48 protein-coding genes are annotated in these 46,663 nt (G+C 42.3%); 40 read left to right on the top strand and 8 right to left on the bottom strand.

Going from position 1 to position 46,663, the window contains the following annotated elements; genetic code table 11:
• Nucleotides 1-165: 165 nt before the first annotated feature.
• The 25 genes from IW644_RS19100 to IW644_RS18980 all read left to right on the top strand — a co-directional run bounded on the left by IW644_RS19100 (nucleotide 166) and on the right by IW644_RS18980 (nucleotide 16,955).
• Nucleotides 166-366, top strand: a complete 201-nt coding sequence (locus IW644_RS19100; protein WP_269918932.1) for a tautomerase family protein — start codon at nucleotides 166-168, stop codon at nucleotides 364-366.
• Between the two features lie 175 nt (nucleotides 367-541).
• Nucleotides 542-874: a hypothetical protein gene (locus IW644_RS19095; RefSeq protein ID WP_269918931.1), complete on the top strand. Its 333-nt coding sequence runs from the start codon at nucleotides 542-544 to the stop codon at nucleotides 872-874.
• Between the two features lie 123 nt (nucleotides 875-997).
• Nucleotides 998-1,486 (top strand): GNAT family N-acetyltransferase, encoded by a 489-nt coding sequence (locus IW644_RS19090; protein ID WP_269918930.1) that lies wholly within the window; start codon nucleotides 998-1,000, stop codon nucleotides 1,484-1,486.
• Between the two features lie 100 nt (nucleotides 1,487-1,586).
• Nucleotides 1,587-2,216, top strand: coding sequence for a hypothetical protein (locus IW644_RS19085; RefSeq protein WP_269918929.1), 630 nt, complete (start codon nucleotides 1,587-1,589; stop codon nucleotides 2,214-2,216).
• A gap of 170 nt (nucleotides 2,217-2,386) precedes the next feature.
• Nucleotides 2,387-2,977 carry a GNAT family N-acetyltransferase gene (locus IW644_RS19080; protein ID WP_269918928.1) on the top strand — a complete coding sequence of 197 codons (591 nt, stop codon included), beginning with the start codon at nucleotides 2,387-2,389 and terminating at the stop codon, nucleotides 2,975-2,977.
• A gap of 107 nt (nucleotides 2,978-3,084) precedes the next feature.
• A complete protein-coding gene (locus tag IW644_RS19075) occupies nucleotides 3,085-3,555 on the top strand; it encodes a hypothetical protein (protein ID WP_015067176.1) in 471 nt (156 codons plus the stop codon).
• A 118-nt stretch (nucleotides 3,556-3,673) separates the two neighbouring features.
• The gene (locus tag IW644_RS19070) at nucleotides 3,674-4,078 is read left to right on the top strand and encodes a hypothetical protein (RefSeq protein WP_269918927.1); all 405 of its coding nucleotides are present in this window, start codon (nucleotides 3,674-3,676) and stop codon (nucleotides 4,076-4,078) included.
• 433 nt (nucleotides 4,079-4,511) lie between these two features.
• On the top strand, nucleotides 4,512-5,366 hold the full coding sequence (locus IW644_RS19065) for a DUF1444 family protein (RefSeq protein WP_269918926.1): 855 nt from the start codon (nucleotides 4,512-4,514) through the stop codon (nucleotides 5,364-5,366).
• 153 nt (nucleotides 5,367-5,519) lie between these two features.
• On the top strand, nucleotides 5,520-6,014 hold the full coding sequence (locus IW644_RS19060; RefSeq protein ID WP_269918925.1) for an AAA family ATPase: 495 nt from the start codon (nucleotides 5,520-5,522) through the stop codon (nucleotides 6,012-6,014).
• A gap of 73 nt (nucleotides 6,015-6,087) precedes the next feature.
• Complete coding sequence (locus IW644_RS19055) at nucleotides 6,088-6,684, top strand: DUF998 domain-containing protein (RefSeq protein ID WP_269918924.1); 597 nt, start codon at nucleotides 6,088-6,090, stop codon at nucleotides 6,682-6,684.
• 9 nt (nucleotides 6,685-6,693) lie between these two features.
• Entirely contained in the window at nucleotides 6,694-7,716 is a 1,023-nt protein-coding gene (locus IW644_RS19050; RefSeq protein ID WP_269918923.1) for a hypothetical protein, read from the top strand.
• A gap of 244 nt (nucleotides 7,717-7,960) precedes the next feature.
• Nucleotides 7,961-8,362 (top strand): hypothetical protein, encoded by a 402-nt coding sequence (locus tag IW644_RS19045; protein WP_269918922.1) that lies wholly within the window; start codon nucleotides 7,961-7,963, stop codon nucleotides 8,360-8,362.
• Between the two features lie 142 nt (nucleotides 8,363-8,504).
• A complete protein-coding gene (locus IW644_RS19040) occupies nucleotides 8,505-9,110 on the top strand; it encodes a hypothetical protein (protein WP_269918921.1) in 606 nt (201 codons plus the stop codon).
• 115 nt (nucleotides 9,111-9,225) lie between these two features.
• Nucleotides 9,226-9,588, top strand: coding sequence for a tetratricopeptide repeat protein (locus IW644_RS19035; RefSeq protein WP_269918920.1), 363 nt, complete (start codon nucleotides 9,226-9,228; stop codon nucleotides 9,586-9,588).
• A gap of 52 nt (nucleotides 9,589-9,640) precedes the next feature.
• Nucleotides 9,641-10,048, top strand: a complete 408-nt coding sequence (locus IW644_RS19030) for a hypothetical protein (protein ID WP_269918919.1) — start codon at nucleotides 9,641-9,643, stop codon at nucleotides 10,046-10,048.
• A gap of 375 nt (nucleotides 10,049-10,423) precedes the next feature.
• Nucleotides 10,424-10,879 carry a nuclear transport factor 2 family protein gene (locus IW644_RS19025; RefSeq protein WP_269918918.1) on the top strand — a complete coding sequence of 152 codons (456 nt, stop codon included), beginning with the start codon at nucleotides 10,424-10,426 and terminating at the stop codon, nucleotides 10,877-10,879.
• 72 nt (nucleotides 10,880-10,951) lie between these two features.
• On the top strand, nucleotides 10,952-11,338 hold the full coding sequence (locus IW644_RS19020) for a tautomerase family protein (RefSeq protein ID WP_269918917.1): 387 nt from the start codon (nucleotides 10,952-10,954) through the stop codon (nucleotides 11,336-11,338).
• Nucleotides 11,339-11,347: 9 nt separating this feature from the next.
• The gene (locus IW644_RS19015; protein WP_269918916.1) at nucleotides 11,348-11,752 is read left to right on the top strand and encodes an MAPEG family protein; all 405 of its coding nucleotides are present in this window, start codon (nucleotides 11,348-11,350) and stop codon (nucleotides 11,750-11,752) included.
• Between the two features lie 134 nt (nucleotides 11,753-11,886).
• Complete coding sequence (locus IW644_RS19010) at nucleotides 11,887-12,111, top strand: hypothetical protein (protein WP_269918915.1); 225 nt, start codon at nucleotides 11,887-11,889, stop codon at nucleotides 12,109-12,111.
• Nucleotides 12,112-12,131: 20 nt separating this feature from the next.
• Nucleotides 12,132-12,389 carry a hypothetical protein gene (locus IW644_RS19005; RefSeq protein ID WP_269918914.1) on the top strand — a complete coding sequence of 86 codons (258 nt, stop codon included), beginning with the start codon at nucleotides 12,132-12,134 and terminating at the stop codon, nucleotides 12,387-12,389.
• 77 nt (nucleotides 12,390-12,466) lie between these two features.
• Nucleotides 12,467-13,516 (top strand): DUF2157 domain-containing protein, encoded by a 1,050-nt coding sequence (locus tag IW644_RS19000; RefSeq protein ID WP_269918913.1) that lies wholly within the window; start codon nucleotides 12,467-12,469, stop codon nucleotides 13,514-13,516.
• A 94-nt stretch (nucleotides 13,517-13,610) separates the two neighbouring features.
• Nucleotides 13,611-14,657 carry a succinylglutamate desuccinylase/aspartoacylase family protein gene (locus tag IW644_RS18995; protein ID WP_269918912.1) on the top strand — a complete coding sequence of 349 codons (1,047 nt, stop codon included), beginning with the start codon at nucleotides 13,611-13,613 and terminating at the stop codon, nucleotides 14,655-14,657.
• Nucleotides 14,658-14,979: 322 nt separating this feature from the next.
• Entirely contained in the window at nucleotides 14,980-15,672 is a 693-nt protein-coding gene (locus IW644_RS18990) for an energy transducer TonB (protein WP_269918911.1), read from the top strand.
• A gap of 9 nt (nucleotides 15,673-15,681) precedes the next feature.
• On the top strand, nucleotides 15,682-16,284 hold the full coding sequence (locus IW644_RS18985; protein ID WP_269918910.1) for an RNA polymerase sigma factor: 603 nt from the start codon (nucleotides 15,682-15,684) through the stop codon (nucleotides 16,282-16,284).
• 2 nt (nucleotides 16,285-16,286) lie between these two features.
• The gene (locus IW644_RS18980; protein WP_269918909.1) at nucleotides 16,287-16,955 is read left to right on the top strand and encodes a hypothetical protein; all 669 of its coding nucleotides are present in this window, start codon (nucleotides 16,287-16,289) and stop codon (nucleotides 16,953-16,955) included.
• Nucleotides 16,956-17,055: 100 nt separating this feature from the next.
• Here IW644_RS18980 and cdd read toward each other — a convergent pair whose 3' ends face one another.
• The gene (cdd, locus tag IW644_RS18975; protein WP_333473928.1) at nucleotides 17,056-17,463 is read right to left on the bottom strand and encodes a cytidine deaminase; all 408 of its coding nucleotides are present in this window, start codon (nucleotides 17,461-17,463) and stop codon (nucleotides 17,056-17,058) included.
• 136 nt (nucleotides 17,464-17,599) lie between these two features.
• On the opposite strand from cdd, the gene nlpI reads away from it, so the two are divergent.
• On the top strand, nucleotides 17,600-18,502 hold the full coding sequence (gene nlpI, locus IW644_RS18970) for a lipoprotein NlpI (RefSeq protein ID WP_269918907.1): 903 nt from the start codon (nucleotides 17,600-17,602) through the stop codon (nucleotides 18,500-18,502).
• A gap of 12 nt (nucleotides 18,503-18,514) precedes the next feature.
• Complete coding sequence (locus tag IW644_RS18965; protein ID WP_269918906.1) at nucleotides 18,515-20,158, top strand: sel1 repeat family protein; 1,644 nt, start codon at nucleotides 18,515-18,517, stop codon at nucleotides 20,156-20,158.
• An 80-nt stretch (nucleotides 20,159-20,238) separates the two neighbouring features.
• On the opposite strand, the gene cysZ is transcribed toward IW644_RS18965, so the two are convergent.
• Entirely contained in the window at nucleotides 20,239-20,976 is a 738-nt protein-coding gene (gene cysZ / locus IW644_RS18960) for a sulfate transporter CysZ (protein WP_269918905.1), read from the bottom strand.
• A 266-nt stretch (nucleotides 20,977-21,242) separates the two neighbouring features.
• Between cysZ and smc the strand changes: the two genes are divergently transcribed.
• The 3 genes from smc (at nucleotide 21,243) to ligA (ending at nucleotide 28,674) form a co-directional block, all read left to right on the top strand.
• Complete coding sequence (smc, locus tag IW644_RS18955; protein ID WP_269918904.1) at nucleotides 21,243-24,764, top strand: chromosome segregation protein SMC; 3,522 nt, start codon at nucleotides 21,243-21,245, stop codon at nucleotides 24,762-24,764.
• A 20-nt stretch (nucleotides 24,765-24,784) separates the two neighbouring features.
• A complete protein-coding gene (zipA, locus tag IW644_RS18950; protein ID WP_269918903.1) occupies nucleotides 24,785-26,389 on the top strand; it encodes a cell division protein ZipA in 1,605 nt (534 codons plus the stop codon).
• A gap of 248 nt (nucleotides 26,390-26,637) precedes the next feature.
• The gene (ligA, locus tag IW644_RS18945; RefSeq protein ID WP_269918902.1) at nucleotides 26,638-28,674 is read left to right on the top strand and encodes an NAD-dependent DNA ligase LigA; all 2,037 of its coding nucleotides are present in this window, start codon (nucleotides 26,638-26,640) and stop codon (nucleotides 28,672-28,674) included.
• 219 nt (nucleotides 28,675-28,893) lie between these two features.
• On the opposite strand, the gene IW644_RS18940 is transcribed toward ligA, so the two are convergent.
• Nucleotides 28,894-29,421, bottom strand: a complete 528-nt coding sequence (locus tag IW644_RS18940) for a DUF2062 domain-containing protein (protein WP_179983377.1) — start codon at nucleotides 29,419-29,421, stop codon at nucleotides 28,894-28,896.
• A gap of 210 nt (nucleotides 29,422-29,631) precedes the next feature.
• On the opposite strand from IW644_RS18940, the gene IW644_RS18935 reads away from it, so the two are divergent.
• The 6 genes from IW644_RS18935 (at nucleotide 29,632) to IW644_RS18910 (ending at nucleotide 37,104) form a co-directional block, all read left to right on the top strand.
• Nucleotides 29,632-32,268 (top strand): ComEC/Rec2 family competence protein, encoded by a 2,637-nt coding sequence (locus IW644_RS18935; protein ID WP_269918901.1) that lies wholly within the window; start codon nucleotides 29,632-29,634, stop codon nucleotides 32,266-32,268.
• A 276-nt stretch (nucleotides 32,269-32,544) separates the two neighbouring features.
• On the top strand, nucleotides 32,545-34,293 hold the full coding sequence (gene msbA, locus IW644_RS18930; RefSeq protein ID WP_269918900.1) for a lipid A export permease/ATP-binding protein MsbA: 1,749 nt from the start codon (nucleotides 32,545-32,547) through the stop codon (nucleotides 34,291-34,293).
• The gene (lpxK, locus tag IW644_RS18925; RefSeq protein WP_269918899.1) at nucleotides 34,290-35,321 is read left to right on the top strand and encodes a tetraacyldisaccharide 4'-kinase; all 1,032 of its coding nucleotides are present in this window, start codon (nucleotides 34,290-34,292) and stop codon (nucleotides 35,319-35,321) included. Before msbA ends, lpxK begins: the two co-directional genes overlap by 4 nt.
• Nucleotides 35,322-35,326: 5 nt before the next feature.
• Nucleotides 35,327-35,521, top strand: coding sequence for a Trm112 family protein (locus tag IW644_RS18920; RefSeq protein WP_014949430.1), 195 nt, complete (start codon nucleotides 35,327-35,329; stop codon nucleotides 35,519-35,521).
• A 42-nt stretch (nucleotides 35,522-35,563) separates the two neighbouring features.
• A complete protein-coding gene (kdsB, locus tag IW644_RS18915; protein WP_179983382.1) occupies nucleotides 35,564-36,313 on the top strand; it encodes a 3-deoxy-manno-octulosonate cytidylyltransferase in 750 nt (249 codons plus the stop codon).
• Nucleotides 36,314-36,444: 131 nt separating this feature from the next.
• The gene (locus IW644_RS18910) at nucleotides 36,445-37,104 is read left to right on the top strand and encodes an SDR family oxidoreductase (RefSeq protein WP_269918898.1); all 660 of its coding nucleotides are present in this window, start codon (nucleotides 36,445-36,447) and stop codon (nucleotides 37,102-37,104) included.
• Between the two features lie 145 nt (nucleotides 37,105-37,249).
• On the opposite strand, the gene rimO is transcribed toward IW644_RS18910, so the two are convergent.
• On the bottom strand, nucleotides 37,250-38,701 hold the full coding sequence (gene rimO, locus IW644_RS18905; RefSeq protein WP_269918897.1) for a 30S ribosomal protein S12 methylthiotransferase RimO: 1,452 nt from the start codon (nucleotides 38,699-38,701) through the stop codon (nucleotides 37,250-37,252).
• A gap of 306 nt (nucleotides 38,702-39,007) precedes the next feature.
• Here rimO and IW644_RS18900 point away from each other — a divergent pair, with 306 nt between their 5' ends.
• Entirely contained in the window at nucleotides 39,008-39,478 is a 471-nt protein-coding gene (locus tag IW644_RS18900; RefSeq protein ID WP_269918896.1) for a DUF2919 family protein, read from the top strand.
• Between the two features lie 124 nt (nucleotides 39,479-39,602).
• On the opposite strand, the gene IW644_RS18895 is transcribed toward IW644_RS18900, so the two are convergent.
• Both IW644_RS18895 and tcdA read right to left on the bottom strand, forming a co-directional pair.
• Complete coding sequence (locus IW644_RS18895; RefSeq protein WP_269918895.1) at nucleotides 39,603-40,016, bottom strand: hypothetical protein; 414 nt, start codon at nucleotides 40,014-40,016, stop codon at nucleotides 39,603-39,605.
• A gap of 111 nt (nucleotides 40,017-40,127) precedes the next feature.
• Entirely contained in the window at nucleotides 40,128-40,904 is a 777-nt protein-coding gene (gene tcdA / locus IW644_RS18890) for a tRNA cyclic N6-threonylcarbamoyladenosine(37) synthase TcdA (protein ID WP_179983388.1), read from the bottom strand.
• Nucleotides 40,905-41,122: 218 nt separating this feature from the next.
• Here tcdA and IW644_RS18885 point away from each other — a divergent pair, with 218 nt between their 5' ends.
• The 3 genes from IW644_RS18885 to IW644_RS18875 all read left to right on the top strand — a co-directional run bounded on the left by IW644_RS18885 (nucleotide 41,123) and on the right by IW644_RS18875 (nucleotide 44,290).
• Nucleotides 41,123-42,088, top strand: coding sequence for a glutathione S-transferase family protein (locus IW644_RS18885; protein ID WP_269918894.1), 966 nt, complete (start codon nucleotides 41,123-41,125; stop codon nucleotides 42,086-42,088).
• 31 nt (nucleotides 42,089-42,119) lie between these two features.
• Complete coding sequence (locus IW644_RS18880; protein WP_269918893.1) at nucleotides 42,120-42,623, top strand: GNAT family N-acetyltransferase; 504 nt, start codon at nucleotides 42,120-42,122, stop codon at nucleotides 42,621-42,623.
• 206 nt (nucleotides 42,624-42,829) lie between these two features.
• Complete coding sequence (locus tag IW644_RS18875) at nucleotides 42,830-44,290, top strand: phosphomannomutase CpsG (protein ID WP_269918892.1); 1,461 nt, start codon at nucleotides 42,830-42,832, stop codon at nucleotides 44,288-44,290.
• Nucleotides 44,291-44,485: 195 nt separating this feature from the next.
• On the opposite strand, the gene IW644_RS18870 is transcribed toward IW644_RS18875, so the two are convergent.
• Entirely contained in the window at nucleotides 44,486-44,908 is a 423-nt protein-coding gene (locus IW644_RS18870; protein WP_269918891.1) for a DUF3429 domain-containing protein, read from the bottom strand.
• Between the two features lie 98 nt (nucleotides 44,909-45,006).
• Complete coding sequence (locus IW644_RS18865) at nucleotides 45,007-46,284, bottom strand: citrate synthase (RefSeq protein ID WP_179983394.1); 1,278 nt, start codon at nucleotides 46,282-46,284, stop codon at nucleotides 45,007-45,009.
• Nucleotides 46,285-46,663 lie beyond the last annotated feature (379 nt).

Here is a 46,663-nt window from a genome sequence, read left to right as displayed (position 1 = left end):
GCATCTTACAGTATGGGTATTCAGTCAGGTGTGTTTCTATTCATCATTTTGGGGCTTGTTTTAGAAGGGGCATTTTGGTTTGGCTTGTTTTCAACCAAAAGGCGTAATGAGGCTTAGCGATATGTACCAGCATTTTAATAGCTATAATCAAAAACTGGGGGCCTTATGCCTTACGTGAACGTACAGATTACTAAAGGTGCAAGTCGCGAGCAGAAGGCTGAAATAGTGAAAGATATCACCGGCTCATTAGAACGAGTTTTAGGTAAAAATCCGGAATATACGCACGTTGTAATTCAGGAAATTGAAGAAGAGGACTGGGGCTTCGCAGGCAAACTTACAGACGACTGGAAAAAGAGCGAATCTTAGAGTTACTAATGCCTGTAGCTATATTCACGTCTAAAGCCTCTAAGAAACGAAACTTTCTCTAGTAATATATCTGGTTTTTGAAATATATTTAGTAAGTGTTGTAATTGCATTTCAATTACCTTATTAATTTTAGCTCTAAAACTTACACCCAAAACTCAAATTAAACGGACTTAAAATGACATCAGAAGACTTAGACAAAATTTTACAAGTTATGGAACAGTGCCAGCCACAGGGAATAGGCATAATTAATCTAGCTAAAAAGGCAGAAATCGAAATACACGAGCTTAGAAAGTGTTTGCCAAAGCACAAAGATTATTTCGTTTTCCTTCCCAATGAACAAAAATACGCTATCAACAATTTTGGACCGTTCAAAGGCTCCAGAACCAACATGGTTGCTAACTACAAAAACGAATTAAAGAAACAAGAAGTAGAATGGTACTGGGTGTACTTTTTATTTTTTGCAGGCTGTTTTTCTTGCGCAATGGCGGTGCTTTCGAATGCTACATAGTACATCAATCAAAAAAACTCGTTTCGTTCGCTAGAATATTTACAAGCAGACCAGCTTCGCAATTGTGCCTTACATAACTACTTACGATATTTAAAAATAACTCTCTAGGAAAAATGTTCCATTATGAATGTAGAGATAGTAAAAGCTGATTATGAAAATAAAGAACACGCTCAGGATATCCCGTTTCTTCTAAACGAATACGCATGTGATCCTATGGGGGGAGGGGAGCCGCTAGCAGAATCAACTATGAAAAACCTTACTGCTAAGCTTTCTAATATTCCGCACGCTTTTAGTGTTTTAGTATACGTTGATGACAGCCCGGCGGCATTAGCTAATTGCTTTGAAGGGTTTTCAACTTTTGCTTGCCAACCTCTTATCAACATCCATGATATCTGTGTTCATAAAAACTATAGAGGACTAGGGCTTAGTCAAAAATTATTGGAAAAAGTGGAGTCGATAGCTAAGGCACGTGGTTGCTGTAAAATTACCCTTGAGGTACTGAGCAATAATGATGTTGCTAAAGCGGCGTATAAAAAATTTGGATTTAGTAGTTACGAATTAGACCCAGAGGCTGGCAGCGCTGTTTTTTGGCAAAAAGCCTTGGATGCATAATAACTTCACACACACGGAACACAAAACTAGACAGGTATTTTTTCGTAGTGCCTTACATATATAGGATTGTTCTTGATAAGTCAGAACGCAAAAGGAATTTATGAAATTTAGAAGCAGAGTTTTATTGAAGTATCTTGGGCTTCTCCCCATCGTTTTGTTGCTTATAATGGTAAGTATCTTAGGTGAAAATCACAGAGCTAAAGAGCTTGTTGAAAATTATCTAGAAACCGTGAAGGTGGGCTTTGAAGCTGAAAAATGCATACCTTTAAACTTAAAGAGTTCAAGTGGCGTCGACCAAAGACTATCCTGTGAAGATCAAAGTTTTTTATTTTTGATTTCCCTAATGAAAACGCTCGAATTAAAGGACTTTGGTAGTGTTGTTTACACGACAGACTTGAATAAATACTGGACTCCCTTTAGCTCAAACAACTTTGTTTCTGTTCACGTTACCTTTGAAAACATAAGCGAAAATACTCTTAGTAATATTATATTCGTTGTTGAACGAGATGGACTATCTTGGACGATTGATAAAATCGATATTAACAATAAAGAACTAGTCAGTGTTTATGAAGAGTTCAAGGCTTTAGACTTATCCCGTTATATAGAAGTTGCTGACGATACTTTAGAAATAAAAAGTAACCATCTGAATGGAGGCAGCCTGTCTTACATTGACAAGATGGTTATAAAATACAATCTACAGAAGTTGAATGAGTTTCTCGAAGATAACTGATGGTAAGCAAAACTAGACAGGCATCTTTGCGAGGGAACGTACGGGCAGGTTAGTTTACCTTTTAGAGCATTAATTAATGCATCGCTTCTTATTGTCTCGCTAGGTGTAACGTACTTCTTAGAATCATTGTATGCTTAGCAACACGCAGTCGGACATACATGGAGAGTGAAATGTGGTTTGAAGATATTGAATTAGAATCTGAGAACATAAAACTTGTTCCGTTAACAATGGAACATGCAGACGCTTTAGTGAACGCAGCAAAGGACGGTGAACTGTGGAAACTATGGTTCACCTCTGTACCAAGCGCTGAAATTATAGATGACTATATTACGACAGCGTTAGAGCAGAAAGCCAAAGGGCTATCGTTACCGTTCGTGGTTATAGACAAAGCGAGTGGAGAGGTTATTGGCTCAACACGCTTTTGTAATGCTGACCTTTTAAATCAAAGGATGGAAATTGGTTACACCTGGTACAGCAAAAGTTATCAGAAAACATCATGCAATACCGAATGTAAGCTACTTCTTCTTACACACGCTTTTGAAAGCCTCGAAGCAATCGCTGTAGAGTTCAGAACGAATTGGCATAACCAGGCTTCTCGAGCCGCTATTACTCGTTTGGGCGCAAAACAAGACGGCGTGCTTAGGAATCATCAAAAAATGCCTAATGGTGGCTACAGAGATACGGTTGTGTTTTCGATTATTAATACAGAGTGGCCCTCTGTGAAAGAGAACTTAAAGTTTAAATTGTCAGTGCGTTGCTAACACAATGTTCAAGATTAAATAGGCAATTAGGGTTACATTTTTATCGAGTCAGCAATCACGCCCCCTAATGTTAAAAAGTTTAATAACAATAAAAAGCAGGAGAGAACATGCACCCAAATAGACATGCTATAGCTTTCGGAAGTCTAGTATTTTTGGTGGTATCAGTTGTATTAATTATTGCTGCATTATTTTGGGGTTGGCCGAAATACAAAGTGTATAAAAAAGAGATGGACGGTATTGCCGCACTAAAAGAAGCAGAGTGGAGCAAACAAATACTGATTGAAGAAGCCAAAGCCAGAGAGCAAGCGGCCCTGATGCAGGCGAAAGCGAGAGTGACATTGGCGCAAGCAGAGGGTGAAGCGAAAATTGTACAAGCTAAAGCTGAGGGACAAGCGGATATTGAGCGTGCAAAAGCTGCTGCTGAGGCTAATAGAATCATCGGTGAATCTCTTAAGGGAAATGAAGAATACCTTCGTTACGTATGGATTAAAGGGCTTCAAGATGGAAAGGGTGAACGCATCTATATTCCAACCGAAGCTGGCCTTCCAATACTTGAAGCGGGTAAAGCAGGGAATTAATCATTGGCAGTAGCTAAAAAATGTAATTCTTCCATTTTAAATTAGCGTGGGGCCGCTAAAGCTCTCGGCTGTTCGCAATTGGCTTACAAACTATAGAACAAACAACAAGTGTGAAGTCATGAGCAGACCTAATTTTTCAAGTTATACCATTGAAGAATTATTAGACTGTAAGCAAAATATTGACAGAGAGCGCTGGCCTGAACGCTATCAAGAAATACTGGATGTCTTAGCTTCACGCGTCGAAGACCCAACTAATAAGGCCGAGCATGACGAACTTATTTTTACTTCGTTTTGTGAAGAATTAAGAGACGACTTAACGATTACTATCGATGATAATCTCTGGCCTATCATTACGTTTTTTTCAAAGCGCTTAAGGCGTAGCGTTCCAAGTACCTTTCTTGATGAAGTTTGTCCAATATGTGCTAGTGAGTTGAACATTACTCAGCGGTTCGGTAGCTGGAACATTGCATGTGAAAAGTGCGATATGTCGTATTCTATTTGTGAGAGACGTGCATATTTTTAGCTTTTACGGCAATTACAATATAAGTTGTATCTCTTAACTAGCGACAGAGAAAAAACTATGGAACCCATTAATAAGTTCTGCCCTAGATCTGGCAAGCCGGTAAAGCCCGATTCGCTTGCCGAATACAGGGGCTATACCGTTGGATTCTGCAACCCAGGGTGCAGTAGCGATTTCGCCAAAAACAGCGTCGAATGCCCAAACGATACTCAATACTTTGATGTGTTAATAAAAGAAAAGTATGGAAAATGAATCGTTAAAAAGTTTCTCTTCATGGCTGCTAGCGAACATGAATTAAATTATTACTTAATAACTAGTGCAAGTTTGAGTATGCAAAACTAGCAAACCCTTCGTTTGAAAAGTTAATTAATACAAGCGTAAGTCCCAAAAGGGAAATCGTAAGCTTTACGATAAATAAGGAGATAAGTGAGTAACGATGAGAAAAATTATAGTAGCGTTTGTATGCTTTTTTATCAGTAGTGTCTTTGCCGAAAGCAATTTAGATGAAAGTGCGTTTACTAAAAGGTATGTGAAGGCTGTTACCAACAAACCAGAGGTTATAAGTGCACAAATAAAAGGCCGTCTAGAGGTTGAGATGACTTACAGCGGTGGAGGGACGTCAACCGCATACCTCGATAACGCCTATATGAATTACCTTTCTGAACCAGAAAAGCTCGACGTAATTATAGAGGCGTACATCAGTGCGTTAACAAGGAACAGTAGTGACGCTAAAGCTAACATAGATAAAGCGAATATCTTTCCCGTAATAAAAGATTCAGGTTATATAAATCATATAACTGAATTGATGAGCGAAAGTGGTGAGGGGGAGCTGCCTTTCTTTTATGAAAAGCTAAATGATGTTCTCTATATTCTTTATGCCATTGATACGCCTTCATCTATCAAGTTCATGCCAAGAGAAGACATTGCTAACTTAGATGTAAAAGAGGAAGAGCTCAGGGACCTCTCAATGTCTAATTTGATGAATGCTATTGAGTCACTACAAATCAAAGGTGATCCTTCGACTATCTCTATGGTGGTTGCGGATGGCACTTACGAAGCGTCTTTTTTGATTTATGATGCGCTTTGGACGAAAGAAACCTTTCCAGTGAAAGGCGATATTGTTGTTTATGTGCCTTCCAGAGACGTTATCATTGTAACCGGTTCAGAGGATACGGATAGTTTAGAGACGGTAAAAGGGATAGTGCACAACCCGGAAAATCAATGGCCTCATGCCGTGACTAATGTAGGGTTTATTCGCAAAGAAAATAAATGGGTCAAATTTCACCATTAGCTGGGTATTCCAAAGTATGCCCTCAGTAGTTGTGATGACGAAAACTCTTTAGCATGTTGCGTTTTCATCTTGTATTACCGATAGTTGGTTTTACTCGTTAGTCTGAGTTTCATATTGTGAAATCTGTTGGTAAGTGATTTAAGTGAAAGCGCCTTGACTAAAATTTTAATATTCGGAAATTCCGGTTCTGGCAAATCTACGCTAGCGCGCCGTTTGTGTGAAACTCACGGTTTAGCACATTTAGATCTCGATACCCTTGCATGGAAACCCACTAGCCCGCCAGAAAGAAAACCGATTAGAGAGTCGGACCAAGAGATACGGGCTTTTACCGCTTCTAATGAGACTTGGGTAATTGAAGGGTGTTACACAGACCTGCTTAAGCTTGTAGAGGGGCAGTCTTCAGAAATTATATTTATGAATTTACCCATTGAGTTGTGTATTGCTAACGCGAAAGCAAGACCTTGGGAGCCCCATAAATACGATACCAAACAAGCTCAAGATGATAATTTACCCATGTTGATAGACTGGATTGCCCAATATACAAAAAGAGACGATACGTTTTCTTATACTGCACACCAGCAGTTTTATGAAAACTATAGCGGCAATAAAAAAATGATAACGCAAAATATTACGCACCAAGGCAGTTAAAACGTTTTTCTGCTTATGAATAGGGACTTCGCTTAATTACTGTAAGCGCAATAAAATCAAGGAGGACATTAACTTGGATAGCCTTTTATCTTTAACAGGGTTAGCAGCATCGGTTTGGATAGTTTTGGGTATTTACATTGCTTCTCGATTCTATCCAAACTACAGCCATTCGAAGCAGTTTTGTAGTGAACTTGGCGCATTCGGTAGTCCAACGCAGAAACTCTCTCCTGCAATCAATAACTATCCGTTGGGCTTATTATTCGCTTTGTTTGGTTATTACCTCATTAACTCACATCCAGGCCATATGCCAACTATGGTTATCGGTGCAATGACAATAATACATGGCATCTGTACTTGGGTTTGTGGCTACTTCCCAATGGACGCCGACCCATATACAACAACCCCTTCGAAAAGTTATAAAATCCATACGTGGTCAGGGCTAATAATGTTAGTTTCGTTTATCGTGGCACCGCTGATCGTTACTTTCTCTAGCTTCTATTCTTGGCCGCTGAGGCTTCTGTCTGCATTGAGCGTTATTGGCTGCGTTTTCTTTTCTTATAAACTAGCCAAATCCCTTGAACGAAAAACTGTACCAGGGCTTTATCAACGCCTAAGTTACGGTTGCCAAATTCTTTGGCTGTTAATCTACTCGATTTTCATGATTTTATAGAGCCGTGCAATGAACACTCGCTTTAAAAGCTCTATCCCTCTAGCTTTCTTATGTTTAGCATCTCTTTGGTGGTGGTTTTACTATTCCTCCTCGAACTTTATCAACGACTATGGTGATGAAAAGCACGAGTGGTTGTTTATGCTAGATACATTACTAGTACTGCCAGTACTGTGTTTTTTGTGCGAGTCAGACAATCAAAAAGCGGTTTTGAAAGCCATTGTATTGTGTTGTAGTGCGGTTTTTATTGGCGCCATTATTATTCCAGAACCAAATAAGGTGGTGTTTCACTACCTTGAAAGTGGCCGCTACTTTGCTATCGGAGCTTTGTTAGCATTAGAAATAGGTACCTTAATAACGGTAAGTGTTGCAGTTCGCGCACTTCTTATAAAAAAAGAAGACCCCGATTTAGCGTTGCAGATACCTATAGAACGTATCTTTGGCTCATCGTTGCTTAGCAACTTACTTCAGTTCGAGGGACGTATGTGGTCTTTCGCATTATTCGCTTCACGCATTAAAAGCAGTACGTATCTGGGTAATCAGCATTTTTACTACTATAAAAAAGATGGTGCACAAAGTAATTTGATGGGCTTCATTGTGGTCATGATGATCGAGTTGCCGCTTGTGCACCTGCTACTACATTTTATTTGGTCTAGCTCATTTGCCAGCATAGTTTCGGCCTTTACTCTATTTGGGTTAGCTTTTTTCTATGCTGAATATAAAGCTGTGGCAATACGGCCCATTTCGATTTATGAAGATAACCTCATTGTTCGATATGGGTTGTTTCATCCGTTTATAATCACTTTTTCAAACATCTCTGATATCAGCACGAACACAACGTTCGTGAAGAGAGCTAAGGGTATAAAACGGTTTAACTACTCGGGTGTACCTAACGTGAAAATAAAGCTACATTCACCTATAAACGGTAAGCATGCCGCATACTTAGGTGTAGACTTACCTGATTTACTAATAGAAACAATAAAACGACAACTATGTTCTTTTTCAACTAACGCTAACGAGCAATCGAAGCTTTGAAACTCAAAATTAAGCAAGGCAATAAGTGAAGCCTAGCTTAGCGTTTGAGTAAAACTAAATACGGATCAATCACGACAGGCATCTTTATGTAGTCACATTTTTGTATTTGGGGACAGTTTTGATTTTTCATGTTATGCCTGGCATGTTAAGTAAAGTTGTTTAAAGTATGGCTGGCGCTCATTCTTCGCTAAGTATAGCCATGCATTGTCCTTTCTTTATGAAGCATTAGGGTTACAGGGAAAGTATGTACAAATCTGGTCAATATGTCCTAAACAAAGGGTTAAGTCCTTTATCTAGAATATTACTCGGTAGTATTACAGGGTTGTTTGGTGTTGTTATGATTTTAATTGCGCCAGAAATGAGTAAGCCAATCGGAATTTATGTGTTTGGTGCTTTCTGCTTAACCATTTTTGTAATGTGTATCACTACTGGAAAGTTACGTAATTACTTAGGTCGAGTAATTGGTTTAACTGTATTTGGGTTATCTATTTGGTATTTACTAGGGCAACTAGGAAATGGTGAGTTAATATCAGGCAAGAGATCTGAACCATCTTTATTCAATGCGATATTATTCTTTTTCGCTTTTGGCTTTCCAGGTATTTGGTTTGCAATTAAAGGTAAATTTCCAGTTAAAAATAATAGGTAACTACCGAGTGAGCGTATCACTTACAAACATCTATTAGCACCATTGCGTTAGCTAAACAAATGAGTAAACAAGACAGGCTTGTTTCGCTACAAAGTTACAAATTTTATACCTGTCTTATTCGCACTGTTTAAGGAGGTTGTGAATGAAGTATTTTATTCGGTTATGGATGGTATTAATTAGTGTTGTTGCGTTAACTAGCTGTGCCACTTGGGTTAGGCAAGGAGCAATGGAGATAGAGCAAAATGTGTATTATGCAGAAATTCATGGTGGTACAGCAGGAGCGACGCAAGAAAATAAAAAACTAATGCATATTTTTGCTAAAAGAGTATGTGGGGATGACTTTAATATTGTAGAAACTAAAAGTGGTTCAATGTTTAGCGAGAGTCAGATACCAGGCATGAATTGCGGAACATATGGATGCCAAGATCAATTCGCACTTAGTTATAAGTTTAGCTGTATAAATTCCCCTGCTAAATCTGAAAGAGCTCTACTTTCAACAGACCCACATAATGTATTTAGCGATTATAAAAATAACGAGCAGCTATTTGACTCTATAAACGCTGACTCAGTAATAGAGTGGGCTATTACTCCTTTTGGTATTCCTGATAAAGTAACTCAGGTGGATAAAAAAGCCTATGTTGTCGAATATGCTTCTAAAAATGTAAGAATTTTTCTTAATGAGGAAGCCAAAGGAACTACATACTCTAGAACGGACACTATAATTATTGATCTCAAGAAAGCACAATAACAAGTTACCCAAAAGGTCGCAAAACAGCAAGGTTGCGCTCCTTAGCCGTTAATTTTAGTAGACTAAGATTGCGCCATTTAGCTTGGCACTATTCATTCATGGAGATTTGATTTATATGGAAGAAAAAATAGATATACTTTTTTACCTGTTTGGTACGTGCATGATTTTATGGGCACTCAGAACCGCTTTTACGATCAAGAAATTATTGTTTCCCAGATTAAATGAAAGATTTGTCAAACGAATTAACGATTGGGACAGTAAAGCTGAATACAACTCTATCCTCGAAAACGTAGATTCTTATATAAAAATGTTTCCTGGAGAGTCTGACTTCGTGTGGGCTAAAGCTCGGGCTTTATACAAGCTCGATAAACATGACGACGCCCTCAAACTTTTTGAAAGGTTAAGTAAAACGGAACCAAGCTGGAAAGAAAGTGCTGACGGTTACATTAATTGTATCAATGACCAACGTAATGAATAACGAACGAATAATTTTTCTCGCGGGCTTGCCGAAACAATAGCAAAGGGTAGTTATGCGATATCTGTTCATATTATTGGCGAGTATATTACCATTTAATGCATTTGGTGATGCAGAAAGAGAAAGGTTTGATTGTTTAAAGATGCCCTTAATGGTGAATGGAAACAATGAAGGTATGTTTTTTATCGAAAGTGATTTTCATAGTGATACTCTGGGGTTAATTGAAACCGAAGTGCCTCTATTAGATATAAACCAAGCAACGTCTAAAGTTCAAAATTGGTTTAAATCTAAAAATAGAAACATGGAGTTAGGTATTAAGAATGTTGCTTTAAAAAAATACGATTGTTTGCTAAGCAATGAACTTAAAATCATGCAGGTTTTTATATTCTTTCTTGATAATCCTGAAAACTACGTAGGAGTTACTATGCAAGGAAGGCTTATTGAGCGTCAACCTATAAAATAATGTGCTTAAGCCAAGATGTTTAATCAGGAGGATATGCGGTTGGTTGTCTTTCGTATCACTTCCAGCTTTTAGGTAATTAAACAAGACAGGCTTCTTTGCCCCTTCTTGTAGGCTGCGTTTTCTTTTCTTATAAAGTAGCCAAATCCCTTGAACTAAAAACTGTACCTGGGCTTTGTTAACGCCTAAGTTACGGCTGCCAAATTCTTTGGCTGTTAATCTACTCAATTTTCATAGATTTATAGTGTCCGTGCAATGTTAGTTATGCTATTTTCAACTAACGCTAACGAGCAATCGAAGCTTTGAAACTCAAATGTTAGCAAGGCGATAAGTGAAGCCTAGCGTAGCGTTTGAGCAAAACCAAACAGGGAGGTTTTCATGAAAAGCGTTTTACTTTCAGCGCTTATTTATTTGTGGTCGATACAAGTATTTGCTCAAACTGATTTAGAAGAACTTGGCAGACAATACTTTAATGCGTGGTCAGCAACGCAATCTCCTAATGCTACAGAGCATGATTTAGATAAATATCTATCGTTTCTTAGTGCTGACGTAGCTCATCAGCATTTACCGTACGATTCTGACGATTCCCGCATGCCCGATGGTAAAGCGCGCATTCGCGAGGGGATGCTTTATTACTTAGGTGCACACGTCTCTTATACCGCCCAACTCAACCACATTATACCTGCGCACAATGCGGTAGCTATTTCATACACTACAACGAGTAAGGGGATTCACCCGCAAACTAAAGAACTAATTGAACTAGAGTATCTAACATTAGAAGTGCTAGAGATTGAAGATGGTAAAGTAGCAGTGATAAGAAAATACGAAGAGTAATGGTAAGGTGTTAAGCCTGCTTAAAATAACTAAAACTCCGTTCGCAATACAATAAACGCAAAGGACGGCAACGTGATCGTAATCTATGGCATAGACGAACAATTAAACCCAATAAAACGCAAGCTATCAGATGTTATACATTCATGTATGCAATCAGTCTTAGGCTTACCTGAAAATAAAAGAGCGCATCGCTTTGTGCCGCTGTCAAAAGACGACTTCTTTTACCCTGACGGTAGAACCGAGGCATACACAGTTATCGAATTAAACATGATGAAAGGGCGAGAAATACACACGCAAAAGTCACTGATAAAAACATTGTTTAAACAAATTGAACTAGAGTTAGGAATTTCGCCTGTAGATATTGAGATTACAATTAAAGAACAAGAAAAGTATCAGTGGGGTTTCCGTGGAATGACAGGTGATGAAGCCCTTGATTTGAAGTATAAAGTGAATGTGTAGCCCATTAATATGTCCAGTTTAATACTTCCGCTATTTACGCATGTACTTCTTTGCACTGTACTTTACGCATTACTCACCATAGCTCGCGCACCAGTTGTATGGGGAGTGGGGCAGAGCAAAGATGGTTCAAACCCTTTCAGCAATATTCAGCCTAAAATCAGTGCGAACCTAAGCAATCAATTCGAGTGGCCAATATTTTTTTACATTGCCAGTGTATTGCTTATCGCAATGGATGAGCCAATAGACAGTGTGCAAATCTACTTGGCTTGGGTATTTGTAATTGGCAGAGTGATGCACAGCATTGTTCAAATATTTATCAACAATATTAGATTGCGTGGTATGGTGTTTACTATCAATTTTGTCGCTGTGTTGGCTATGTGGACCTTGATTTTTATTGGTGAAATTGGCTTATAGTATTGCCGTTAGAAGAACGAGAAGGCTGATTAAAGTGCTTCGTTAGCGACAACATTAAAAGACAGCCGCCGTTTAATAAAAGCACTATTTAACAAAAGCGCTATTTAATAAAAGCAATTAAGAGCATTAAAGTTATGGAAGACGTTTTAGAACCGCTAGGCCGCTTTGTACTTCGAATACTTAAGTGGATAGTGGTAGAAGCTATCATTGAATTTGTTATAAAAGGTATAGGCCATGTGGTGCTTAAGCTTTTAACCTTTGGCAAATACCCGCGAGCGGGTAGAGATGAAGGAAGGACCTTTGCGGTTGGTGTAGTTAGCCTAATCATTGTTTTTGTTTGCCTTGTACTGATTGCTTAATATCTAAAAAGGATATTTTCATGAATATGAATAAGTGGGCGAAAATACGAAAAAAAGGCAAACAGCGCTTTGTTTTAGTAAACGGTGTTTTGGGGTGGGGCGTCACAACGGCTATCCTGTGGTCCGTATTGATTGAACTTATCGAACCATCACAGAATATTTGGGTACGCCCAATCATTGCTTTAATCATCTTTCCCATTACAGGTATCGCTTTTGGCCACTTAATGTGGAACAAATCTGAGAAGGCTTACGAAAAAGCGACGAGTAATACTCTGTAACTTCTCTTGGCTGGCTTTTTACTTATAACCCAGTAAAGTAAAAGCTCTAATTTCTACAAGCTAATTCAGAGAATTACATGGAAGTAACGAAAGCAACTATTCAAAAAGCAGTAGCGAAGAAGATCATCTCTGAACAGCAAGGCGTTGACCTCTACAGCTTCTTTCAGGCAGAAAGCCAGCATACTCCCGCTTTCACCTTTACCCACATTCTCTATTACTTGGGCGGCCTTATCGCTATTGGCGCCATGACTTTGTTTATGAATTTAGGGTGGGAACAATTTGGGGGGCTGGGGATAATCTTCATATCATTGCTCTACGCTGGTGTAGGGATAAAACTTACTAACTCTTTAGCAAATAAAAACCTTATTATTCCTGCCGGTATTTGCGCAACCTTTGTAGTGTGTTTAACACCGCTTGCTATCTACGGTTTTCAACAGTGGCTTGGCCTTTGGCCCGAGAACGATGCAGTCTATCGTCAGTTTCATACACGCGTTAAATGGCTGTGGTTGTACATGGAACTTGGCACATTGGTGACCGGCATGATAGTAGCTTGGCGGTACAAGTATCCATTTTTGATAATGCCTATAGCAGTAACACTGTGGTACATCAGTATGGATGCTGTCATGCTTCTCATCGACCAAAACAACATGTGGAATTCATACACATGGGAATTCCGCGCACAAGTATCCATGTACTTCGGCATGTTTATGACCTTACTGGCGTTTTGGGTTGACTTACGGTCAAGGCACACTGCCGACTACGCATTTTGGTTATATTTATTCGGCGTTATTACGTTTTGGGGCGGGCTCACTAGCCAAAACTCAGACAGCGAACTTTCAAAGTTTTTCTATTTTTGTATAAACCTAGTCATGGTTGGGCTAGGCGCATTATTGGTCCGAAAAGTATTTGTAATATTTGGCGCGTTAGGCAGCTGTTTCTATTTAGGGCACTTGGCCTCGAATGTGTTTAGAGACAGTTGGCTTTTTCCTGTTGCCTTAACGGCTATTGGTTTAGGCGTGGTGTATATAGGAATATTGTGGCAAAAACATGAAGTTAAGATCACCCGTAAAGCCCGTAATGCGTTGCCAAAGCCATTTCAGGAACTTTTAGATAGCAGGCTTAGGTAAAAGCTTAATTAAAAGGTGCTTTAAAATACTCATTATTGATTATCCTTAAACGTTCTGGCTTACTAGTGCGTTATTTACCAATGAGTCTTTAAGTATGTCGTTGAAAAAGAAAGCGTTAGCCGGTGTTCTTTTTTCCCTCTGTACTGCGTTTAGCCTAAACGCTAGCGCAAATGAACCTTATGAATTGATGGGCGTGACCACCCAAACGGGTCAGAAAACGTCCTACCTTGCTACAGAGAAAAATATAACGCTGCCGGTGACGGTTATAAACGGAAAAGAAGACGGTCCAGTACTGCTACTTACCGCTGGCATTCATGGTGATGAGTTCCCGTCTATGTACGCCTTACAACAACTTCAGCAAAACCTTAATCCTAATGAGATGAGCGGTGTGTTGGTTGTACTGCACTTGGCAAACTTAGATGGGTTCCATGCAAATAGAATTGCGTTAAATCCTAAAGATGAGAAAAACCTGAATAGGGAGTTTCCAGGGAGCGCGGATGGCACACCGACAGAACAAATTGCTGAGTTGTTAACCAGAGAGTTTATAGGCAAAGCTGACTTTTTAATAGACATGCATTCTGGCAGTGCAAACCAAACGTTATTGAATCATGTGTATTCTCCTTTTGTGGGCGACGAAGAACTTGACGCTTTAACATTTGAATTCGCGAAAGCAACTGGCATGCAGCATATTGTTATGTATGGCGACCGCCCAAGAGACCCTAACAATTCAATTTCATACCCTAACACAGCGATGACAAGGGGAAAGCCTGGTCTTACTACCGAAATAGGGCACTTAGCGCAAACAGATGAAGAGTCTGTAGAGAAAGCGCTAGAGGTGGCTAAGAACGCTATGTATTTTTTAAAGATGTTGCCAGAACAGTCAAAACCGCACCCTGCGCCAATTATCTACGAAACCATTAAATACCCTAAAAGCTCAAAAACCGGTTTTTTCAAGGCCTCGGTGGAGATAGGCGATAAAGTGTCAACTGGGCAAGACATAGGTAAGGTCACCGACTATTTTGGTAATTTAGTTGAATCCCTCAAATCGCCTGTTGATGGTACGGTTATGATGGTTAATCAAATGCCAGCCATTAAAGACGGTCAGTCTGTAATGGCTATTGGTATAGAAAAATCTCAATAACATAGTTTATGAAGTAAATAGGCTGGATGATCTAATTCGCCTACTCAGTCAAATAAATGTTAAAGTTAAATCATAAAACTGTGATTAGGGAATGACATGGACTTTCTTTTTAACGTATTGATTTGGGTAGGCGTGGTTATCTTCGCCATTTTTATTATTGGTCTTATGGCAGCAGCGAAGCTGAATAAGCGCCAAGATGAAAATAATGATTAGAGGGCTGCCAAGCTTGCTATAAAAACTGCAAAAGCAATTGTAGAAAAACAATAAATATTTTCACCCCTTTTATTAAGTTCCTCCGTTTAGTGAAAAAAGGGGGAACAACATGCAAACAACAATTCTACCAAGCGCTAATTCGCAAGTTCTGAAACAACCCAGTGTATTACCTTTTGCAAAAGCGCCTTTCCACAAACGGGCTATAAACCTTGCCACCATTGGTCTTGCTGGTGGAGCGGTTACTGTTGGTCTATTCGTTTTGATGGCAGAGCTTATCAGGCAAGATAAAGTGAATATCAGCGAAGCGCCGCCTGTGCTTTTTGAACCCGTCATTTATCAGCCTGAAGAAGAACGGATTATTACAAAAAAGCCCATTGCGCCAATTAAGCAAGTCATAAAAACGCCGCCGCAAAAAGTAGTCGAGATTGACCCCGAGCCAAATGATGGCCCAGGTAATTTCGAAATAAACACTCAGGTTCCTAATACTGCGTTAAATTTATCAATAAATTTAAATAGTGCCCAAGGTGATATGCAGGCTACGCCTCAATTTAGGGTTGATCCTACGTATCCGCCAGAGGCGAGTCGAGATGGTGTTGAAGGTTGGGTAAAGCTTGGGTTTACGGTAAGTGCTAGCGGCGCTGTATCGGATATAAAGGTATTAGATTCTGAGCCCAAGCGTGTGTTTGACAGAGCAGCACGCCGCGCGCTTAAAAAATGGAAGTACAAGCCTAAGCTGGACGGCGGTAAACCTGTTAGTCAACCGGGTATGGTTGTAGTATTAGATTTCAAACTAGAACAATAAGGATAGCCTATGAGTATAGGCGCAAGCTTGCAAAGCCTGTTTCAAGGTAAGCGTGAAAGAGCGCTGGGAGTGAGTGAAAGGCTAATGCTGCAATATAGCGCAAAAGGTGATGAAGCATCGTTAGCCGCACTTTTTGATTTACACAGTACCAAGCTATTTTATTTTCTTAAGGTATTAAGCGACAGCTCCATAGCTGAAGATATATGTCAGCGTACATGGATAAAAGTTATTGAGCACCGCCATTTATTTAAAAGTGGCGACAATTTCCAAGCTTGGCTGTTCACCATTGGTAGGCGAGCACTTATTGATGAGTTTCGTAAAAACGCCAAGCTTGAATATAGTAACGAGGCTGTAGAGGAATTTAGTGTTTCTGAGCTAGTTAAGCACGCGCACTCTTCGGTAGAAAACGATGTTGCTAAAGGATTAGAAAAAGACGTGTTTAAAGCTTGTTTAGCGCAATTGCCTTACAAACAGAAAGAGGCGCTTTCACTGCAGTTTGAGGGGTTTAGTTTATCGCAAATAGCTGATATGTGCGGCGCTGAAAAAGAAACGGTTAAAACACGAATTCGATATGCCAAAGACAGTCTTAAAATTATGCTGGAGAAATTGTAATCATGTCTATTTCAGATAAAGAGCTACAAGAAGCCTTCAGACGCAGTCAGCTGGTCCAAAAGCAAAATGATTCAATAGCTCAAAAAGCAAACGCCCGGGTACGCGCCAACGTGCTTGCGCACAACAAGGCTAAAGCAAACGGCAGTGACTCAGAGCGTATGTTCGCTACTGTGGCTTCGCACCTTCGTGCCTATTTTGCGTCATCAACCCTTCGATTTACCGCTGTGGCTTTTGCTATTGTTGCCATGCTCGGGGTGTACAATATTGGAACATTCCAAAGCCGCCACTCGCCAGGTATGCAAACTGCTGCACACAGCGTAGATATTGTTCATTACCACGGTTTTGCAGGTGAAGACAAAATGCTGGCTAATAATCTCAATAATGACTATCAAGCCCGTTTCAATGCATACACTCGCCAATATGTCGAGAGTAGTTTAGTAGCTAAAGCGGTAACCCAGCAGCCAGCTACATTGCAATCACAAGATGGTTATTGGCTATTAGTAAATTGTGAAAATCAGCAAGTTGTTGTTTCTGAGAGCCTTATTGCATCGTTAGATATTAATGGCCGTATAGAAGGGGATATTAACGTGGGTACCCAAGTTGCGTTAGCATTCGATAGTCGAGGAAGGATATTGTCTATCAAACAGTCTACTAAGCCATTGATGTGCTGATATATAAATGTGTTCTATTTATTAATAGAAACACAAAAACGAGGCTGGTAGATGTGAAAACTGCCTGAGCCTCGTTTATTGCAAGGTATGGTTAATAAACCTATTTGTCTAAATCGTGCGCCCTAAAGGCATTGGGGAGTAATTCACCAATTGTGGTTTCAAACTTCTCTCCGCTTTGACTAACCATGGTTACCGGGGTTTCATCTGGCGCAAATTCAGCAATTTTTTGTCTACAGCCGCCACACGGGAAACAAAATTCATCGTTCGGGCTGGCAATAACAATGTGTGAAATGCGTTTTTCACCATGCGTAACCATATTGCCGATGGCCGTGGCCTCAGCACATTGGCCTAAAGGGAAGGCCGCGCTTTCTACGTTACACCCTGCAAAGGTCTCTCCACTAGAGGTAAGTACAGCCGCGCCAACTTTAAAATTGGAATAGGGTGAATGAGAGTTTTTCTGTGCGTTAAAAGCAAGTTGTGATAGTTGTTCTAAATTATTTTTCTTCATAGCTACCTGTGTTAACCACCCAATACGCTTTACTTTTATCATCAAATGCGAGAAGGTTGGCGGCATTAGCGCCGCGGACAAGCGTATATTAAATGCTCAGGCGGTTTTTTCTTTTTTTATAGAATGCTTTTTTACCATGTGCAGAAACGTTAGTCTCATCTTTTTTTCTCTATTCGCTGCTATTTTAACCGGTTGTGCGCAAACAACCCCTGTTTCAGAAAGACCACAAATGGGAAATTTGCTTTTAGCCGAGCCTGCACCTATTAATCCTCGTTCTGAGATGGCGATTGCGCGTTATAATCAAGTGCTAACTAGCCCGGCGCTTTCAGATGAAGATAAAGCTGAACTTCATTTTCAACGAGGCATGCTTTACGACAGCGTAGGCCTTGCAGGTTTAGCGCAGTTCGATTACACCCAGGCCATTAATTTAAAGCCTGATTTAGCAGAAGCCTATAATTCTATGGGTATTCATTATATCCAGCAGAGTGACTTCATTCAGGCTTACGACGCATTTGACTCTACGTTGGAAATTAACCCTGAGTACGATTTCGCGTTCTTAAACCGTGGCATCGCGCTTTATTACGGTGGCCGTGCAGAACTTGCCACTAGCGACCTTAATCACTTTTTTGAAAAAGATAACAGCGATCCGTTTCGTGCACTTTGGTCTTACTTCGCGCATTACGATGTGTCAGAAATGGAAGGCCAAACTTACTTAGCGTCTATTCGCCCTATGCTAGACAACAATCATTGGGCAACTTCGCTGGTGGATTTGTTTCTAGGTACTGTCGATGAAAACGATGTACTTAACTCATTGCTTAACGGTGTTAAAAGCCAAAAAGCGCTAACTGACCGTCTATGCGAAGCGTATTTTTACTTAGGTAAGTTTCATTCTTTACGCGGAAATAGCGGCATCGCATCTAATTACTTCAAGCTTGCGCTAAGTACAAACGTGTTCGACTACGTAGAACATCGTTACGCAAGAATGGAGCTTAACCGTTTGCGTGATAAAGCTAGCAACGGTGTAGTTAGCGAAGAGTAAGCGCAAAGCATTATGCGAGGCTTATTTTTAGCAGTCTTTGCACTGCTTATTGTTGCGGGCGATAGCGGGCGCTATGCCCCTCAACTTATCTCTAACGCAATTAGCGTGCTATTACCATCGCACCCAAGCGTAGATGGCGCCATATTAGATAGTACCTTATTAGAAGTTGAGGAATCTGGTACCTCTGATAGCGTTCAGTCCGATACTATCGCCCCTAAAAGCAATGATACTTCCCTTGAAAATAATCCACGAGATAACGCGCTAGCGCTGCTTTGGTTGGCTGCAAAGCAGGGTAGTGACATTGCACAACTCCACATGCTCGAGATATTTGAGAGTGCATATAACAACGGCTTTTCCTCTACAGATTCCATTGATCAAAAGACAGCGACCTATTTTCTAGAGAAGCTTGTTAATCTAGAAAATGCCGACGCTGCGTGGCTGTTGTACCAAATTTTAGGCGAAGAGGGTGCTTCAGAGCGTTTTATGCGCTTAGCAGCACTTGGCGATGTAGCTGAAGCACAACTGGCCTTCGCGATGTCTACCGATTCGCCAGAAAAGCGAGAAAAGTGGCTGATACGCGCAGCGTCACAAGACTATTTGCCTGCACAGGCTGCGCTGGCCGATTGGTACCTACTTCACGGTCAACAGCAGTTAGCGAAGCCTTTGCTGGCAGCTACAGCAACCTTAGACATGCAAAGCGCGTTTAAGTACGCAAGGCTTTTATGGGGCGAGGGTGAATTCTCAGAGGCTAAGTCGCATTTTAATTTTGCGGCGAAAAAAGGCCATCAGCAGGCGGAGAAAGCGCTAGAAGCCATCAAACTTTATTCTCCGTATTCAGTGGCGCAAGCAACAAGGCAATCTGGCGCTTTCAATTGGGAGGGTAAAGCAAATTGCCTGCAGCGAGTTCAACCTTTCGCTACAAGCTTGGCGACCATCATGCGAGCACACGAACTTTATCAGTCATATAACAATGATTCGCGCCTTAAAAACCTTTCTATTTGTTTAGCTCCGCCTATTTGGCTGAAAACCGATGTGCTGGAATGCGACGCTAACTATAAAAGGGCGGGTATCTTGGGTTGCAATATTACTCCGTTAGCCAATATCGCCAAAAAGCGTAAATTTAGCCATGCAGTAGTAGTGGCCGAGCAGGGTAAAGCGAATGTTCAAAATGGTGTAATGTATTTGGATATTAGTGACGCTTATTCAGTATTCGTGCATGAACTAGCGCATTTTGCTGGCTTTGCTGACGAATACCCTATTGGTAAGGGGATGGCAAACAAACTGTGCGATCAAGATGGAATTGAAGACTTCAGACCGCCCAACGTTGTTGTAGATACTGAGTATTGGTATGCACCACATGAAACGGTAGAGAATTGGCTGGAAATAGACCCGGCAACCATTATTGCTCGGGCTAAAACCTGTTCAGTGTTGGGGCTTAATAGCTACAAACCTAGCCGACGTATTACGTTTATGGAGCACCACGATAGCGGCGTGATCCCGCCTTTATATCTGGTGCTTTGGCAGCAACAGCTTGAAAAGCAAAATCCGCAGCGGCCCATCTCAATGAATTTCTTCCAAGCTTTTCACAATAGCGGTAATCGAAAAGAGGCGGCCCACTGGCTAGCTGAGTACGAAGCATTTACCGGCTCTAAATAAGCAGCCGCACACTCTTTTCGATAATGCCATAGTCCTATTCAACAACCACCTTCACAGGTACTGCAACGGGCTATTTCTCGCTACCCTCGAAGCGTAGGCTTTAGCTCTCTTACCCACATAGATGTGGCACCACAAATTGCTACTGGCATAACAATGAAGTTCACTACAGGAATGAGCGAGAACACGTTTACCATCATACCAAAGGTCATTGCTTTTCCTTTGTGTTCGCCCAGGTGCAAGCGCATCCGAGTGAAATCTACCTTGTGGTTATCATAAGGGTAGTCACAATACTGGATAGCCATCATCCAGGCGTTAAATAAGAACCAAAGCACTTGACCGATAATAGGTAGGAAAAAGAACAGCAATAAAAAACCGATGGCGCGAGGTAAATACCAAATAAGTTTAGTCAGTTCGCGACCTACAGTGCGCGGAATGTCTTTTACCAACGACATAACGCTTTCATCACCCAAGTCTTGGCCCGTTAAATGACGCTCAACCTTTTCTGATAACACGCCGTTGAAAGGCGCGGCAATCCAGTTGGCTAGGGTGCCAAAAATAAGAGCGAAAATGAGTAACACGCTGATTACCGCTAAAGGCCATAAGAAGAAACTGATGGCCGTTTTTATCCAGCCTAACCATTCAGGTACAAGGTCGATAACATAGGCTATGCCCATTTCTATTTGGCCGAACAGGAAATAAAAAGCAACAGAAAACAGAACAAGGTTTATAGTGAGGGGCACAAACACGAAACGCTTTAGCCCTTTCGTCTTTATAAGCGAAAAGCCTTCAAAGAAATAATGTACACCACCTGAACTCATTCATACTCCTTCGCGTTATTTTAAACGCTTTGTTTATTAACTATTTACTCTATCATACGCCCTTGGTGCGTTCTGTGCCTAACTCGCCGAAATGGTAATTGTTACAAGCTGTTAGTTTTGGTAGAGTCGAAACATAATAACAAAAGAACCTTCTGTGTGATTACATCATTTCCATATCATCCGCAAATTCAGCATCCCACGAAGGGATATTGGGCTGAAGCTATGACGATTTCGTCCGGCAACTCTGTGTATCAGAGGGATGATGCGTGAGGCTTAAGAAGATAAAGCTTGCGGGCTTCAAGTCCTTCGTTGAGCCGACTACCATTCCATTTCCCGGGGAAATGACTGCCATTGTTGGCCCGAACGGCTGTGGTAAATCCAATGTTATTGATGCTGTTCGCTGGGTATTAGTTGAAAGTTCAGCGAAGAACCTACGCGGCGATGCAATGACAGACGTGATCTTCAACGGTTCATCTTCACGAAAACCCGTGGGGCAGTGTAGCGTTGAGCTTGTTTTCGATAACAGTGCAGGGCGGATCGCGGGCGAATTTGCTAACTACAACGAGCTGTCGGTTAAACGATTAGTAACTCGAGATGCCACGTCGACTTACTTCCTCAACGGTACCAAATGTCGTAGGCGAGACGTTACCGACCTATTTTTAGGAACGGGGTTAGGCCCTCGTTCTTACGCCATTATCGAGCAAGGTATGATCTCACGGCTTATAGAATCTAAGCCACAAGAACTGCGCGTGTTTATTGAAGAAGCTGCGGGTATATCAAAGTACAAAGAGCGTCGCAGAGAAACAGAAAATCGCATCAGGCATACGCAAGATAATCTCGAACGTTTAAACGATGTGCGCGATGAACTTGGCAAGCAGTTAGAAAAATTACAGCGACAGGCCGCCGCAGCAACCCGCTATAAAACATTGCGCGCACAGGCCAGAGAGTTAAAAGGCCAGCTTGCGGCAATTAGATTTCTTAAAAATAGCGAACATATTGAAGCGCTGCAAAAGCAGCAGCAAACACTGCAAATAGAAGTCGACGATTTGAATGCTAGGTTACAAGGTGATGAAGCAGGGCTTGAGTCGTATAAAACTAAGCAAGTTGAGACCAAGCAAGTCATTGATGATCTGCAGCAGCAGTTATTCACCACAAGCAATGCAATCACGCGATTAGAGCAAAACGCTCTGCATGCGAAACAGCGAAAAGGGCAAATAGAGCAAGAGTTAGCGCGAATCGACGAACAGCATGAGTTGCTAAACCACTCTATTGATGAAGCGCAGGAAGCACTTGCTGTATCAAACGAGGCGCTTGAAAACATTGAACCAGAGCTTGTACTGAAAGAAGCTGAACTGGAACATGCAAAAGCGCGTTTTGAAGACGTAGAACAGGCGTTAAGAGAGTTTAACGCAAAAGCTCGTGAGCAAGAGCAAACGTACAACCAGCTTCGACAAGATGTGCAACAGTGTCATAGCCAAATTCAGTCTACAATGAGTATGCAGCTTCGCACATCCCAGCGTATTAGCGAACTGCAAGACGAGCTAAAACAGCTTGATGACGAAGACTACTCAGATCAAATAGCATTGTTAGAAGAGCAAGCAAACGAGCTAGATTTTGATATTGATGAAGGTAAACAGGCGGTTCAAGCAGCCAGCGAGAAACTCCAAAAACAGCATGCTGAAGTGCAGGCTATTGAAGCGAAACGTCGTGATGCACTGGGGCAGCTGCAAACCGCCCAATCAACCAAATCTGCATTAGAAGCACTTCAGCAAGACGCTTCTAACTTTGAAGATACGCTATTAGAGGGAATAGAAAAGCTTTGGCAACAAATTAGCTCAAGCCAAAAGCTTGCACCCTGTATTGAGGCTATATTACAGCACGCTAGAGACCCTGTAATCGCAAAAAACTACCCCGTACAAGAGCTTCTTAAAAACAAAGCGCGTCTGCCCACCGGCGTAAAGGTGTACACCGAAAACCTGTTTGTAAGTTCTGCAAAAGCCGGCTCTTTAGCTCATGCTTTATTAACCGAGCTTGGCGGTAGCAACATTTCACCGGCACAGGTTCCCGCATTTTTTGATGATATTTACCTTTGCGAAGACGATGAAGATCTTGCAAGTAAGGTGGAACGCTTAACTGATACCGAAATGAAAAGCGATGGTAAAGGCTTTTCTAGCGCAATCTCACCTTCAGGTTTATGGGCCAGCTCCCATTGGGTCGTTAAACCGGGTGAGGTGAATGACGGTGCTTTACAGCGTGCTAACAAAATTAAATCGCTTACAGATAATATTGAAGATATTGAAAGTCTCATTGAAGAAGTTGAGCATTCCATTGCGGAAGCGAAGCAAGCTTTAGAAGCAAGTGAAGCTCGAAAGCATACGGCTCAAAATGCCTTAGCTGAAAAAGAAAATCAACGGGTTCAGATTAAAAACAAGCGCTCTTTACTTGAAATGCAACAAGAGCAGCAGTCTACTCGCAGCGCCAAACTTAATGATGAATTGGCAAAACAAGAGTTAATGCTCGCTAAAGAAGAAGAGCAGTTAGCACAACTTTCTGAAAAGTTAGAACTTCTAGAAGCGCAGATTCTTGAATACGAAGTGCATATTGATGAAGTTAATGCGAAACGTGAAGAAAATGAGCGAACTACATCGGAATTGCGCGCTTCAGTTGATTCATTAACGTCGCAAAATCATGAGCTTGCATTAAAAAAGCAGCAACTTGAGAATCATCAGAATTTATATAGTCAGCAGGTTACGCGTAATCTTGAGCAGCGTGAAGAATACATAAAAAGCAAAGAAAGATTGCAAAAAGAACTAGCGCATCTTACGTCTCCGGAAGAAATTCAGGAAGCAGAGCTTCAGTCTCTGCTAGAGAATAAGGCTGAGTTAGAGCAACTAAAAAGCGCTAAGCAGCGAAGCCTTGAAGATATTGAACAGTGGTTGCGAGAAGCCGAAAAAGGGCATCAGGCTCTAGGTAAAGACATACAAACCCGACAGACAAACATCGATAAACTAAACATTGATATTGAAGGGTATCGGGTACGCGCAAATACGATTTTAGAACAGCTTGACGAAACACAGCAGTCACTGAAAAGCATTTTAGAAACCTTACCAGAAGAGGCTGAAGAAAAGCGTTGGCAAGAAGACCTTGAAAAAACGCAAGCCAACCTTCAGCGTTTAGGAGCGGTAAATTTAGCTGCGGTCGAGGAATACGAGACCCAGTCACAAAGAAAGTCTCATTTGGATACACAGCACAACGACCTTACCGATGCGTTGGAAACTCTGCAGTCCGCTATTCGAAAAATTGATAAAGAGACACGCACGCGCTTTTCAAACACTTTTGAGCAGGTTAACGAAGACCTTAAAATGCTATTTCCTAAAGTCTTCGGCGGTGGGTCAGCATACCTTGCGCTTACCGATGATGACTTATTAGAGACTGGGGTAACGATAATGGCTCGTCCCCCTGGTAAGAAAAATAGTACGATTCACCTCTTAAGCGGTGGAGAAAAAGCATTAACCGCTTTATCATTGGTGTTTGCTATTTTCAGATTGAATCCGGCACCATTTTGCTTGCTGGATGAAGTAGATGCACCATTGGATGATGCAAATGTAGGGCGCTTTTGTAACTTAGTGTCAGAAATGTCACAAACAGTGCAGTTTATTTATATCACCCACAATAAAATAGCGATGGAAATGGCTAGTCACTTAACCGGTGTTACTATGGCGGAACCTGGAGTTTCACGTATGGTAGCGGTAGACGTTGACGAAGCTGTAGCCTTCGCAGAAGCATAACAAAGGGCGAAAGAAATTAAATGGAAGATCAATTACGTCTATTTTTACTCCTTGGAGGCACGGTTTTTATCATTGCTGTGCTTGCCCACGGTATTTGGAAAATTCGTAAAAACGGTAAGCCTTCGGAAAAAGAGCGCTTAGAGCCCCGTCAGTGGCAGGAGGATAATGACGAATTAGAAACCGAACCACAGGAAGGTTTTGATGAACTTGGCATTGGTGCGGTTCGAGTGGTCAGCAATTCGCAAAACTCACCTAATAGAGCAGACGAGAGCAGCGCAGCAGAAACCGCAGCTTCTAGCATGTCGTATGATGACTCGGTGAATAACCCAGATAACGGCAGCGAAGCTCAAAAATTCGGTAACGATGAGAGCAATCACTCTTCTCAATATGCTTCTTCGAGTGACATCCATAGCCAGAAAGACGATGCTGGCGAAGAACACGTTAATGCTAGCAGCAATGATAATTCGTCAATGTCGCCAGCCGTAAAACAGGATGGAAAAGAGAGCGAAAAAGAAAACGCTCAAGAAGCGCCCAAGCTGTATGGTTCAGTGGTAACAAACCCCAAGCCACACATGAAAGGGCAGGCTCGCTCGATTGATACCGCATCAAATAAAAGTGATGACAACGTTGCTGCTTTCCCTGAGCCTCCTGGTTTCTTGCTTCGAGAAAGCGACGATGAAGCTGAGTCAGCACCACAAACACAGCGCGATGAAAGTGCACAAGACGCGCCTTATTCAGCGCCATCTAACGCGAATAGCGCGAATAGCGCAAACAATGGGTACTCTGATAATCAAACCACGGCACAACCCGCACAAGCGCCAGCAGCACCCGTTCGTCCTGCGCAAAAGTTTTATGTAGACCCTACGCTTGAAGAAGAACCAGCACCGGTTCAAGCACCGGCTAAAAACGAGCGCGAAGTGGCTGACTTTAGCTTAGACGCCCAAGAAGATTCATCTTCATTACGGGGTAGCCAGGAAGAAAATGAACAGCCGCGACGTTTTGCACGTAGTAAGCGAAGCAAAACACCGATCAAGAAGCGGGAAGAGCCTAATTTTGGCGATGACCAAATGCGCATCGACTTCGACACCAGCGAGCAGGGTAACCCTGATTTTGGTGAAGAGAGCTTTAGTGCAAATGATACACACAGCGACACTGCGACTAGCTCATCAGAGCCAGCAAAGTCATCTACCGTTGAACCCGAAGTATTGGTGTTAAACGTAAGGGCACCTGAAGGTGAAGCTATTTCTGGTGCTGCGCTTTTACCTATGTTGCTTACACTAGGGTTTAAGTTTGGCGACCAGGATATCTTCCATCGTCACGTAAACTCCAATGGCAAGGGGCCAGTATTATTTAGCCTAGCCAATATGTTTAAACCTGGTGTTTTCGATATTGATAACCTGGAAAATTTTGAGACCCAAGGTGTATCTTTGTTTATGATATTGCCCATTGAAGGCGACCCTCATCAAGTATTCAATATGATGCACAACGCGGCACGTAAACTGGCAGACGAGTTTGGTGCTCAGGTTTTAGATGGTCGTCGAAGCGTGTTAACTAAACAGGGCTTACAGCAATACGTTGAAAAAATTCGTGAATTTGAACGCAAGCGTATGATTGCTCGCAGCTAACGTAAGCTATTCAGCTGTCTATATCGCACGCTTTGTACGTGCTTGCGTGTTAGCGTAATAAAAAGGACTTGGCTCATACCCAGGTCCTTTTCTATTAAATAGCGCTACAGCGAGGCTGCAAATTATACTAGCCGACTAAAAAGACGGCGGTTTAATGCCTCATTTGAAACAAAAGGTCGTTTGGGTTAAGTAACCTAAGCTACAAATTGTAAAACTTTTAATTATTTATACGGCGTGAAAACAACTCCATGTCAGACTCTTTAGAACAAGCAAAGCAACAAGTTGCTCAACTTCGCAACACGTTAAATGAATACAATTACCAATACTATGTACTAGACGACCCATCGGTTCCCGATGCCGTTTATGATAGAGATATGCAGGCGCTAATAGCGCTTGAAAAACAATATCCTGAATTACAGAGCCCAAATTCTCCAAGTCAAAAGGTTGGAGGCGCTGCGCTGTCTGCATTTGAGCAAGTTACACACGATGTGCCTATGCTGTCGCTAGATAACGCATTCGATGAAGAGTCTCTATTGGCATTTGAGAAGCGCTTAAAAGACAGGCTTAAAGATACTGCTACTTTGGATTTTAGTTGTGAACCTAAGTTAGATGGCTTAGCCGTGAGTATTTTGTACGAAAATGGTGAATTAGTTCGCGCTGCAACGCGGGGCGATGGTCAGGTAGGCGAAAACATCACGGCTAACGTGCGTACTATTTCAAATGTACCTTTAACCCTTCGCGGCGATCACTATCCAAACCGCGTCGAGGTACGTGGTGAAGTGTTTATGCCGCGAGATGGCTTTGCAAAATTAAACGAACATCAAAAAGAAACTGGCGGTAAGGTCTTCGCCAATCCGCGCAATGCCGCAGCCGGAAGTTTGCGTCAGTTAGACTCAAAAATCACCGCTAAACGACCACTGATGTTTTATGCGTATTCACTAGGCGTAGTACAACCGGAAAGCTTTGATTTACCTTCAACCCACAGTGCGCGACTTGCACAATTGGGGAAATGGGGGCTGCCACTATGCCCAGATATCGACACAGCAGAAGGCGGTAAGGGTTGTTTAAACTATTACAACCATATCTTGGAAAAGCGCGATAACTTGCCATATGACATTGATGGCGTCGTCTTTAAAGTAGACCGCATTGAATTGCAAAACACCCTTGGTTTTGTAGCCCGAGCACCGCGTTGGGCGATTGCGCAGAAATTTCCCGCGCAAGAGGAAGTAACCAAACTGGTGGACGTTGAGTTTCAAGTGGGCAGAACTGGGGCAATCACACCGGTTGCGCGCTTAGAGCCTGTTTTTGTAGGTGGCGTAACCGTATCTAATGCCACACTACATAATCAGGATGAAATTTCCCGATTGGGCGTTAAAGTTGGCGACACTGTTGTCATTCGTCGCGCCGGTGATGTTATTCCTCAGGTAGTTTCTGTGGTTGAAGCAAATCGCACGGGTAGTGAAACTGACATTAGTTTCCCAAGCCAGTGCCCAGTGTGTGACTCGCAGGTTGAAAAGCTTGAAGATGAAGCAGTCGCTCGCTGTACCGGAGGGTTAATTTGTGCAGCGCAACGCAAACAGGCGCTAAAACATTTTGCCTCGCGCAAAGCGTTTGATATAGATGGTCTGGGCGATAAGCTTGTTGATCAATTAGTAGATGCTGATCTTGTACACAGCCCTGCAGATTTCTTTACTCTGTCATTAGGTGATGTTGTTGGCTTAGAACGTATGGCTGAGAAGTCTGCAAGCAAGCTTTTGGCATCCCTTGAAGCATCAAAGCAAACTACCTTAGCCAAATTCCTATACGCATTGGGGATCCGTGAAGTAGGTGAAGCGACGGCGGCGAACTTAGCTGCGCATTTTGAAACCTTAGAAGCGATTCGTGAAGCTTCATTAGAAGCTTTAGTTGAAGTGCAGGATGTGGGCGAGGTGGTAGCTACCCATATATTCAACTTCTTTAATGAGTCGCATAACACTGATGTGATTGACGCACTTCTAAATGAAGGAATCAACTGGCCCGCCATTGAAAAGCCTGATTCGGGTAACTTGCCTCTAGAAGGTAAAACCTGCGTTATAACCGGTACGCTAAGTGAAATGGGGCGTTCAGATGCTAAAGCGCGGCTACAGTTACTTGGTGCTAAGGTGGCGGGATCAGTGAGTAAGAACACTGACTTCCTAGTTGCAGGCGAGAAGGCAGGTTCTAAATTAACCAAGGCACAAGAGCTTGATGTAGACGTGTGGGATGAAGCTGCGTTGGTTGCCTTCCTCGCTGAGCATGAAAAATAGACCTGTGAAATAAACGCTAAGAATGCTTTTTAGACTGAGGCCTCTTTGATAGTGAGCCTCGGCCTAACGCAGTTCAAGTGCAAAACGCAGGTATTCTTAAGTCTCACTTCCGATAAAAACCAACAAAAAACGCCACAATGAGATGTGGCGTTTTTTTATGTCTTATCGAAAGCAAATGCTGCTATTTGCTCTTGCTGTTATTTTCTCTACGGGGCTTTGTTATTGAGCCGTCTGATTACGCATTTGTCTGCGTCTTTCCCACGCTTTTTTCACTTGAAAGCGCCATACCCAGTTTAGGGAAAAGTAACCTGCCAATCCGAAAACCACAGAGCAAATACCACAACCAACCAAAAAGGCGGGCCCAATGGTGTTAATGCTTTCTACCACCCACTGCCAGCTAAACTGGAATTCAAAATGCTCAGGTTTGGTCCCAAGTACAGTAGTACCCACTTTGTAGGCCCCATAAAATATAGGGGGAATGGTAAATGGATTTGTTACCCAGACTGTTGCGACAGACAAGGGAAGGTTTGCTCGAAAAGGGATAGCTAAACCTGCAGAAAGCCACATTTGAAACGGCACAGGCCAAAAGGCAAAAAACAAGCCTATGCCAAACGCGCCAGATGCAGAGCGACGGTTCAGGTGCCATAAATTAGGTTCGTGCAATACGCTACCAAATATTTTTAACGCTTTGTTTTGCTTAATGCTTTGGTGATCTGGCAAAAAACGTCGAATAAATTTCTTAGGCATAAATATCAATGCATCTCGAAAATAAAATCAAAAAAGACAGAAAAAATAACAGCAAACGGGATTGCGCAGCACGGATTTGCACTAGCAACGTTCACTTACTGTCAATTGCTACGTGAAAACATGGTCAATCGTATCACAATTTGCCTAAGCTGTTTTTGCGTTGGCGCAATAAGTGCGGTTTTTTGGCAAAAACTTCCAAGTACACACACCATGGCGTTGATGATTGCCATATTAGTGATAGCTATTGTTGTCATCTTACTGTTTTCTTTAGAAAAACCTAGGTCCAATAAGACCATTTTTGATGTACAGCTATGTTGTGCAGTGAGCGGCTTAATACTCGGCGTACTGTGGGTGGCGAGTGTAGGGCATTTTTACTACGCTTGGCAACTGCCCAAGGGTAAAATTCAACAAGATGTCACAATATCGGGGCGAGTTTTATCGCAGGGATGTGTTTCTAATAAAAGTAATAACTCAGAGGCCGTTTTTCATTATGTGGTAAGCATTGCGTCGGTAAATGGTGAGAGCGTCGCAACATTTTTAGATGAAGGCGCAGTGCCAAAACCCCTGAATGCTGTTTTTTCTTACGCTTTCAATTTTAGAGCTCGCCTTGCTCACAAGCAATACAAGTATTTAAGTGACAATGTTGAGCGAGTGCAACGCTCACAACGTGATTTAGACGATGTAAAGCAGCGCGCGAGACCGCAAGCTTCAGAAAAGTCTGTTGGACTTAAATGTTTGCACAATGGCGACATGTTTACAGCGGTTGTTAAACTTAAACCTGCATACGGTACGGCCAATCCCGTTGGCGCAAGCCGCCAGCAACTGCTGGTCAGTCAGTTTATTCATGTTACTGGATATATTAAATCTATAGAGCACGATAAAACCGCGCATGAGCATTCATTGCGCTATGACCTTGCGACAACGCTAGAAGCGCTGAATCTCAATAACCTCAATTGGTGGCGGGCGCTACTGCTTGGCGATAAGGCTGGGTTTACGAAAGACAACTGGGTACTGTTACAACGCACAGGTACTGGGCACATATTTAGCATATCCGGTATGCACTTATCACTTATTGCCGGGGTATGCTTACTAGCTTTTAACCCGATAGTTTTCATACTCAGACACGTTTTCGATATATTCGGCCGTGTGCATTACTGCTTAGCCAGCATAACAGGTCTAAGATTAAAGACAGTAAATCGAGAGAGCAAAACTAATCGACGTTCAAAGTTACTAACTATTAAAGCGCCGATTAGAACCATGGTGCTTTGCTTGCTTGTGGTTATTTGTTTTTTTTACGCGTTGTTAAGCGGAAGTGCATTGCCCGTTGTGCGAGCCTGGGTTCTTATAGCTATTGGCTGCGTATTGTCGCTTTCACGTAATGCATGGAGGCCAATAAATATTGCGTTAGCTATGCTGGTGTTAAGTTTGCTGCTTTTCCCGCTTTCTATGTTAAGTGCAAGCTTTTACTTAAGCGTAGGTGCGGTGGTGTGTATTTGGTTTTTAGTGACCACATGGGGGCTACAGCGCTTACCTTGGTATGTGTCGCTAATAAAGTTGCAAATAGCGTTAACGCTGATAATGATGCCGCTAACAATCATATGGTTTGATAGTGCAAGTATTATTGCGCTAATAGCAAACTTGATTGCCTTACCTGTTATAACTTTGCTGCTGCCTGTTTGTTTACTCTCTCTATTGCTGCTTCATTTTGTTCATTTCGGGCCAGTCCAAGAATTAGCAAGCACACTATTTCAAACAAGTGATGGGTGTTTGGGGTATTTATTGTCATTCCTAAACTTGCTTAGTGGCTTTTCATTAAGTGCAGTTAATGTTCACGAGGGGAATGGCGCTACGTTTTGTTTGCTTGCTGCTTTTGTTATTTTTCTGTTGCCTCAATGGCGCTACAAAAAAGTATGTATCCTAATTTTGTCCATTCCCTTTTTTAGTTTTATTCAAAAATGGTTACCCGTTAATGAGGAGCCTTGGGCACTTCACGTTTTTGATGCTGGCCAAGCTAGCGCGATCGCTATTACAAGAGGGAGTAGAGCAATCATTATTGATACTGGTGCTCAGTTTAACGGTATTGCTCACACAGCGACCGCACACCTACTGCCTTTTCTGGAAAGTACACATGTTTCAAGCATCGATGTTGTTATTCATACACATAGTGATAACGATCACGCGGGAGGCTTATCTGCGGTTAAACTTCATAGTTTGGCAGCACACGCCAGCTTTCATTCACCTACCGCGGGATGCGAACGAGGCAAGCGTGTTTATTGGCAGAATTTGACCATTGAATTTTTATGGCCGCCAAAAGGCAATAAGCAAGACAATAATGCCATGTCCTGTGTGGTTAAAGTTTCTGGTCACTCTGGCAGCGTTCTTATACCCGGCGATATTGAAAAGGCGAGCGAGTACGCCCTGATCACACGTGAAATAAACGCCACTCGCAAAATAAACGGAACACGTGAAATAGAAGAGAGTTCAGCAAAAGAAAGTGCGTTAATACCAAGCTTTTCAAATTTAAGTGCTGATATTCTTATCGCGCCTCATCACGGTAGCAAGACCTCATCTACCGATATTTTTATAGAGCATATAGCGCCAGAGGCTGTGATCTTTACCCAAGGTTTCGAGAATCGCTGGCAGTTTCCGGCACGTGAAGTGGCTAGGCGATACAAGCATCATAAAGTAAAGCAGTATTTAACCAGTTATCACGGCTATGTAAGGGCCACGTTTACTCAGGGCAGTTATCACATAGATACCCAGCGAGATACTTTGCATAAACGCTGGTATTTGAGAGGCATTAGCCCCCGACATTTAGAAGCACAACCCTATCTCAATAATAACTAGCCTCTCAAAAGCCGACACCTCAAAAGCCGGCACTTTAAAAGCTTATATACAGTAAAAAGCCATTCCTGCATTCCCACGCTTTGCTAGAAACCTTGCCAGCGCCTTCTGAGTGGGCAATTACCTATGAGGGTTGGTATTATAGTGAAGTGACCACACATTGTTCAGTTAGTTGGCAGACTAACCAATTTTGCCTCTATATTAGTGAATTAGAGTGAGAACGAGTACAATACTCTTAACGCGTTTTCGTTAACGTTTTAAACAGGTTAAAAAAACTACATGCAACAAGCCGACAACTCGGATTATCAAATTAAGCGCTTTTTACAGTATCTGAAAGCGTACAAAGTGCCTTTTGTGTTTGCCATTATCGGTATGATTGGTTATTCCGCGGTAGATACTTTTGTATTTTCACAGCTACAGCCAATGATTGATGAATCGCTAGGTAATAACGATAAAGATTATCTTCGGATGGCTGCGTACGCCATAGTTCCATTGTTCCTATTGCGCGGTGTGTTTAATTTCTTAGGCAGCTATACATTAAACTGGATTGGTGCCCAAGTTGTTATGCGCATGCGCCAACAGCTGTTCGATAAATACATCCATTTACCCGTGTCATTTCACGATAATCATGCAGTTGGCGGGCTTATAAGTAAGGTCACTTATGATACTGAGCAAGTAGCTAACGCTTCTGGTAAAGCTTTGTTAACGCTTGTCAGAGAAGGCGCGCTGGTTATTGGTTTGCTATGTGTCATGTTCTATTACTCATGGCAGCTTTCACTTATTTTTCTTTTGATTGGCCCTATCGTGGCGGTGATTGTATCTATTGTCAGTAAACGTTTTCGCATCGTTAGCAAAAGCATACAAAAATCAATGGGCAACCTTACGTCGTCAGTAGAGCAGGCGGTAAAAGGTCACAAAGTTGTGATCATGTTTGGCGGCCAAGAAATAGAACAAAAACGCTTTAAACAGAAAAATAATCACAATCGCCAGCAGTCGATGAAGCTTCATGTGACCTCTATATTAAGCGTATCGTCAATTCAGGTTATTGCATCAATAGCGCTTGCTGTTGTTCTGTTTATAGCCAGTACGCCAGGCATGCTAGAAAAGCTAACGGCTGGTGTATTTATCAACGTCGTATTTTGCATGGTAATGCTGTTGAAGCCTCTAAAACAGCTCACTACCATTAACAACCAATTCCAAAAAGGCATGGCAGCGTGTGCCAGTATCTTTGAAATTCTAGATGAAGCTGATGAAGAAGATAAAGGTAAAACAAAGGTTGAACGCGCTACAGGTAAGATAGAATTCGACGACGTCACCTTTTCTTACCCGGGCAAACAGACACCTGCATTGTCTAATGTGAGTTTTAAAGCTAACCCCGGCCAATCAATTGCCCTAGTAGGGCGTTCGGGAAGTGGTAAGTCGACAATCTCATCATTACTTACGCGTTTTTACGTACCGCAAGAAGGTGAAATACGCCTAGACGATAAGCCGCTTAACGACATTGACCTAAAAAATCTGCGAGCGCAGTTTGCCGTGGTTTCACAAAATGTGACGCTATTTAACGATTCTATTGCGAACAACATTGCTTATGGTGCGCGAGAGAATGTATCTCGAAAAGACATTGAGAATGCAGCTAAGATGGCGCATGTTGAAGAGTTCTTATCGAACCTACCTGATGGTTTAGATACGGTTATCGGTGAAAATGGCCTAATGCTATCGGGTGGTCAGCGACAGCGTATTGCTATTGCTCGGGCAATCCTTGCCGAAGCGCCCATTCTGATTTTGGACGAAGCGACTTCTGCCCTTGATACTGAGTCTGAGCGCTTAATTCAAGGTGCGCTGGAAACGCTGCAAAAACGTTGTACGAGTATTGTTGTGGCCCACCGTTTGTCTACCATTGAAAATGCAGACTGCATTATGGTGGTTGAACAAGGCCGCATTCTCGAGAAAGGCAAACACAACGAGTTGCTTGAAAAAGGTGGTCATTACGCACAGCTGCACGCACTGCAATTTGGTGAGGCTAAGTGAGTCAATTGCAAAGTAAAACCAAGCACGATAAGTGGTATTTTGGCCATCCATTAGTGTGGCTGCTATCACCGCTTGCGCTGTTGTTTTACTTTGTCTCAGCACTTCGACGTTTATTATTTAAAGTAGGTCTTAAAAAAGCTTACAAAGCGAGTGCGCCTGTCATCGTAGTTGGCAATATTTCGGTAGGTGGTAACGGTAAAACTCCGGTTGTAGTGGCGTTAGCCGATTACTATCAAAAGCAAGGCGTAAAGGTAGGTATTTTGAGTCGCGGGTATGGCGCTACGTCACCGTTTTATCCTCGATTAGTTAACGGCGAGGATGATGCTACTGAGGTAGGCGACGAGCCCCGCTTATTAGCTATAAGAAGCCAGTGTGATGTAGTTATCGACCCAGTACGCGCCCGCGGTGCCGCTTATTTAAGTGACGAGTTGCAATGTGATTTAATTATCTGTGATGATGGCCTTCAGCATTACGCGCTTCATCGCGATGTTGAAGTTGTGGTAATGGATGACAGAAAAGTGGGAAGCGGTTTTTTGTTACCAATGGGGCCACTACGTGAAGGGCAATGGCGTTTAAATACCGTTGATGCGCTAATCCATAACAGCCGTTCAATGCCAACATTCAATAATGCCGTAGCGCCTCAATATTTGATGACGTTAGTCGCAGGGGATTTTACCTGTGTGGCTAACAGAGTGAAAACCACAACGCTTGAAGAGATTAAAAAAGTGCCTTGCAGCGCAATTGCTGGTATCGGTTCTCCACAACGCTTTTTTTCTCAGCTTAGAGAAATGGGTATTCAACTTTCTTCTGCTACTCCATTGGCTGATCATCATGCTATAACGCCTTCAGATATAACCAATGGCAGAGTGTTAATGACGGAAAAAGATGCGGTGAAAGCGGCATCCTTCGCCCACGACGATTGCTGGTTTTTACCCGTTACCGCTTATTTGGCGCCAGATTTTTTTAATTTAGTAAACGTAAAACTTGCCAAAGCAGGTTTAAAGATTCACCAAAACGGACAGGAATAATAACAATGGCCTTTGATAAGAAGCTTTTAGAAGTTTTGGCTTGCCCAGTGTGTAAGGGAAAATTAGTTCTGAGTGATGATAGCACCCAGTTAGTGTGTCGATTTGATAGATTGGCTTTTGATATTAAAGATGGCATCCCTGTACTTATCGAGAGTAAAGCAACAGCATTGTCGTTAGACGATGTAGACGCAACGCGCTAATAAAACGTTTAATTAAGTGGTAAGTAGGGGCAAATAAAAGTTATGTCATTTACAGTTGTGATACCCGCTCGGTATGGCTCAAGTCGGTTTCCAGGCAAACCTTTAGCGTTAATTGGCGGTAAACCAATGATTCAACACGTCGTTGAGCGTGCTAAGGAGGCGGGCGCCGATACCATCATAGTGGCAACCGACGATGAGCGCATTCAAAACGTAGTGGCCGGTTTTGCCAAAGTCTGTATGACGTCAGTTAATCATCAATCAGGAACAGAGCGTATTGCCGAGGTTGTAGAAAAAGAAGGCATTGACAGCGCTACTATTGTGGTGAATGTACAGGGTGACGAACCCTTTATACCTGCAGAAAATATCAGACAGGTTGCCGACAACCTTGCTAATGCGCCTCAGTGTCAAATGGCTACACTGTCTACGCCAATTGAAAGTGTTGAAGACGTATTTAATCCAAATATCGTAAAGGTATTGGTGAATGAAAAGGGAGAGTCAATCTACTTCTCGCGTTCTCCCATTCCCTTTGAACGAGATCACATGATGGCGAACCCACAATCTGCAAACACGTCGCTGTACAAACGCCACATAGGTATTTATGCCTACCGCGCTCAATACATTAAGCAATATGTGGCGTATGCACCTAGTTCGCTAGAACAAATAGAGTCATTAGAACAGCTACGTGCTATATGGTATGGCGATAAAATTCACTGTGAAGTTGCGATAGCACCGCCTCCGGTTGGAATTGATACACCAGAAGATCTAGAACGCCTTTTGAAGACTATAAAATAACGAGAAATGAGTGCAGAAATAGGGCTTAGCGCTTATTAGTATTGAGCGATAAACCCTAACGAATCAGCCAGTTCTTGTGAAAGGTTAATGAAACCTTTTTAAAGCATACACATTGTAACAAGGGAACCGTTATGAACGTAGTAATTACCGGTGGCAATAGAGGCATAGGCCTTGCGCTTACCAAGCAATATAAAGCACGTGGCGCAAAGGTTTATGCCACTTGTCGTAATAGCTGTGATGAGCTAAACAGTGCAGGTGTGACCATTATCAAAGGTGTGGATGTATCTCAGCCTGAGACATTGGCTGAAAAACTTGCTCCTTTAATGGACATCAATATCGATTTGCTCATCAACAATGCTGGTGTACTTGGACGTGAAAGTCTTGATGACTGGGACCCAAACACTATCGACTACCAGTTTCGCGTTAATGCGATGGGCCCACTTCTTGTTACGCAAACACTGCTGCCTGCAATGGCGCAAGACAGTAAAATTGCGTTAATCACCAGTCGCATGGGTTCAATGGCTGACAATGGTTCAGGCGGTTATTACGGGTATCGAATGTCTAAAGCTGCGTTAAATGCAGCGGGTGTTTCTATGGCCAATGATTTAAAGCCTAAAGGAATTGCTGTAGGTATCTTCCACCCTGGATTCGTGCAGACTGAAATGGTAAATGGAGCAGGGGATATTAATGCGGATACTTGCGCTGAACGTTTGTCACAACGTATTGATGAACTAGATGTAACTAACGCAGGTCGCTTTATTCATTCAAATGGTGAAGTATTGCCTTGGTAGGCAGTACCTTTATCTTCCGCCGCTCTCGGACAATAAAAAACCTATCGGCGATAGTTCCGATAGGTTTTCAATTTCTAACAAGTAAACAAGCGGCGTATTAAGGTCAATTTAAAAGCCGCTTTCTAAGCTCTTTTTTGGCTTTCTGTTAGCTTGCTACGTCAGCGCCTTCTTCTTCGTCCTGATCTTCAGACAGTACAGCCCACACGTCGTGCTCGTTAGCATGGATTACTTCTGCCCATACACGATCGCCCGGTTTTACATCATAAACACCGTTTAAGTGAACCAGGCCGTCAACTTCTGGCGCATCTGCGTAAGTACGACCTACAGCACCTTCTGCATCAACACTGTCAATGACTACTTGATATTCGTTGCCAATTCTGGCTTGTAAACGAGCTTGACTGATTTCACCCTGTACTTCCATAAAGCGCGCAAGGCGGGTTTGTTTTATATCCTCCGGTACTGGGTCAGGCAAGTCGTTTGCTCTTGCCCCTTCAACGGGTGAATAGGCAAATGCGCCAACGCGATCAAGCTGGGCCTCACGAAGGAAATCCAATAGTTCTTCAAACTCTTCTTCTGTTTCGCCCGGAAAGCCAACAATAAATGTTGAGCGAATAACCAGCGACGGGCACTGCTCGCGCCATTTCTTAACGCGTTCAAGAACGCGCTCGGCACTGCCTGGGCGCTTCATTAATTTAAGAATGCGTTTATTGGCGTGTTGGAAGGGAATATCCAAGTACGGAAGAATTTTACCTTCGTTCATTAGCGGTATAAGGTCATCGACGTGCGGGTAAGGGTATACATAGTGTAAACGGACCCAAATGCCCATTTCACCAAGCTTTTCACACAGTTGTTGCATGTGCGCTTTAACTGGCATGCCGTTCCAGAACCCCGTTCTGTGTTTAACATCAACACCATAGGCGCTAGTGTCTTGTGAAATAACCAATAGCTCTTTAACACCTGCGTCTTTCAAACGCTTAGCTTCATCTAGTACGTTACCAACTGGGCGGCTGACTAAGTCACCTCGCATAGAAGGAATAATGCAGAATGTGCAACGGTGGTTACATCCTTCTGAAATTTTCAGGTACGCATAGTGACGCGGCGTTAATTTTACACCATGGTCAGGAATAAGATCTTCAAACGGATTGTGCTGTGGCTTTGGAAGATGATCGTGTACTTGTTCCACTACCGTTTCGTAGGCGTGAGGGCCAGTAATCGCTAACACGTTCGGGTGAAGCTCTCTAATTTCGTCCTCTTTAACACCGAGGCAGCCAGTCACGATAACTTTACCGTTTTCTTTAAGTGCTTCACCGATGGTATCTAGCGACTCTTCAACTGCCGCATCAATGAAGCCACACGTATTAACGATAACGAGATCTGAATCGTTATAGGTAGGGACGACGTCATAACCCTCGGTGCGAAGTTGAGTAAGAATACGCTCAGAATCAACTAAGTTCTTAGGGCAACCTAAGCTAACAAAACCAATTCTGCTGCCATTGCTTTGCTGCGAAGGTTTGTTATCACTTAATACCTTCACTGGCGTTTCTAGCGTGGTGGTTTTATTTACTACTTTGTTTGGATTAAACGTTTCTACTGTCATCTAAAATATCACCTGGAAAATGACTGAGCTTAAAATGGCCGCGGATTATACAGGAAAACCCGCGTAGACGCAGTATATATGTTTAGCGTTAACGATATAAGTTGTTAGCGCATACTTAGAGTAGCGCGTCGGAAAACGTTTTTGGGGAGTATGAAAATTAAAAGCGACAGATTATACGGTTAAAGCAACAACAAGAAGGTTTAAAAAAGCGTTGTCTACCCCCACTTTAGTCAATTCTTAGAGATAAATAACATCAGGACTTATGGTGTCCTGAAGATTCAAAGTTGCAAACATAGAAGTGAAAATATGCTCAAATTACCGCTAGCTTTTTATGATGAGTCAGGGAGAATTCTGCCGCCACGTTGGCTCTATAGCGTGCTTATTCTTCTTTGCATAGATTGGTTAGCGTTTATATTTTCTCTAGCTTCTCGTGCTCAAACCAGTGAGCTACTCGCATTTTTTTACCCGCAAAAAGAAAGCTTGGGTTTAGGGCTAGCAGCCAGTTTACCCGTGTTAATGGCTTTGGTTTTAGTTAGTCAGCGTGAACGTTTGTGGAAAAAAGAGTATTTAGCTTGGCGAAAATGGGTTATACCACTGGCTCAGTTGGGTGTACTGGCACTCTTAAGCGTTCAGATATATTACACAATGCACCATCACTGGGGGTTTGAAACTATTACGGGCGTGAAAATCGTTTTTTACAGCATAGCTTTATATGCTATTTCCAAGAGTCGCCACTTGAAGTGGATGGTAGAGGATTGGGAGATGCCCAATCCCTGAAAGTATGGTTCCCCAGAGCTAATACCGAAAGATGCGTTAACCGAGAGAAGCGTCATCCGAGAGAGCCAGCAACCGTGCAACTTAATTACACTTGAGGTTGATTAAGTACAAGGCCAATAAATATTTAGTGGCTACCTAAGTGATTGCCCAGCGCTTGTTCATAATAAGAATTAACGCTTATTTGACTGTCGTTGACCAGCCGCTCATAGCAAATACCTGCTAATGCGTAGGTATTTTCACCGACCTTCAAAAATACGGCAGGCGCTTTTGGATTAGACTGATCGTAAATCCACTCGCCATCTAGCTGTGCTTTTAAAATTTCGCCAACATAAGCGCCGAAGATATTGCAAATAGTGAAGACAGCTTCATCTTCTAACGCTAAATCGTGATATTTATCCACGAAGCTAAGTAAAATATCATCGACAATTTTTACGCTAGCAGGTGAGTGGTCGAGTACAATTTCGAACTCATCAGCTGCAGTAACCACAGCGTCCTTTGCGCAATCTGCCATTAATTTATTGAGTTCATCAGGTGACATTTTGTTCTCCTTCTCACCAATGCTTTTAATATACCAAGTCAACGCTGAAAAAGCCCTCAGGACAAGGTGTTATATGTTTTTAACTATTGTGCGTAAGTTATCGGCTAAAGTCTATTTTTGTCCAGTTAATCTATTAATTACACTTGCAGCAGCGAACATACCAAATGTGGCGGTTACCGTTACTACAGCACCAAACCCGCCTGCACAGTCAAGTCGTGTACCGCCTTCCATCGCAGACTTATTGTAGCAAACCGAACCGTCTGGCTGTGGATAGCGCAATTGCTCTGTAGAATAAATACATTCGACCCCGAAGCGGCGTTTGGGGTTTTTACTAAAATTATAGTTACGTCTAAGCTCACTGCGTAGCTTAGCAGCAAGTGGATCTTGAGTTGTTTTAGCTAAGTCGCCCTTTGTTACCTGCGTTGGATCTATTTGACCGCCCGCACCGCCAACCGTAACAATGGGAATTTTGTTGCGTTTACAGTGAGCTATCATCGCCGCTTTAGCGCGAATACTGTCGGTAGCATCAACCACAGCGTGCATTTCTTTATTTAACAATGTGGCTGTATTTTCAGGTGTAACGAAATCCTCGACACAGATCACGTTGCAAGCTGGGTTTATCAAGTTTATCCGAGCCGCAATTGCGTCGACCTTTGCTTCTCCGATAGTGTTTGAGAGCGCATGTATCTGTCGGTTCGTGTTCGTAACGCAAACATCATCCAAATCAATAAGTGTAATAGTGCCTACGCCTGAACGAGCCAGTGCTTCGGCAGTCCAACTTCCAACACCACCAATGCCGACTACGGCTACATGACTATTGGCTAAATTATTGGTTTGCTGCGCGCCATACAAGCGCACGATACCGCCTAAACGAGGGTCATCAGACATGCTTCACTTCACTTAAAAATTAACTAACAAAGGCGTGTGCTAACGTTAAAACGTACAAACACGCTAGCAGGGCGCGCATCATCTCAAAAGTGAACACTAAAGATCAATACACTCCAGTTTTTTCGAATAATAAATCCGATTTTAAGCGACATACGTTCTACCCAATACATGTTTAAATGAATTCATTGTTTAATGAAGTAATAAAAAGGGGCAGGCATATGGGCTTACTCGTTGATGGGAAGTGGCAAGATAAATGGTATGACACCAGTAAAAGCGGTGGCAAATTCGAACGTCAAGCATCTAAGTTTCGTGACAAAGTCAGTAACGAAGATGGTTCCACGTTTCCCGCTGAATCTGATCGCTATCATCTTTATGTCTCGTTAGCTTGTCCTTGGGCGCACAGAGCGCTTATATTTAGAAAGTTAAAGGGATTGGAGGCGCATATTGATGTTTCGGTGGTACACCCTGAGATGCTTGATCAAGGCTGGGAGTTTAAAGATTACCCAGGATCAACGGGAGATAAGCTTTATAACTTTGATTATGCGCATCAAATTTATACTAAGGCAGAACCTGAGATAACCACTCGTGTTACCGTTCCAATTCTTTGGGACAAGCAAACTGAAACTATCGTTAATAATGAATCAGCGGAGATTATTCGTATTTTTAATAGTGGGTTTAACTCACTTACTAATAATGACGACGATTATTACCCAGAAGCGTTACGCGAAGAAATCGATACCATCAATAACATGGTATATCACGACATTAACAACGGTGTATATAAAGCTGGATTTGCTACAACGCAAGAGGCTTATGAAGAGGCCGTAACTGCATTGTTCTGCGCCCTAGATAGGGTTGAAGAAAGGTTGAGCAAACAACGTTATTTGGTTGGCAGCAAAATAACAGAAGCAGACTGGCGCTTATTTACCACGCTGATACGCTTCGACGCTGTGTATCACGGGCATTTTAAATGCAATAAAAAGCAAATCGCAGACTATCCAAACATCTACGGGTATATGATAGAGCTTTATCAAGTACCGGGTGTTGCTGAAACAGTGAACTTCGACCATATAAAACGACACTATTACTACAGCCACACTATGATAAATCCGACGCAGGTCATCCCCGTGGGACCAGAGCAAGATTTAATGTCGCCTCATGATCGCGACAAATTTGAAAGTTAAAGGTTAAGTTCGTTAAGGAGCAACACTGCCAATGCATTTTGAAAGCGTCGCCGAAAAACACGTGCTAACACTTTTAGAATTTGAGCTTATTAATAAACGCTATTTTGAAATGTCTATAGCACCAAGAGAGGCGGCGTTTTATTCAATAGATGGTGTTGGCAATCACGTTAGTGAATTGCGCTACTTAAAACAACAGGGAAGAGCATGGGGCTATGTGCTTGTTGACAGGCAGCGAAACAACCAGGTGGTAGCCCGTGCTAATATCAAAAATCGACAGGGCAACAGGGCGGAAATTGGCTATAGAGTTGCCGAAAAAGAAAGCGGTAAGGGCATAGCTTCTCGCTGTGTTTTATTTTTGATAGATGAGGCCAAAAGCATGGGCATCACAACGCTTTGTGCTGAAGTCATGGATAACAATCCCGCTTCTGAAAAAGTACTTATTAAAAGTGGTTTTAATCCTACACTATGTTTTTATCGCAAGTATCAGCATCAAGGTGTTCTGTATAACAGTACCCACTTTGAACTTTCGCTTTAGGTTCACTGATTAAAAAGGTGATAGTCAAACGCTGTGTTATTCAAATTGAAATAGTATTTCACTCTCCCTAATGATTTAATACCAGTATCTTTAAATACATGTTTTCTTCTCTTTTGCGATAAATATAAAGGGCGGTATGCCCCTTTAGGTCGTAAGAGGCGGTAATGTAATCATAAATAGTTAAAACACAGGGAATTTCTAATTAAATGGCGACCCCAATTACCTGCTTTAAAGCGTACGATATCCGTGGCGAATTGAATTCACAGTTAACTGAAGAGGTAGCGTACCGAATTGGCTATGCTTTTGCGCAAGAGCTCGCAGCAAAGACTGTTGTTGTTGGCAGCGATGTACGCCTTACTTCTACTCCGCTGAAACTTGCGTTAAGCGCAGGTCTTATCGATGCTGGAGCTACTGTTACCGACATTGGCATGGCAGGAACCGAAGAAATTTACTTTGCTACCAAACATCTTGGCGTTGACGGTGGTATTGAAGTAACTGCCAGTCACAACCCTATCAACTATAACGGTATGAAACTGGTGAAAGCAGGCTCTGTGCCTATCAGCGGAGACACAGGCCTTAACGCGATTAAAGAAAAAGCAGAAGCGTTAGAGGACAGCTTTGTATCAGAGAGGTTAGAGCATTATACCAATGGCGTTAAGATTGACGCTGATGCGTTTTTCAACGGTACTGCTCATGTAGATGAAGTAAAGCTTTCACAAAGCGATAAATACACTGTGAAATCGTGCATGACTGACTATGTTTCGCACATGCTATCTTATGTCAATCTAAGTAATTTTACGCCTTTAAAGGTAGTGGTTAATGCCGGTAACGGTGCGGCTGGGCCTGCACTTGACGCAATTGAGAAAGAGATGAAAGTGCAGGGTGTACCGATTGAATTCATTAAAGTACATCACAAGGCAGATGGTACTTTTCCAAATGGTATACCAAACCCTCTTTTACCTGAAAATCGTGCAGACACAGCTGACGCGGTTAAATCATCAGGTGCTGATTTCGGTATTGCATGGGATGGTGACTTCGACCGCTGCTTCTTATTTGATGCAGACGGTGAATTTATTGAAGGGTATTACATTGTTGGCTTGCTTGCTGAAGCTTTTATCGAGAAAAATGCCGACAGCAAAATCATTTATGACCCACGCGTGTACTGGAACACAGAAGATATCGTAGCGAATGCAGGCGGTACACCGATTAAATCTAAAACAGGTCATGCATTTATTAAAGAACGTATGCGTAAAGAAGACGCCGTTTACGGCGGAGAAATGAGCGCGCATCACTACTTTAGAGATTTTGCCTACTGTGACTCGGGCATGATCCCTTGGCTATTAATTGCTGAATTGGTATGTGTGAAAAAACAAACACTCGCAAGTATGGTAAAAGAACGTATTCAGGCGTTCCCATCGTCAGGCGAAATTAACAGTAAACTTAAAGACGCTGACGCGGCACTTGAACGTGTAACCAGTAAGTATCAACCTCTCGCGAGCGTTATCGACACGACTGACGGATTAGGATTAGAATTCGATACATGGCGCTTCAACTTGCGTAAATCGAACACTGAACCAGTTATCCGATTGAATGTTGAAAGCAAAGGCGACATCGCGTTGATGGAACAAAAAACAGAAGAGTTACTTTCACTTATACGCGCTGAATAATTACCTTGCGCTTATGAAAATACTGTAAGGTAAAGAACTAAGGCGATAATAATGCTTTATTATTATCGCCTTTTTTATTTGTGAAGAAATTGTTGGAATTAATAATACTATCAGTGGCTTAAAGGTTTTATTTGCTGGTTATGCGTAACGGTAAATTGGCCGTTTCCGAGCACACATGCTACATCTATACGGTACCTATACCAGTAAATAAATCATCCAGGCGTGACAGATAACCACAACGCTAGTTAAGCCCATACGCAAACTGATATAACTGACAACCTGCTCTTTAGGAAGGCTTAGCGTGAACTTGTCATAGATTAATATTGCAACGTAGCTAAGTGACAATACGCCAAAAGCTTTTACATCATGTGAGAATACTAAACACAGCCACCCTACGATTGTCGGCAACATTGCGATAAGCATTTGCTTGCCATAGCGTTGGTTACTTACTGCGTCCCACCAATGAATACCTCCAAAGAAAGATAACAACACAGCTGAGTACTGCACAAAGTAAACTGCACTTTGCGTTAGAGATAACAAGTTAAGCTGATAGGCTAGTGGCATTGCTACAAAAGGAATAAGACCGGCGATACCTAAAAAAACCGCAGAATAGGGCATGGATGTTCCTTGACGATGGTTGTATAAACAAAAATAGCGCCATGAAGGCGCTATTTTTACTATTAAGCGTAATACTTAGTTCAGTGTTACCTGAATAATTACTTAATCGGCGTGTACTTACGCTGGCTGTGGCCAGTGTATAGCTGACGAGGACGACCGATCTTCTGTTTAGGGTCGCTCATCATTTCATGCCAGTGTGAAATCCAGCCTACTGTACGAGACAGAGCGAAGATACACGTAAACATGTTGGTAGGAATACCAATTGCCTTAAGAACGATACCTGAGTAGAAATCTACGTTAGGGAACAATTTCTTCTCTGCGAAGTACGGGTCGCTCAACGCAATTTTTTCAAGTTCCATTGCTACTTCAAGTAGTGGATCTTTAACGTTAAGTTCGCTTAGTACTTCGTGGCAGCTTTCACGCATTACTGTGGCACGAGGGTCGTGGTTTTTGTAAACGCGGTGACCAAAGCCCATAAGACGGAACGGGTCGCTCTTGTCTTTTGCACGAGCAATAAACTCTGGAATGCGGTCTACAGTACCGATTTCTTCAAGCATGTTCAGACATGCTTCGTTGGCGCCGCCGTGAGCAGGGCCCCAAAGTGATGCAACACCTGCAGCAATACATGCATATGGGTTTGCACCAGATGAACCAGCAAGACGAACAGTAGACGTTGAAGCATTTTGCTCGTGGTCAGCATGAAGAGTAAAGATACGGTCCATCGCGCGCTCAACAGCTGGGCTGATTTGATACTCTTCTGCAGGAACAGAAAACATCATGTTCAGGAAGTTAGCTGCGTAGCTAAGGTCATTACGTGGGTAAACGAATGGTTGACCGATGTTGTACTTGTAGCACATAGCAACAAGCGTTGGCATCTTAGCGATTAGACGGTGTGCGCTGCGTTTGCGTTGCTCTTCGTTAGAAACATCTAAATCACTATGGTAGAACGAAGACATAGCACCAACGGTACCGCATAGCATTGCCATAGGGTGCGCATCGTTGCGGAAACCGTGGAAGAACATGTTGATTTGTTCGTGTACCATGGTGTGACGTGTAATCGTCTCTTTAAATTCTTCGTATTGTTCTTTTGTTGGTGCATCACCGTGAAGAAGCATGTGGCAAACTTCTAGGTAGTCTGCGTCACGTGCAAGTTCTTCGATAGGGAAACCGCGGTGTAATAAAACACCTTGAGCGCCATCAATGTAGGTAATTGAAGACTCGCAAGATCCTGTCGCCATAAAACCTGGGTCGTACGTGAAATAACCGTGTTGGCCTAACGTACGGACATCGATTACATCTTGTCCTTCGGTGCCAGACAAGATAGGAAGCTCGATTTCCTTACCGCCGGCTTTAAGAATGGCTTTCTGATCTGCCATAAAATGCTCTCCTCAGAATGGTTCTGTTTGCAGCGAAAACGGACGAAAATATCCGCTTCGGTGGGAAAAGTGGGCGTATTTGTACTTTATTATGCACCACCAAGTCAATTTAATTGCATATTTGAACAATAAATATTCTGAATTGCTTAAAAAAATGCTAGCAATTAAGTAACGTTCAATTAACTCATTGGTAAATCACTTTGCCCGATACAGTGCAATTATCAATTGCTTTTCGACAAAGGTAAACCACCGATTAATAAATATATTAACAGCTTAGATTAAAAAGTAACCTCTTCATGAAGAATAATTACGCATTCAGATTAAAAGTGCTTAATTTCTTATTGATATGCATAGTTATTCTATTTAGCTACTGATAAAC

Source organism: Alteromonas sp. PRIM-21, assembly GCF_027563165.1.
Taxonomy (GTDB): domain Bacteria; phylum Pseudomonadota; class Gammaproteobacteria; order Enterobacterales; family Alteromonadaceae; genus Alteromonas; species Alteromonas macleodii_A.
The sequence above is the reverse complement of the archived record's forward strand: the minus strand, read 5'-3'. Positions and strand labels throughout refer to the sequence as shown.

What these genes read in the sequence shown, in the direction of transcription:
- IW644_RS19100 (WP_269918932.1), top strand. Translation starts at nt 166, where the DNA reads ATGCCTTACGTGAACGTACAGATTACTAAAGGTGCAAGTCGCGAGCAG.
- IW644_RS19095 (WP_269918931.1), top strand. Translation starts at nt 542, where the DNA reads ATGACATCAGAAGACTTAGACAAAATTTTACAAGTTATGGAACAGTGC.
- IW644_RS19090 (WP_269918930.1), top strand. Translation starts at nt 998, where the DNA reads ATGAATGTAGAGATAGTAAAAGCTGATTATGAAAATAAAGAACACGCT.
- IW644_RS19085 (WP_269918929.1), top strand. Translation starts at nt 1,587, where the DNA reads ATGAAATTTAGAAGCAGAGTTTTATTGAAGTATCTTGGGCTTCTCCCC.
- IW644_RS19080 (WP_269918928.1), top strand. Translation starts at nt 2,387, where the DNA reads ATGTGGTTTGAAGATATTGAATTAGAATCTGAGAACATAAAACTTGTT.
- IW644_RS19075 (WP_015067176.1), top strand. Translation starts at nt 3,085, where the DNA reads ATGCACCCAAATAGACATGCTATAGCTTTCGGAAGTCTAGTATTTTTG.
- IW644_RS19070 (WP_269918927.1), top strand. Translation starts at nt 3,674, where the DNA reads ATGAGCAGACCTAATTTTTCAAGTTATACCATTGAAGAATTATTAGAC.
- IW644_RS19065 (WP_269918926.1), top strand. Translation starts at nt 4,512, where the DNA reads ATGAGAAAAATTATAGTAGCGTTTGTATGCTTTTTTATCAGTAGTGTC.
- IW644_RS19050 (WP_269918923.1), top strand. Translation starts at nt 6,694, where the DNA reads ATGAACACTCGCTTTAAAAGCTCTATCCCTCTAGCTTTCTTATGTTTA.
- IW644_RS19045 (WP_269918922.1), top strand. Translation starts at nt 7,961, where the DNA reads ATGTACAAATCTGGTCAATATGTCCTAAACAAAGGGTTAAGTCCTTTA.
- IW644_RS19040 (WP_269918921.1), top strand. Translation starts at nt 8,505, where the DNA reads ATGAAGTATTTTATTCGGTTATGGATGGTATTAATTAGTGTTGTTGCG.
- IW644_RS19035 (WP_269918920.1), top strand. Translation starts at nt 9,226, where the DNA reads ATGGAAGAAAAAATAGATATACTTTTTTACCTGTTTGGTACGTGCATG.
- IW644_RS19030 (WP_269918919.1), top strand. Translation starts at nt 9,641, where the DNA reads ATGCGATATCTGTTCATATTATTGGCGAGTATATTACCATTTAATGCA.
- IW644_RS19025 (WP_269918918.1), top strand. Translation starts at nt 10,424, where the DNA reads ATGAAAAGCGTTTTACTTTCAGCGCTTATTTATTTGTGGTCGATACAA.
- IW644_RS19015 (WP_269918916.1), top strand. Translation starts at nt 11,348, where the DNA reads ATGTCCAGTTTAATACTTCCGCTATTTACGCATGTACTTCTTTGCACT.
- IW644_RS19010 (WP_269918915.1), top strand. Translation starts at nt 11,887, where the DNA reads ATGGAAGACGTTTTAGAACCGCTAGGCCGCTTTGTACTTCGAATACTT.
- IW644_RS19005 (WP_269918914.1), top strand. Translation starts at nt 12,132, where the DNA reads ATGAATATGAATAAGTGGGCGAAAATACGAAAAAAAGGCAAACAGCGC.
- IW644_RS19000 (WP_269918913.1), top strand. Translation starts at nt 12,467, where the DNA reads ATGGAAGTAACGAAAGCAACTATTCAAAAAGCAGTAGCGAAGAAGATC.
- IW644_RS18995 (WP_269918912.1), top strand. Translation starts at nt 13,611, where the DNA reads ATGTCGTTGAAAAAGAAAGCGTTAGCCGGTGTTCTTTTTTCCCTCTGT.
- IW644_RS18990 (WP_269918911.1), top strand. Translation starts at nt 14,980, where the DNA reads ATGCAAACAACAATTCTACCAAGCGCTAATTCGCAAGTTCTGAAACAA.
- IW644_RS18985 (WP_269918910.1), top strand. Translation starts at nt 15,682, where the DNA reads ATGAGTATAGGCGCAAGCTTGCAAAGCCTGTTTCAAGGTAAGCGTGAA.
- IW644_RS18980 (WP_269918909.1), top strand. Translation starts at nt 16,287, where the DNA reads ATGTCTATTTCAGATAAAGAGCTACAAGAAGCCTTCAGACGCAGTCAG.
- cdd (WP_333473928.1), bottom strand. Translation starts at nt 17,463, where the DNA reads ATGAAGAAAAATAATTTAGAACAACTATCACAACTTGCTTTTAACGCA.
- nlpI (WP_269918907.1), top strand. Translation starts at nt 17,600, where the DNA reads ATGTGCAGAAACGTTAGTCTCATCTTTTTTTCTCTATTCGCTGCTATT.
- IW644_RS18965 (WP_269918906.1), top strand. Translation starts at nt 18,515, where the DNA reads ATGCGAGGCTTATTTTTAGCAGTCTTTGCACTGCTTATTGTTGCGGGC.
- cysZ (WP_269918905.1), bottom strand. Translation starts at nt 20,976, where the DNA reads ATGAGTTCAGGTGGTGTACATTATTTCTTTGAAGGCTTTTCGCTTATA.
- zipA (WP_269918903.1), top strand. Translation starts at nt 24,785, where the DNA reads ATGGAAGATCAATTACGTCTATTTTTACTCCTTGGAGGCACGGTTTTT.
- ligA (WP_269918902.1), top strand. Translation starts at nt 26,638, where the DNA reads ATGTCAGACTCTTTAGAACAAGCAAAGCAACAAGTTGCTCAACTTCGC.
- IW644_RS18940 (WP_179983377.1), bottom strand. Translation starts at nt 29,421, where the DNA reads ATGCCTAAGAAATTTATTCGACGTTTTTTGCCAGATCACCAAAGCATT.
- IW644_RS18935 (WP_269918901.1), top strand. Translation starts at nt 29,632, where the DNA reads ATGGCGTTGATGATTGCCATATTAGTGATAGCTATTGTTGTCATCTTA.
- msbA (WP_269918900.1), top strand. Translation starts at nt 32,545, where the DNA reads ATGCAACAAGCCGACAACTCGGATTATCAAATTAAGCGCTTTTTACAG.
- IW644_RS18920 (WP_014949430.1), top strand. Translation starts at nt 35,327, where the DNA reads ATGGCCTTTGATAAGAAGCTTTTAGAAGTTTTGGCTTGCCCAGTGTGT.
- kdsB (WP_179983382.1), top strand. Translation starts at nt 35,564, where the DNA reads ATGTCATTTACAGTTGTGATACCCGCTCGGTATGGCTCAAGTCGGTTT.
- IW644_RS18910 (WP_269918898.1), top strand. Translation starts at nt 36,445, where the DNA reads ATGAACGTAGTAATTACCGGTGGCAATAGAGGCATAGGCCTTGCGCTT.
- rimO (WP_269918897.1), bottom strand. Translation starts at nt 38,701, where the DNA reads ATGACAGTAGAAACGTTTAATCCAAACAAAGTAGTAAATAAAACCACC.
- IW644_RS18900 (WP_269918896.1), top strand. Translation starts at nt 39,008, where the DNA reads ATGCTCAAATTACCGCTAGCTTTTTATGATGAGTCAGGGAGAATTCTG.
- IW644_RS18895 (WP_269918895.1), bottom strand. Translation starts at nt 40,016, where the DNA reads ATGTCACCTGATGAACTCAATAAATTAATGGCAGATTGCGCAAAGGAC.
- tcdA (WP_179983388.1), bottom strand. Translation starts at nt 40,904, where the DNA reads ATGTCTGATGACCCTCGTTTAGGCGGTATCGTGCGCTTGTATGGCGCG.
- IW644_RS18885 (WP_269918894.1), top strand. Translation starts at nt 41,123, where the DNA reads ATGGGCTTACTCGTTGATGGGAAGTGGCAAGATAAATGGTATGACACC.
- IW644_RS18880 (WP_269918893.1), top strand. Translation starts at nt 42,120, where the DNA reads ATGCATTTTGAAAGCGTCGCCGAAAAACACGTGCTAACACTTTTAGAA.
- IW644_RS18875 (WP_269918892.1), top strand. Translation starts at nt 42,830, where the DNA reads ATGGCGACCCCAATTACCTGCTTTAAAGCGTACGATATCCGTGGCGAA.
- IW644_RS18870 (WP_269918891.1), bottom strand. Translation starts at nt 44,908, where the DNA reads ATGCCCTATTCTGCGGTTTTTTTAGGTATCGCCGGTCTTATTCCTTTT.
- IW644_RS18865 (WP_179983394.1), bottom strand. Translation starts at nt 46,284, where the DNA reads ATGGCAGATCAGAAAGCCATTCTTAAAGCCGGCGGTAAGGAAATCGAG.